This window comes from Rhodococcus sp. KBW08 (assembly GCF_003852455.1).
Taxonomy (GTDB): domain Bacteria; phylum Actinomycetota; class Actinomycetes; order Mycobacteriales; family Mycobacteriaceae; genus Rhodococcus_F; species Rhodococcus_F baikonurensis.
The window spans coordinates 1-55935 of the sequence record NZ_QAJJ01000018.1 but is presented as its reverse complement, the minus strand read 5'-3'; the positions used below and the strand labels follow the sequence as shown (position 1 = coordinate 55935).

The 55935-nt window shown below is 62.3% G+C and carries 59 protein-coding genes (1 of these 59 only partly in view); 32 read left to right on the top strand and 27 right to left on the bottom strand.

Going from position 1 to position 55935, the window contains the following annotated elements:
* A protein-coding gene (locus tag DBV08_RS23960) for an LLM class flavin-dependent oxidoreductase (RefSeq protein ID WP_124569105.1) crosses the window boundary here: on the bottom strand, positions 1–389 show its start. The gene continues 775 nt to the left of window position 1, outside the view; 389 of the gene's 1164 nt are visible here — the first part of the coding sequence; its start codon is at positions 387–389; its stop codon lies off the left edge, out of view.
* A 157-nt stretch (positions 390–546) separates the two neighbouring features.
* On the opposite strand from DBV08_RS23960, the gene DBV08_RS23955 reads away from it, so the two are divergent.
* The 3 genes from DBV08_RS23955 to DBV08_RS23945 all read left to right on the top strand — a co-directional run bounded on the left by DBV08_RS23955 (position 547) and on the right by DBV08_RS23945 (position 4336).
* On the top strand, positions 547–1878 hold the full coding sequence (locus DBV08_RS23955) for an MFS transporter (protein ID WP_124569104.1): 1332 nt from the start codon (positions 547–549) through the stop codon (positions 1876–1878).
* Between the two features lie 140 nt (positions 1879–2018).
* Positions 2019–2684 carry a TetR/AcrR family transcriptional regulator gene (locus DBV08_RS23950; RefSeq protein ID WP_124569103.1) on the top strand — a complete coding sequence of 222 codons (666 nt, stop codon included), beginning with the start codon at positions 2019–2021 and terminating at the stop codon, positions 2682–2684.
* Positions 2681–4336 carry an FAD-binding dehydrogenase gene (locus DBV08_RS23945; RefSeq protein ID WP_124569102.1) on the top strand — a complete coding sequence of 552 codons (1656 nt, stop codon included), beginning with the start codon at positions 2681–2683 and terminating at the stop codon, positions 4334–4336. The genes DBV08_RS23950 and DBV08_RS23945 overlap by 4 nt, the downstream gene beginning before the upstream one ends.
* A 6-nt stretch (positions 4337–4342) precedes the next feature.
* On the opposite strand, the gene DBV08_RS32405 is transcribed toward DBV08_RS23945, so the two are convergent.
* Both DBV08_RS32405 and DBV08_RS23940 read right to left on the bottom strand, forming a co-directional pair.
* Complete coding sequence (locus DBV08_RS32405) at positions 4343–4480, bottom strand: hypothetical protein (protein ID WP_153211511.1); 138 nt, start codon at positions 4478–4480, stop codon at positions 4343–4345.
* Positions 4481–4527: 47 nt separating this feature from the next.
* The gene (locus tag DBV08_RS23940; protein ID WP_124569101.1) at positions 4528–6894 is read right to left on the bottom strand and encodes an arylsulfatase; all 2367 of its coding nucleotides are present in this window, start codon (positions 6892–6894) and stop codon (positions 4528–4530) included.
* Positions 6895–7011: 117 nt separating this feature from the next.
* On the opposite strand from DBV08_RS23940, the gene DBV08_RS23935 reads away from it, so the two are divergent.
* Together DBV08_RS23935 and DBV08_RS23930 are read left to right on the top strand one after the other, a co-directional pair.
* Complete coding sequence (locus tag DBV08_RS23935) at positions 7012–8223, top strand: DUF2254 family protein (RefSeq protein WP_124569100.1); 1212 nt, start codon at positions 7012–7014, stop codon at positions 8221–8223.
* A 94-nt stretch (positions 8224–8317) separates the two neighbouring features.
* Positions 8318–10150 carry an APC family permease gene (locus tag DBV08_RS23930; protein WP_124569423.1) on the top strand — a complete coding sequence of 611 codons (1833 nt, stop codon included), beginning with the start codon at positions 8318–8320 and terminating at the stop codon, positions 10148–10150.
* 8 nt (positions 10151–10158) lie between these two features.
* On the opposite strand, the gene DBV08_RS23925 is transcribed toward DBV08_RS23930, so the two are convergent.
* Both DBV08_RS23925 and DBV08_RS23920 read right to left on the bottom strand, forming a co-directional pair.
* Entirely contained in the window at positions 10159–11232 is a 1074-nt protein-coding gene (locus tag DBV08_RS23925) for a VIT1/CCC1 family protein (protein WP_042924901.1), read from the bottom strand.
* 24 nt (positions 11233–11256) lie between these two features.
* A complete protein-coding gene (locus tag DBV08_RS23920; RefSeq protein WP_124569099.1) occupies positions 11257–12102 on the bottom strand; it encodes an alpha/beta hydrolase in 846 nt (281 codons plus the stop codon).
* A gap of 191 nt (positions 12103–12293) precedes the next feature.
* Here DBV08_RS23920 and DBV08_RS23915 point away from each other — a divergent pair, with 191 nt between their 5' ends.
* The gene (locus DBV08_RS23915) at positions 12294–12935 is read left to right on the top strand and encodes a DUF4232 domain-containing protein (protein WP_124569098.1); all 642 of its coding nucleotides are present in this window, start codon (positions 12294–12296) and stop codon (positions 12933–12935) included.
* 1 nt (position 12936) lies between these two features.
* Here the strand turns inward: DBV08_RS23915 and DBV08_RS23910 are convergent, their stop codons facing one another.
* From DBV08_RS23910 to DBV08_RS23900, 3 genes are read right to left on the bottom strand one after another with little or no spacing between them, the layout of a single operon-like run.
* Positions 12937–13995, bottom strand: coding sequence for an ABC transporter permease (locus tag DBV08_RS23910; protein WP_260395731.1), 1059 nt, complete (start codon positions 13993–13995; stop codon positions 12937–12939).
* Positions 13992–14861: an ABC transporter ATP-binding protein gene (locus DBV08_RS23905; RefSeq protein WP_124569097.1), complete on the bottom strand. Its 870-nt coding sequence runs from the start codon at positions 14859–14861 to the stop codon at positions 13992–13994. The genes DBV08_RS23910 and DBV08_RS23905 overlap by 4 nt, the downstream gene beginning before the upstream one ends.
* Positions 14858–15274 (bottom strand): GntR family transcriptional regulator, encoded by a 417-nt coding sequence (locus DBV08_RS23900; protein WP_095972039.1) that lies wholly within the window; start codon positions 15272–15274, stop codon positions 14858–14860. The genes DBV08_RS23905 and DBV08_RS23900 overlap by 4 nt, the downstream gene beginning before the upstream one ends.
* 308 nt (positions 15275–15582) lie before the next feature.
* Between DBV08_RS23900 and DBV08_RS23895 the strand changes: the two genes are divergently transcribed.
* From DBV08_RS23895 to DBV08_RS23880, 4 genes are read left to right on the top strand one after another with little or no spacing between them, the layout of a single operon-like run.
* Entirely contained in the window at positions 15583–16542 is a 960-nt protein-coding gene (locus DBV08_RS23895; RefSeq protein ID WP_124569096.1) for an ABC transporter substrate-binding protein, read from the top strand.
* A gap of 7 nt (positions 16543–16549) precedes the next feature.
* Positions 16550–17584: an iron ABC transporter permease gene (locus DBV08_RS23890; RefSeq protein ID WP_124569095.1), complete on the top strand. Its 1035-nt coding sequence runs from the start codon at positions 16550–16552 to the stop codon at positions 17582–17584.
* Positions 17581–18369: an ABC transporter ATP-binding protein gene (locus tag DBV08_RS23885; RefSeq protein WP_124569094.1), complete on the top strand. Its 789-nt coding sequence runs from the start codon at positions 17581–17583 to the stop codon at positions 18367–18369. The genes DBV08_RS23890 and DBV08_RS23885 overlap by 4 nt, the downstream gene beginning before the upstream one ends.
* Positions 18369–19691 (top strand): bifunctional adenosylcobinamide kinase/adenosylcobinamide-phosphate guanylyltransferase, encoded by a 1323-nt coding sequence (locus DBV08_RS23880; protein WP_124569093.1) that lies wholly within the window; start codon positions 18369–18371, stop codon positions 19689–19691. Before DBV08_RS23885 ends, DBV08_RS23880 begins: the two co-directional genes overlap by 1 nt.
* A gap of 2 nt (positions 19692–19693) precedes the next feature.
* Here the strand turns inward: DBV08_RS23880 and DBV08_RS23875 are convergent, their stop codons facing one another.
* Positions 19694–20479, bottom strand: a complete 786-nt coding sequence (locus DBV08_RS23875; protein WP_124569092.1) for an IclR family transcriptional regulator — start codon at positions 20477–20479, stop codon at positions 19694–19696.
* Positions 20476–22014, bottom strand: coding sequence for an APC family permease (locus tag DBV08_RS23870; RefSeq protein ID WP_124569091.1), 1539 nt, complete (start codon positions 22012–22014; stop codon positions 20476–20478). The genes DBV08_RS23875 and DBV08_RS23870 overlap by 4 nt, the downstream gene beginning before the upstream one ends.
* A gap of 348 nt (positions 22015–22362) precedes the next feature.
* On the opposite strand from DBV08_RS23870, the gene DBV08_RS23865 reads away from it, so the two are divergent.
* The 8 genes from DBV08_RS23865 (at position 22363) to DBV08_RS23830 (ending at position 28864) form a co-directional block, all read left to right on the top strand.
* Entirely contained in the window at positions 22363–22953 is a 591-nt protein-coding gene (locus tag DBV08_RS23865) for a MauE/DoxX family redox-associated membrane protein (RefSeq protein ID WP_124569090.1), read from the top strand.
* Between the two features lie 43 nt (positions 22954–22996).
* Complete coding sequence (locus DBV08_RS23860; RefSeq protein WP_095972032.1) at positions 22997–23605, top strand: redoxin domain-containing protein; 609 nt, start codon at positions 22997–22999, stop codon at positions 23603–23605.
* A gap of 75 nt (positions 23606–23680) precedes the next feature.
* Positions 23681–24352 (top strand): methylamine dehydrogenase light chain, encoded by a 672-nt coding sequence (locus tag DBV08_RS23855; protein ID WP_029256402.1) that lies wholly within the window; start codon positions 23681–23683, stop codon positions 24350–24352.
* Positions 24349–25668: a hypothetical protein gene (locus DBV08_RS23850; RefSeq protein WP_124569089.1), complete on the top strand. Its 1320-nt coding sequence runs from the start codon at positions 24349–24351 to the stop codon at positions 25666–25668. Before DBV08_RS23855 ends, DBV08_RS23850 begins: the two co-directional genes overlap by 4 nt.
* Positions 25665–27254 (top strand): multicopper oxidase family protein, encoded by a 1590-nt coding sequence (locus tag DBV08_RS23845; protein WP_124569088.1) that lies wholly within the window; start codon positions 25665–25667, stop codon positions 27252–27254. Before DBV08_RS23850 ends, DBV08_RS23845 begins: the two co-directional genes overlap by 4 nt.
* A 28-nt stretch (positions 27255–27282) precedes the next feature.
* Positions 27283–27630 (top strand): plastocyanin/azurin family copper-binding protein, encoded by a 348-nt coding sequence (locus DBV08_RS23840; RefSeq protein WP_095972029.1) that lies wholly within the window; start codon positions 27283–27285, stop codon positions 27628–27630.
* Complete coding sequence (locus DBV08_RS23835; RefSeq protein WP_095972028.1) at positions 27630–27953, top strand: cupredoxin domain-containing protein; 324 nt, start codon at positions 27630–27632, stop codon at positions 27951–27953. Before DBV08_RS23840 ends, DBV08_RS23835 begins: the two co-directional genes overlap by 1 nt.
* A 74-nt stretch (positions 27954–28027) precedes the next feature.
* Positions 28028–28864: a methylamine utilization protein gene (locus tag DBV08_RS23830; RefSeq protein ID WP_124569087.1), complete on the top strand. Its 837-nt coding sequence runs from the start codon at positions 28028–28030 to the stop codon at positions 28862–28864.
* A gap of 95 nt (positions 28865–28959) precedes the next feature.
* On the opposite strand, the gene DBV08_RS23825 is transcribed toward DBV08_RS23830, so the two are convergent.
* Genes DBV08_RS23825 through DBV08_RS23800 form a run of 6 tightly spaced genes read right to left on the bottom strand, consistent with a single transcriptional unit; the run spans position 28960 to position 36140 of the window.
* Positions 28960–29649, bottom strand: a complete 690-nt coding sequence (locus DBV08_RS23825; protein ID WP_124569086.1) for a vancomycin high temperature exclusion protein — start codon at positions 29647–29649, stop codon at positions 28960–28962.
* A 25-nt stretch (positions 29650–29674) separates the two neighbouring features.
* Positions 29675–31408 (bottom strand): ABC transporter ATP-binding protein, encoded by a 1734-nt coding sequence (locus DBV08_RS23820; RefSeq protein ID WP_124569085.1) that lies wholly within the window; start codon positions 31406–31408, stop codon positions 29675–29677.
* Entirely contained in the window at positions 31405–33219 is a 1815-nt protein-coding gene (locus DBV08_RS23815) for an ABC transporter ATP-binding protein (RefSeq protein WP_260395730.1), read from the bottom strand. The genes DBV08_RS23820 and DBV08_RS23815 overlap by 4 nt, the downstream gene beginning before the upstream one ends.
* Positions 33216–33563 (bottom strand): cupredoxin domain-containing protein, encoded by a 348-nt coding sequence (locus tag DBV08_RS23810; RefSeq protein ID WP_095972024.1) that lies wholly within the window; start codon positions 33561–33563, stop codon positions 33216–33218. Before DBV08_RS23810 ends, DBV08_RS23815 begins: the two co-directional genes overlap by 4 nt.
* A 10-nt stretch (positions 33564–33573) precedes the next feature.
* Positions 33574–35121 carry a multicopper oxidase family protein gene (locus DBV08_RS23805; protein ID WP_124569084.1) on the bottom strand — a complete coding sequence of 516 codons (1548 nt, stop codon included), beginning with the start codon at positions 35119–35121 and terminating at the stop codon, positions 33574–33576.
* Positions 35118–36140 carry an ABC transporter substrate-binding protein gene (locus DBV08_RS23800; RefSeq protein ID WP_124569083.1) on the bottom strand — a complete coding sequence of 341 codons (1023 nt, stop codon included), beginning with the start codon at positions 36138–36140 and terminating at the stop codon, positions 35118–35120. Before DBV08_RS23800 ends, DBV08_RS23805 begins: the two co-directional genes overlap by 4 nt.
* Positions 36141–36286: 146 nt before the next feature.
* On the opposite strand from DBV08_RS23800, the gene DBV08_RS23795 reads away from it, so the two are divergent.
* A complete protein-coding gene (locus DBV08_RS23795; RefSeq protein ID WP_124569082.1) occupies positions 36287–37018 on the top strand; it encodes a TetR/AcrR family transcriptional regulator in 732 nt (243 codons plus the stop codon).
* Between the two features lie 65 nt (positions 37019–37083).
* Here the strand turns inward: DBV08_RS23795 and DBV08_RS23790 are convergent, their stop codons facing one another.
* On the bottom strand, positions 37084–38247 hold the full coding sequence (locus DBV08_RS23790; RefSeq protein WP_124569081.1) for a lipase family protein: 1164 nt from the start codon (positions 38245–38247) through the stop codon (positions 37084–37086).
* Between the two features lie 175 nt (positions 38248–38422).
* Between DBV08_RS23790 and DBV08_RS23785 the strand changes: the two genes are divergently transcribed.
* Positions 38423–38863 carry a VOC family protein gene (locus tag DBV08_RS23785; RefSeq protein ID WP_124569080.1) on the top strand — a complete coding sequence of 147 codons (441 nt, stop codon included), beginning with the start codon at positions 38423–38425 and terminating at the stop codon, positions 38861–38863.
* Between the two features lie 21 nt (positions 38864–38884).
* Here the strand turns inward: DBV08_RS23785 and DBV08_RS23780 are convergent, their stop codons facing one another.
* The gene (locus DBV08_RS23780; protein ID WP_124569079.1) at positions 38885–39484 is read right to left on the bottom strand and encodes a TetR/AcrR family transcriptional regulator; all 600 of its coding nucleotides are present in this window, start codon (positions 39482–39484) and stop codon (positions 38885–38887) included.
* A 42-nt stretch (positions 39485–39526) separates the two neighbouring features.
* Positions 39527–40960, bottom strand: a complete 1434-nt coding sequence (locus tag DBV08_RS23775) for an FUSC family protein (RefSeq protein ID WP_124569078.1) — start codon at positions 40958–40960, stop codon at positions 39527–39529.
* A 58-nt stretch (positions 40961–41018) separates the two neighbouring features.
* On the opposite strand from DBV08_RS23775, the gene DBV08_RS23770 reads away from it, so the two are divergent.
* The gene (locus DBV08_RS23770) at positions 41019–41534 is read left to right on the top strand and encodes a MarR family winged helix-turn-helix transcriptional regulator (protein WP_095972017.1); all 516 of its coding nucleotides are present in this window, start codon (positions 41019–41021) and stop codon (positions 41532–41534) included.
* Position 41535: 1 nt separating this feature from the next.
* Here the strand turns inward: DBV08_RS23770 and DBV08_RS23765 are convergent, their stop codons facing one another.
* Positions 41536–41940 carry a PaaI family thioesterase gene (locus DBV08_RS23765; RefSeq protein WP_019745591.1) on the bottom strand — a complete coding sequence of 135 codons (405 nt, stop codon included), beginning with the start codon at positions 41938–41940 and terminating at the stop codon, positions 41536–41538.
* Positions 41941–42061: 121 nt separating this feature from the next.
* On the opposite strand from DBV08_RS23765, the gene DBV08_RS23760 reads away from it, so the two are divergent.
* Complete coding sequence (locus tag DBV08_RS23760; RefSeq protein ID WP_124569077.1) at positions 42062–42502, top strand: helix-turn-helix domain-containing protein; 441 nt, start codon at positions 42062–42064, stop codon at positions 42500–42502.
* A 2-nt stretch (positions 42503–42504) separates the two neighbouring features.
* Here DBV08_RS23760 and DBV08_RS23755 read toward each other — a convergent pair whose 3' ends face one another.
* The 4 genes from DBV08_RS23755 to DBV08_RS23740 form a co-directional block, all read right to left on the bottom strand.
* Positions 42505–42960 carry a PPOX class F420-dependent oxidoreductase gene (locus tag DBV08_RS23755; protein WP_030536493.1) on the bottom strand — a complete coding sequence of 152 codons (456 nt, stop codon included), beginning with the start codon at positions 42958–42960 and terminating at the stop codon, positions 42505–42507.
* Between the two features lie 33 nt (positions 42961–42993).
* Positions 42994–43503 carry a hypothetical protein gene (locus DBV08_RS23750; RefSeq protein ID WP_124569076.1) on the bottom strand — a complete coding sequence of 170 codons (510 nt, stop codon included), beginning with the start codon at positions 43501–43503 and terminating at the stop codon, positions 42994–42996.
* Positions 43504–43573: 70 nt separating this feature from the next.
* Positions 43574–44389, bottom strand: coding sequence for a DUF72 domain-containing protein (locus DBV08_RS23745; RefSeq protein ID WP_124569075.1), 816 nt, complete (start codon positions 44387–44389; stop codon positions 43574–43576).
* A gap of 30 nt (positions 44390–44419) precedes the next feature.
* Positions 44420–44602, bottom strand: coding sequence for a hypothetical protein (locus DBV08_RS23740; protein ID WP_095972013.1), 183 nt, complete (start codon positions 44600–44602; stop codon positions 44420–44422).
* 81 nt (positions 44603–44683) lie between these two features.
* Between DBV08_RS23740 and DBV08_RS23735 the strand changes: the two genes are divergently transcribed.
* The 5 genes from DBV08_RS23735 (at position 44684) to DBV08_RS23715 (ending at position 48507) form a co-directional block, all read left to right on the top strand.
* The gene (locus DBV08_RS23735; RefSeq protein ID WP_007729728.1) at positions 44684–45004 is read left to right on the top strand and encodes a GYD domain-containing protein; all 321 of its coding nucleotides are present in this window, start codon (positions 44684–44686) and stop codon (positions 45002–45004) included.
* 44 nt (positions 45005–45048) lie between these two features.
* The gene (locus DBV08_RS23730; protein ID WP_172436651.1) at positions 45049–45897 is read left to right on the top strand and encodes an LLM class F420-dependent oxidoreductase; all 849 of its coding nucleotides are present in this window, start codon (positions 45049–45051) and stop codon (positions 45895–45897) included.
* Between the two features lie 74 nt (positions 45898–45971).
* Positions 45972–46721 carry an SDR family oxidoreductase gene (locus DBV08_RS23725; RefSeq protein ID WP_124569074.1) on the top strand — a complete coding sequence of 250 codons (750 nt, stop codon included), beginning with the start codon at positions 45972–45974 and terminating at the stop codon, positions 46719–46721.
* Between the two features lie 62 nt (positions 46722–46783).
* Positions 46784–47248: an Rrf2 family transcriptional regulator gene (locus DBV08_RS23720; protein WP_124569073.1), complete on the top strand. Its 465-nt coding sequence runs from the start codon at positions 46784–46786 to the stop codon at positions 47246–47248.
* Positions 47249–47364: 116 nt separating this feature from the next.
* Entirely contained in the window at positions 47365–48507 is a 1143-nt protein-coding gene (locus DBV08_RS23715; RefSeq protein ID WP_124569072.1) for a diguanylate cyclase, read from the top strand.
* A 27-nt stretch (positions 48508–48534) separates the two neighbouring features.
* On the opposite strand, the gene DBV08_RS23710 is transcribed toward DBV08_RS23715, so the two are convergent.
* Positions 48535–49419: a helix-turn-helix transcriptional regulator gene (locus tag DBV08_RS23710; RefSeq protein ID WP_124569071.1), complete on the bottom strand. Its 885-nt coding sequence runs from the start codon at positions 49417–49419 to the stop codon at positions 48535–48537.
* Between the two features lie 167 nt (positions 49420–49586).
* On the opposite strand from DBV08_RS23710, the gene DBV08_RS23705 reads away from it, so the two are divergent.
* Genes DBV08_RS23705 through DBV08_RS23690 form a run of 4 tightly spaced genes read left to right on the top strand, consistent with a single transcriptional unit; the run spans position 49587 to position 52732 of the window.
* A complete protein-coding gene (locus tag DBV08_RS23705) occupies positions 49587–50624 on the top strand; it encodes a zinc-dependent alcohol dehydrogenase family protein (protein WP_124569070.1) in 1038 nt (345 codons plus the stop codon).
* A 42-nt stretch (positions 50625–50666) separates the two neighbouring features.
* Complete coding sequence (locus tag DBV08_RS23700) at positions 50667–52139, top strand: MFS transporter (RefSeq protein ID WP_124569069.1); 1473 nt, start codon at positions 50667–50669, stop codon at positions 52137–52139.
* Between the two features lies 1 nt (position 52140).
* The gene (locus tag DBV08_RS23695; protein ID WP_095972115.1) at positions 52141–52278 is read left to right on the top strand and encodes a DUF2255 family protein; all 138 of its coding nucleotides are present in this window, start codon (positions 52141–52143) and stop codon (positions 52276–52278) included.
* 40 nt (positions 52279–52318) lie between these two features.
* On the top strand, positions 52319–52732 hold the full coding sequence (locus DBV08_RS23690; protein ID WP_124569068.1) for a cupin domain-containing protein: 414 nt from the start codon (positions 52319–52321) through the stop codon (positions 52730–52732).
* Positions 52733–52745: 13 nt separating this feature from the next.
* On the opposite strand, the gene lexA is transcribed toward DBV08_RS23690, so the two are convergent.
* Positions 52746–53435, bottom strand: coding sequence for a transcriptional repressor LexA (gene lexA / locus DBV08_RS23685; protein WP_185564890.1), 690 nt, complete (start codon positions 53433–53435; stop codon positions 52746–52748).
* A 68-nt stretch (positions 53436–53503) separates the two neighbouring features.
* On the opposite strand from lexA, the gene DBV08_RS23680 reads away from it, so the two are divergent.
* The gene (locus tag DBV08_RS23680; RefSeq protein ID WP_124569067.1) at positions 53504–53974 is read left to right on the top strand and encodes a hypothetical protein; all 471 of its coding nucleotides are present in this window, start codon (positions 53504–53506) and stop codon (positions 53972–53974) included.
* An 83-nt stretch (positions 53975–54057) separates the two neighbouring features.
* Here DBV08_RS23680 and DBV08_RS23675 read toward each other — a convergent pair whose 3' ends face one another.
* Positions 54058–55557, bottom strand: coding sequence for an NAD(P)/FAD-dependent oxidoreductase (locus DBV08_RS23675; RefSeq protein ID WP_124569066.1), 1500 nt, complete (start codon positions 55555–55557; stop codon positions 54058–54060).
* Positions 55558–55935: the final 378 nt, after the last annotated feature.

Here is a 55935-nt window from a genome sequence, read left to right as displayed (position 1 = left end):
TCGAGGAAATCACCGAACGTGCGCTGCTCGTGGTCCTCCCCGCCGGTCACGACGTTGAGCAGCAGACGACCGCCAGACTGCCATTGGAAGGTTGCGGCCATCTGGGCGGCCAGCGTGGGGCTGAGCAATCCCGGTCGCAGAGCAACCAGAAACTTGAGTGTCTCGGTGGTCTCGATCATCATCGCCGTAGTCAGCCATGCGTCTTCACACCACGCGCCGGTGGGCGTGAGGACGGCTTCGAAACCGTTCGTCTCGGCGGCCGCACCGATCTGGTTGAGGTATTTCAGCGTCGCCGGACGATCACCGGACATCGAGCTGCCGTGCCCACCCGCCATCAGATTCCGGGAATCACCGTAAGTAGGCAAGAACCAGTGGAAGCGCAGTGACACGGTGATTCCTTTCGTCGACGAACAGGCAGAACTCTTCTGTCATTACAACCACACTCCACCTCGAAGAACAGGGTTGAAATCACCCTGATCGCTATGGGTGCCCACTTTCGGCTCCGGCGATACTTTCGTGAATTTGCACCGCTACCCGGGGGCTCCGATGACCACGTTTGCCGAAGTCGAGCACAATTCACCATTCTCGAACGAGACCGACGGTGAGCGACGTTCCAGACTGAGAACCGTCGTCGCCGCAAGCCTGCTCGGCACGACGGTCGAGTGGTACGACTTCTTCCTCTACGCGACGGCCGCGAGCCTGGTCTTCAACCAACTGTTCTTCCCCAATCAGAGTTCCTTCGTCGGGACCATGCTTTCTTTTGCGACCTTCGCGGTCGGCTTTCTCGTTCGCCCTATCGGTGGAGTGGTGTTCGGTCACATCGGCGATCGCATCGGACGCAAGAAGACGCTTGCTCTCACAATGTTCATCATGGGTATCGCGACGGCGCTCATGGGTGTTCTTCCGACCGCCGCTCAGATCGGGGTTGTTGCTCCGATTCTGCTTCTGCTGCTTCGTATCCTGCAGGGATTTGCTCTCGGTGGCGAGTGGGCCGGAGCCGTTCTCCTGGCGGTGGAGCACAGCCCGGAGAAGAAGCGTGGCCTGTTCGGCAGCATCCCGCAGATCGGATTGGCTCTCGGGTTGGCATTGGGCACAGGAATGTTCGCGTTGCTTCAAACGGTATTCGACGACGAACAGTTTCTCCGTTTCGGCTGGCGCATCGCCTTCGTCCTGAGCTTGGTGCTCGTGATCGTGGGGTTGGTGGTCCGCTTGAAGGTGGACGAGACGCCCGCCTTTCAGGCCGTTCGCGACCTCGAACAACGCTCCTCCGCACCGCTCAAGGAAGTCTTCCAAGGAAAGGTCGCCCGAAACACCGTACTGGGCATGTTGTCTCGCTGGGGCGAGGGCGCCGCGTTCAACACCTGGGGCGTCTTCGCAATCACGTATGCAACCAAGACTCTGCATTTCGAGAAGGTTCCCGTACTTCTCGTGGTCACCGTCGCCGCGGTCGTGATGGCGATCTTGCTGCCGTTCTCCGGATTGCTCACCGATCGGTTCGGCCCGCAACGGGTCTACATCGTGGGCATCGCCGCGTACGGCCTCGCGATCTTCCCCTCCTTCGCATTGTTCGGGACCGAGAACCTTCTGCTCTTCGGAGTCGCGATGGTCGTGGTCTTCGGAGTGATTCATGCCTTGTTCTACGGCGCCCAGGGAACGCTCTACGCCAGCCTCTACCCCACCGAAATCAGATACACCGGCTTGTCTGTCGTTTACCAGTTCTCGGGCATCTACGCCTCCGGCGTCACTCCCCTGATTCTGACTGCACTGATCGGCGCCAGCGGCGGTTCACCGTGGCTGGCCTGTGGGTATCTGGTTGCCACGTCGGTGATCAGCGTCGTTGCCACTGCGGCGATCAGGAAGAGTGATCTGCATCTGTAGCGATCACACCTGAATATCCGTATCTATTGCACATTCACTAGATATGCATAGAAATACCTGAGAAGAAGAACAGCTCGAGATACGCCTACGCATCGGATACATCGGTGTATCGTTTGGGGTCCACCCCGACGGAGGCGCCGATGACGACTGGAACGGACAACTCGCCGGCCAAGCGTGTCACCAAACGCCGTGGTCAGACCCGGCAGCGACTGCTCGACGCGGCCGCGGACGTCTTCTCCGAATCCGGGTTCGGACACGCAACGGTCGAGCAGATCTGCGAACGCGGCGGTTACTCCCGAGGCGCGTTCTACTCCAACTTCGATTCACTCGACGAACTGTTCTTCGCGATGTGGGAGCAGCGATCTGCAGCAATGCTCGCCGATCTGCGGTTGGCGACGGAGTCGATCACCGCCGGCAACGCCGTCGACATCCATTCCGCCGTGGCCCGAATCGTGTCCGTGGTTCCGGTCGACCCGCAGTGGTACCGGATCAACGCGGAATTCACAGCCCACGCGCTCCGCAACCCGGCACTTCGCAAAGCGCTTGCCGACCGTGAAGACGCGATCCTTCGCACCCTGTTGCCCATTGTGGAGTCCGCACTCAGCGACGTCGGGCGAACAATCGTCGGTGACCCGACGTCGTTGGGACGAGCATTGGTCGCAGTGCACGACGGCACGAGCGTCCAGTGCCTCGTCGATACCGACACCAGCGCTGCCTTCGCGCTGCGTCGCGATGTCTTCACTCGAATCCTGCTGTCCTACAGCGAAATAATCCAGAACAACCAATCTGAAGAGGAGCTGTCGTGAGCGAACAAGCTGACGTCATCGTTGTCGGGGCAGGGCTGGCGGGACTGGTCGCCACCTACGAACTGACGCGCGCCGGCCGCAAAGTCCTTGTGGTGGAACAGGAGAACGCGGCAAACCTCGGAGCCCAGGCATTCTGGTCTCTCGGTGGGCTCTTCCTCGTGAACAGCCCCGAGCAGCGTCGCCTCGGCATCAAGGACTCCCTCGAGTTGGCAATGCAGGACTGGATGGGCACTGCCGGATTCGACCGCGACCGCGAAGATCACTGGCCGCGACAGTGGGCCAAGGCGTACGTCGAGTTTGCGGCCGGAGACAAGCGTCAGTACCTGCACGATCTGGGTCTTCGCCTGATGCCCAACGTCGGCTGGGCCGAACGCGGTCGCGGAATGGCTCTCGGACACGGCAATTCGGTTCCGCGCTTCCACCTCACCTGGGGTACCGGTCCCGGCGTGGTCGACGTCTTCCTGACCAAGGTCATCGCCGCTCAGAAGCGTGGGCTGGTCACGTTCAAGCACCGCCACCAGGTGGATCAGTTGGTAGTCACCGACGGTACGGTCACCGGTGTACGAGGAACCGTCCTCGAACCGTCCAGTGATCTCCGCGGCGTGAAGAGCTCCCGCACTCCCATCGGCGAATTCGAGTTCGCCGCACAGGCCGTCGTCGTCACCTCCGGTGGAATCGGCGGCAACTACGAACTGGTGAAGAAGAACTGGCCCGAGCGACTCGGCAAGGCACCGAAGCACATGCTGACGGGAGTGCCCGCACACGTCGACGGACGCATGCTCGAAATCACCGAATCCGCGGGCGGAAACATCGTCAACCGCGACCGCATGTGGCACTACACCGAAGGCATCCAGAACTGGAATCCGATCTGGCCGAACCACGGAATCCGCATCATCCCCGGACCGTCCTCGATGTGGTTCGACGCCACCGGCAAGCGTCTGCCCGTCCCCAATTTCCCGGGCTTCGACACGATGGGGACCTTCAAGTACATCCTGGACAGCGGCCACGAGTACACGTGGTTCATCCTCGATCAGAAGATCATCGAGAAGGAGTTCGCGCTCTCGGGATCGGAACAGAACCCCGACTTCACCAATCGCGACTTCAAACTCCTCCTCGAACGAATCAAGAAGGGTGCGCCGGGGCCGGTAGAAGCGTTCAAGCAGAAGGGCGCCGACTTCGTGGTGCGCAACAACCTTCGCGATCTGGTCGACGGCATGAACGCCCTCACCGACGAACCGCTCCTCGACTACGAGGACATCGAACGCGAAATGATCGCCCGCGACCGCGAAGTCGACAACAAGTACAGCAAGGACTTCCAGGTCACCGCCATCCACGGCGCCCGTAATCTGTTGGCAGACAAGATCGTGCGTGTCGTTGCACCGCACAAGATCTTGGACCCCAAGAACGGCCCACTGATCGCGGTCCGGTTGCACCTGCTCACCCGCAAGACCCTCGGCGGCTTGGAAACCAACCTGGATTCACAGGTCATCAAGGCCGACGGCAGCGTCTTCGACGGCCTGTACGCGGCCGGCGAGGTCGCGGGCTTCGGCGGCGGTGGAGTCCACGGTTACAGCGCGCTCGAAGGGACCTTCCTCGGTGGCTGCATCTTCTCCGGCCGCGCAGCCGGACGAGCACTGGCGCGCGACCTGTAGCCCAGATCAGGCGAGCGAATGCGTGACCAGTATGTGATGGGCGCGCATTCGCCGTGCCTCGTGCACGGATTGATGGTGGTGATGATGCGTCGGCCCGCGCGCGTGGCGAACCAGATCGTGAACAGTGCGGATGACCGTCGGCATTGCGACCCTCCCTCAGGAGATTGTGACTGCTGCTCCTACTGGTGAAATCACTGTCTGGACACCGCCACTCGCGCCACCTCCTCCGGAACGATGAGGTGGGTATGGTCGTCGTCGCCGACGTCGATCTGCACGAGGTCGATACGTGCGTTGAATGTGGTTGCGCCACTGTAATCGACACTGACAGGCATGCCGTAGTCGTCACCGATGTCGGTGGTCTCGTCCGCGGAGAAGACCATCGGTTGGGTCTGCTCGACGCGACCCGAACCCACTTCGCGACCGTCGTGGTAGATCGTGACACCGCCGCCCCTCGCGAGACCACCTCCGTCGTAGGCGAACTCGGCCCTGATCTGATGTGATCCTGCCGGTATGTCAACGTCGGAACCGATGACGAACTCGGTCATGCCGAGCAGGTTGTAGACGAATTTCGCGCGGCCTTCCCGCGCGTAGAGCGCCCAGCCGCCGAACCTGCCTCCCTGCGCGATCATCACACCGTTGGCAGTAACGCCATCCGCGAGGTCGACTGCTGCTGTGACACTGAATGATCGGTTCTTGATACTCAGCACGCTGTGCTCGCTCAGTCGCTTCATTCCGGGAAACAGAACTTGCCTGTTCCCGGATACCAACTGCGGACGCCCCGCGATGTGAGGGTTGAACCTCTCGAATCTACGATCGTCGATCGGAAGTACGTTGTACTTGACCGCTTCGATCAACCACAAGCGTTGCAGTGCAGCCAATTTCTCCGGCATCGCAGCGGCCAGATCATTGGATTGCGTCCAATCCTGTGACCCGTCGTAGAGTTCCCACACGTCGTCGTCGAGAGCGGGAAGCACCTCCGCGAACAGCCACGGAGTGCTGTGACGCGTGACCGCACTCCAACCCTTGTAATAAATTCCACGGTTGCCGGCCATCTCGAAGTACTGCAGATCGTGACGTTCGGGGGCTTCGGCGTCGTCGAAGGTGTAGACCATGCTGGTCCCCTCGATGGGTGATTGCTGGACGCCGTTGACAAAGGTCGGTTCCGGCAGTTTCGCGACCTCGAGGATCGTCGGTGCAACGTCGATGACGTGGGCGAACTGCGACCGCGTCTCCCCCTTGGTCCGAATCCCCGCCGGCCAGTGCACGATCGTCCCGTTGCGAGTGCCACCCCAATGCGACGCAACCTGTTTCGTCCACTGATACGGTGTACACATTGCCCACGCCCACCCCACGGAATAGTGGTTGTACGCGTCCTTGGTACCGAACTTGTCCTTCACTTCCGCCATGAACTCGGGCGTCTCGATGGCCGCGAGTCCGTTGAAATTGGCCATCTCGTTGAAGGCTCCGTTGATCGTCCCCTCTGCGGACGCTCCGTTGTCTCCGATGATGTAGTACACGAGGGTGTTGTCGAGAGCTCCGAGTTCTTCGATCGCATCGACAAGCCGGCCGACATGGAAGTCGGTGTGTTCGAGAAATCCTGCATAGACTTCCATTTGGCGTTCGAGGACAGGCTTCAATTCCTGACTCATGTCGTCCCACGCCGGAATGGCCTCAGGACGCGGGGTGAGAACCGCATCCGTGGGAACGACTCCCCGCTGCTTCTGCCGCTCGAGGATCTTCTCGCGTTGAGCGTCCCAACCTCCGGCGAACCGGCCCTCGTACTTGTCGGCCCACTCCTTCGGAACATGGTGCGGCGCATGGGTAGCGCCGGGAGCGAAGTAGACGAAGAACGGCTTGTCCGGAGCCAAGGACTTCTGCATCCGGACCCAGTCGATGGCGTGGTCGGCCAGGTCCTCGGTGAGGTGGTAGCCCTCCTCCGGTGTCTTGTCCGGCTCCACAGGCGCGACGCCTTCGTACAGCGCCGGGTAATACTGGTTGTTCTCCCCGCCGATGAATCCGTAGAAATGCTCGAATCCGCCTTCTCCCGTCGGCCACGACGTGAACGGTCCCACCGGGGATGTTTGCCACGGCGGAACCTCGTGACACTTGCCGAACTGCGCTGTCGAGTATCCGTTGAGTTTCAACGTCATCGGCAGTGCGGCTTTGGTATTCGGCCGCAGGCCGGAAAGACCAGGAGCCGAGGTAGCGGTTTCGGTGATCGATCCCATGCCGACCGAATGATGGTTGCGCCCGCTCAGAAGAGCGGCACGGGTCGGAGCACACAGTGCAGTCGTGTGAAACCGCGTGTACGTGAGCCCATTACCTTGCAACCGCTCAGCAGTCGGAGTGTCCGCCGGTCCGCCGAAGGCACTGCTCGCGCCATATCCCACGTCGTCCAACAGGACCACCAGAACATTGGGTGCCCCGGTCGGTGGTAGTAACGGAGTGATCGGCGGAAACTCGGTGTCCGGATCCTTCGCGTCGTACGTCACCAGACCAAGATGTTGTCGATCCGGAATCGGTAGTACAGCGCGGCTCTGGCCCGTCGGATCCGTCATGACGTCTCGCCTTCTGTCTCTCACATGGCTCTTTCAAGCGTTTCAGGATCACGACGACGTCGACATCATCCGTTTCGGGTGAAGGCGCACCATTACCGCAGCGTGGAGGCTTGAAGTGTGGATCAGCCCGGACGTTTCGCTCCCACCCCGATCGGGCATGCCTTCCTCGTCCCCCGGCGCCGTGTACGTGCCGGCCTGACCCAGATCCTGTGCGTCGTCGTAGGACTGGCTGCCGGACTGGCGATGCCGTATATCCGGAGCGGCCCGATGATTCCCGCCCGCCAGGTCAGCGAAATGCTCGTGGCCCTCGGACTGGGGTTACTGGGTGTAGTCGCAGTGATCTTCTCGCTGCTGTTCCTCGTCGTCCAGTGGGCTGCGACCACCTTCACCCCTCGCCTCTTGTTGTTCCGCGACGACCCCATCGTGTGGCGGACGTTTGCCTTCGCGATAGGCCAGTCGGTTTTCGACATCACGGCAGCGCTCGCCATCAGCAACGAAACGGATGTGTCCGTGGTCGTGCCCAGTCTCGCAGTGCTGGCACTCTTGGCCACGCTGACGCTGATCAGACTGCTCCAACTGCGCGCCTTCTCAGCCATCCAATTGGCTCCGGTCCTCGCCTCCATCTCGAGCCGTGGACGAGCAGTCTTCGAATCCGTATACCCCGACACCGATCGGGAGTTACCGCCTCTACCAACGCTTCCGGTGATCATGACGATCGAGTGGCATCGGCCGCCCGCCGTTCTGCAGCAGATCCTCGTCGAAGATCTGCTGCACAAAGCTCGCGGCTGTCACGCTCTTGTGGTCTTCCGAGTCTCGCCAGGCAGCACTCTGCGAGGCAGACTGCCGCTCGCCGACGTCTACGGCGAACCCATGCCCGCCGACGCGATCCTCGACGCCCTGGTCAGTGGGAGTGAGCGAACCTTCACGCAGGACCCCCTACTCGCGCTTCGGTTATTGGCCGACATCGCGCTCAGAGCGCTCTCACCCGCGATCAACGATCCTGCTACGGCCGTCCAGGCTCTGGACGAGATCGAGGACCTCCTCTCGCGCGTGGCCTCCGTACGAGCAGATTCGATCCGGGCCCTCGACCAGCGTGGTGAACTGCGCGTGGTGGTTCCGCTGCCCGGTTTCACGACCTTCGTGCGAACCGGACTGGACGACGTCATAGCCTCTGCATCGAACTCGCCGCTCGTTCTGGGTCGGCTTCGCGAGTTACTTTCGCACGTCGCCGCTCACTCGGAGTCTCCGAACCGCGACGTTCTCGCCACGCGCGCTGGTTGGGTAAGCCAGATGTCCGACGGGTTTCGTCGACGCGAGCCGCCGTTGTGAACCCGTACAGATTTGTTGGTGATCGCGTCAAGGCATCGTCAAGATCAGCTTCAGAGCTACGGAAGGTGACGATACTGGCTCGGTGAGACATGCAGTGATACTCGGACACCGTGGAGTCATATCGTCGACCACCCGCACCGGCGGCGAACCTGAGAAGCAAAAGCTCTCCGTCGCAACCGGACTGGCGGGCCTGTCGCTCGACGCGATGGCCTCGGTGTCGTACGGTCCAGAGGCCATCGTGTTGGTGTTGGCCCTCGCCGGCGGCGCGGGGATCGGCTTCACCGTGCCGGTGACGATCGCCATCGCCGTGCTGCTTGTCGTCCTGGTGGCGTCGTATCGCCAGGTGATCGCCGCATTCCCCGAAGGAGGTGGCGCCTACGCCGTCGCGAAGAAGCATCTGAGCCCCCGTGCGAGCCTGACCGCCGCCTCCTCGTTGATCGTCGACTACACACTCAACGTCGCGGTGTCGATCGCAGCCGGTGTCGCGGCCCTGACCTCCGCCTTCCCCGCGCTTCTTCCCTACACGGTCTGGATTGCGCTGGCGATACTCGGCGGCATCACGGCACTGAATCTGCGTGGCATCGCAGATTCCGCGCGGGTATTCATGTTGCCCACCGTGATCTTTGTCGTCAGCATCTTCACGGTGATCGGCGCCGGACTGCTTCGGGAAAGCCCCGCCGCCGCAACGGCTCCCTTCGTCGCCGACAACGCACACACGATCGGCATTCTCCTTCTGCTCAAGGCATTTTCGAGTGGTTGTGCCGCATTGACCGGTGTCGAAGCCATCGCCAACGCGGTACCCAGTTTCAAAAAGCCTCGCGTGCGTAGCGCTCAGCGCGCCGAAGTTGCTCTGGGAATCCTGTTGGGCACCATGCTGATCGGCCTCGCCGTGTTGATCGAAAAGTTCTCACTGGCCCCGATCCCCGGAACAACAGTCCTGTCGCAGCTCACGTCCGCTGCCCTCGGAAATGGTGTGGGTTACTACGTCGTCCAATTCTCCACCGTGATTCTGTTGGCGTTGGCCGCGAACACCTCGTACGGCGGACTCCCCAACCTGATGCGGATCCTTGCCGACGACAACGTGCTCCCACACCGCTTCAGTCGGAAGTCGACGCGCGACGTGTTCACGTACGGCGTCTTGTCGCTCGGCGGCGTCGGCGCTCTCCTGCTCATCGGATCCGGCGGAAACATGAACACCTTGGTGCCGCTGTTCGCCATCAGTGTGTTCATCGGTTTCACGCTCGCGCAGTTCGGCATGGTGCGCCACTGGCTCGCCGAACGCACACCGGGCTGGAAGTGGCGCCTAGCGCTCAACGGTTTCGGCGCTGTGTTGACTTCGATCGCAGCAGTGGTGACCACCGCCATGAAGTTCACCGAGGGCGCCTGGCTGATCGCTCTCGCACTCCCTGCGCTCGTCCTCGGCATGGAACGCATCCGCGGCGCGTACACACATATCGGTACACGGTTAACTATTCAGAGTGACAACGATTCTCTGTCCATCGGATACAAACCAGCGGTCCTGGTACCCGTCTCCGAAATTACGTCGCTCTCCACCCGCGCGATGGCCGCGGCAACGGCGATGTCGTCACAGCCCATCGCAATTCGAGTCTGCCTGGCCCACGAATCGACGACGGACTTCACCCGCCGGTGGCAAGCCCGACACCCGAATTCGCGTTTGATCGTCATCGAGGACACCGAGAATTCCGTGGGGAACACCCTCGCTCGATACATCCGCACTCACTTCCCCCACCGCGAAACCTTTGTCGTCGTCGCCACCATCGACCCGGCGACCAGATGGCACCGGTTCCTCCCGAGCCAACGAACCGATGAAATCGCCCATGCACTGCGCAAACACACCGAGGCCGTGGTGTGCCAAATCCCGGTCCGGATCGATCCGGCTCACCGCGATCCAGCCCTGCGCGCATGAGCCGACGCTCAGAGCGAGGTCCCGAACAACATGCCGAGTAGATACGTCGCGCCGGCAGCGCCGTAGCCGATCGCAAGTTGGCGTAGGGCCCGCTTGAACGGCGGCCCGCCCGACAGCAACCCGACCACAACGCCGGTGGTCAGCAGCGCGATCCCCACGAGTACGGACGCGACGATCAGGGCTGTCATGCCTTCCAGGCCGAACAGATACGGCAACACCGGAATGATTGCGCCCGAGGCGAAGAAGCAGAAACTTGCCGCCGCTGCGCCCAATCCGGTTCCGACGGCTTCATGGTCGTCGACAACGTCCGCGGCGCCGAAGGTGCTGTTCGCGAGAACCTCGGCGGCGCGCTGGTCCGCTTCCTCGGCGGACATGCCGCGGGCCCGGTAGACCAGCGCCAATTCGTTGGCGTCGACGTCGAGCAGGCCGACAGCTTCGCTGGCGGCGGGACCAGGATTGGACGCTTCCAACAACTCTCGCTGAGAGCGGACGGAAACGTACTCGCCGGCACCCATCGACAGGGCGCCGGCCAGAAGCCCGGCCATGCCGGTGATCAGAACGATCTGGTTGGAGACGCCGCTACCACTGATGCCGAGTACGAGAGCGAGGTTGCTGACCAGGCCGTCGTTGGCCCCGAAAACGGCGGCACGAAACGTCCCCGAAAGTCTGTTCCGACCCCGAGTGGCCAAGGCCCGCACCACTTCTTCGTGGATCTTCTCGTCCGCGCCCATCGATGCGGTCGCGTCGGCGTCGTTCGGATACGGGGATCGCGTCTCCGCGCGCTGGGCAAGAGCGAGCACGAACACGGAGCCGAAGCGCCTGGCCAGAAAGCCCAGTATCCGGGTGCGGATATCGCCGCGCAGTGGTTTGCCGACGTGATCGCCGAGTAGCGCTCGCCAGTGCGCCTCGTGTCGGCCCTCCGCGTCGGCCAGTGCGAGAAGGATTTCGCGCTCCTCGCCGCTGCGCCTACCCGCGAGGTCGCGGTAGACGGCGGCCTCGGCTTGTTCGTCGGCGAGGTATCGTCTCCAGCGCTTGACATCTCGCGGGTCTGGATCGGGTCGTGCGGCCGGAACTGTGGACATCGTGTTCCCCTTCCGGTGAGGCGGTCACGCTTCGAGTACGCGGTCCATCCACGTCGTCAGATCGTTGATGACGTCGTCGCGGTTGGTCTCGTTGAAGATCTCGTGCCTGGCGCCCGGATAGGTGTAGTAGGTGACGTCTTCGATCCCCGCCGAGTTGTACCGTTCGACTGCGACGTCGGTACGGCTCAGCGCGGCGTTGAGAGGATCCGAGGTGCCGACGAAGACCAGGATCGGAAGGTCTTGTCGCACACCCTCGACGTCGGCGAACCTCGGCCCCGCCGCGATAAGTCCGCCCATACCGGCGTCGTCCAGGCTGAAACCACACAGCGGATCGTTGATGTACAGATCCACCTGCGCTTCGTCACGGCTGAGCCAGTCGTGCGGAGTTCGGGCCGGTTCGAATTCCGCGTTGAACTGGGCGAGGACGTCCGGGCCGTCGTTGACGAGGCTCTCGATCAGATGATCGACGGCGGTAGTCCCCGACAGTGCGACGGCGTCGATCAGGTGCGAATGATCGAGGATGTACTGCTGCGAAGCGAACGAACCGAGACTGTGGCTGAGCAGTACGACGGGCAGGCCGGGGTGTTTGTCGCGGATGATCCCCGTGAGGGTCACCATGTCTGCCACCAAGCGGTTCCAGCCGTCGTCGCCGATGTTGCCTGGGCCGGCGTGCATGCTCTCACCGTGGCCGCGGTGGTCCGCCGCGTAGACGTGGAAGCCGCGAGCATTCAGAGCTTCGGCAACGTGTGCGTAGCGTTTTGCATGCTCACCCATACCGTGCGCGAGTTGAACAACCCCTCGAGGTTCCTGCTCGGTGGGCCATTCGTGGACATGAATGACCACTCCGTCGTCGCTGGTGAAGGTGAACATGCGCTACTCCCGGTGGTCGCGATCCGGACAGGTCATTTCTCATGCTAGATCCGCAGCGGCAATCCATCCGGGAAGTAGGTCCTGATCACCGGCGAGCCTGATTCGTTTCCGCACATCCGGCCTCGGATTCGGATATACCGGACACGGATGTTCCGGAGCCAGTTGTCGACCAGCTTGAGGAGTACAGAGCGATGAATCCCAACCGCGTGCGCAACATCGGCTTGTTGGCGGCTCCACTTGCTGCTCTCGCCCTTCTCAGCGGGTGCGGCTCGGATGAAACGGGAACAGCCGAGAGTTCACCTGCTCCTGCCACCACGACGACTACCTCTGCGCCGACGACCCCGACCGGTACCGCTTCACCCTCGACGACCCATACCGATCACACCCAAACCACAACCTCGACGGCACCCAATCCCGAAGGCTGCGCCATGGGGGAACTGAACGTCACCCTTGGCCAGCCGAACGGCGCCGCCGGTTCCGTGGAGCTTCCGGTTGTCTTCACCAACACGGGCGGCCGCACGTGCACGCTCGACGGTTTCCCTGGCGTCTCGTATGTCACGGGAGCGTCCGGAAGCGAAGTGGGTGCCGCCGCCGGCCGTTCCGGATCCGGTTCACTCCTCTCCCTTGCTCCTGGCTCCGCCGTAACGTCTTTGGTGCGAGCTACGAACGTCGAGAACTACCCGGCAGATCAGTGCGGCGTGACTGACGTTGCGGGACTGAAGGTTTACCCGCCCAACAGCTACGACTCGGTCTTCCTCGCCTACCCCACCAAGGGTTGCTCGATGACCGGCGCGAACATCAACCAACTGACGGTCGCACCGGTCGCCCGCTGAGTCACGGCTTGAGGCGTCGTAGGCCCCAGAGCGCCGGCAGGAGGAACAGGCCCGAAAGGATCAGGACGAGTGCAGCTTCCGTGAACTGAAATCGTCGGACCTGGTCGACTGAGTGGTACCGCGTTTCGTAGTGGTCCACTCCCTGCGCGAGCACACACGCACGGTAGTCGGCATCGAGTTGGGCCAAGAAGGCCTTTTGGCGAACGTAGAAATCCACGTCACTCTCGTCGGCTCGCTGATCGTATTCACTGCCGGCTGTATCGGTAGTGCACGCCTGATAGTCGATCTCGACGGGCTTCCCGTTGGCATCGGTGTATCCGCTTCGCACGATCCACGCCATCGAGGAATCCATGACGTACGTCGCGTAGAAGGTGTCTTGGTCGATACCTTGTGTCAGCACAGTCGGCTCGGCATAGTGCGGCCGTGCCAGATTCTGAAATCCCACCATCAAACCTACGACGGCAATCAATGTGACGGCCACCGCGGCGATGGGTGATCGCACCAGCAGTGATACCGCAGCTCCGGCGACCAACGCCATGAAAGTGTATGCACCCAAGACGATTCCGCTGGAATTGAACAGAGGGAAGAGCATCGAACTCATTCCGTACGACTGAACGGGTCCGACGTTGACCACATAACTCCAACTCTCGAATCCGACCCGAGCGGCTTCGAGAATGAAACCGAGGATCGCGGCTGCGGCAGTGAGCGGAAGAAAGACAACAACGACTCGCATCCAGAACCATCGTGCCCGACTCACCGACTGCGTCAGACCGAGAACATGTGTTTGCTGATCGATGTCGCGGGAGAATACGGTCGCGCCCACCAGCGCCCCGAGTAGTACTGGTAAGGCAGCGGCGATCGTGTTCACACCGGTGACGGTGGTATCCGCCCAACAATCCCAACCGATCCCGACACACCCGAGGTAAGTCCCTCCGCCGTCCACTCCCGAGGTACGTCGAGTTCCGATTCCGCCGACTATCGCTGCTATAGCCAAAGCTGCGATGAATCCCAACGACACAACGAGCGATGTGCGGTGATGCCGCCACGTAACCCAGATCATGCCGCCACCATCGTTTCTGCGCTCAGGTGCCCGAGCACCACGTCGTCGAGAGTTGCGTCGTCGATCACCCAGCCGGCCCGAGGGCTCGGACGGACTCCCTCCACCACATGAGAATTCGACCGCATCCCCTTGTCGGTATGAATGACCGCGCCGGCGCCGACGACATCGGCAGGGTCGCCGTCCCCGATCAATACGTAATGGGCAGCGATCAATTCATCCAACGGACCGGACAATCTCGCGTTTCCGCCGCCCAGAAGAAGGAGTCGATCCGAGACGTCTGCCAGTTCGGAAACGATGTGTGACGACAACAGAACCGTGGTGCCGTACTCGGCAACGTCTTCGAGCAGGGTGGTCGCCACGGATCGCCGCGCCACGGGATCAAGATCCGCCAAGGGCTCGTCGAGAAGCAGCAGTTGCGGCCTGCGTCCGAGTGCCAATGCCAGTCCAACCCTGGTTCGCTGACCTGGTGACAGTGTCTTCGCCTTTGCATCGAGAGAAATCCCAGCGCGCTCCACCAGATCCAGAGCGTACTTCGCATCCCACTCGTCGTTGGTGTACGCGCCGAATCGAAGAAGTTCTGCAACAGTGAATTTGGGGTACAGCGGCTTGTGCTGAGCGAGGTAGGACAGGCCTGGGCAGATGCCGTCCTGATCCGGCGTGCTACCCAGGACCGAGATCGAACCGTGGTCAGGCATCGTCAATCCGACCGCCAAGGACATCAGTGTCGACTTGCCCGCTCCGTTCACCCCCACCAGGGCAGTGATACTTCCGGTGGCCACCTCGAAAGTGCAGGCGTCGAGCACCTTCTTCTTGCCGAAGCGCTTGTCCACGTCCTGCATCGTCAGTGCCGATTCTTGCGCAGTCATGATGTCTCCCCCTGCTTTCCGGACGGATCCGATTCGATGAACGTCTTCTCGAGCTCCAAGCTCACCAATGCTTCGATGTCCGTGCGCTCGAGTCCGGCGGCGACGGCATCTGCCACCCAGCGAGCCAACTCGCGCCTCAGCGCAGAGCTTTCCGCCATGCCGGGCTTCGCCAGGGACTTGACGACGAACGTGCCCAATCCAGGCCTCGGGGCAACAAGTCCGTCGCGCTCGAGTTCCTTGTAGGCCTTCAGGACTGTGTTCGGGTTGATCGCGAGCGCTCCCACGACGTCCTTGGCTGTGGGCAGCCGATCCCCGACGTGGAGATCACCGAGCCTGAGCGCCTGCTTCACCTGAAGGACCAATTGCACGTAAGTGGGAATGCCGGATCGGCGGTCGATACGGAAGTCGATCATCCGAACCCTTTCACTAGTTCATTAGTGGAATAGATATTTACCCTGCCTTGACCTCCCGGGTCAAGCCCGACGACCCCTGTAAAGTGCAGATGCCCCGGCTTGCCGGGGTGCCACGCTGCTCGTGTGAAGTTCGGTGAAACCCCGGCACTGTCGACGCAACTGTGAATTCGCCCGGCACTACTCGAGGCGAACGAGTCAGGTCACCGGCCTCGTGGCGACACGATGGTTCTCGGACGAAGGACCGCTCGTGGCGCTTCCCCTCGCGGCCGCGCTGCTCGCGGCCCTCGTCCACTAGCGGAGGGGTGGCTGTGAGTACTCGGCCGACACGTAGATTCAGATCCGTACTTGCAGCGCTGACGGTGAGCACCGCACTGCTTGCCGGTGCCTGCAGTAGTTCGACGTCCGACGCACCCACGACCACAGCCGCCTCGGACGGTTCGTTCCCGGTGACTGTTGTTTCCGGTCCCACGGATTCCGGCACGGACATCACCATCGAGTCACGTCCGCAGTCGATCGTGTCGCTCAGTCCCAGCGCCACGGAAACCTTGTGGGCCGTCGGCGCGGGCGACCAGGTGAAGGCCGTCGACAATCAGTCCGACTACCCGGCCGGTATCCCGGTCACCGATCTCTCGGGCTTTCAACCGAACGTCGAGGCCATCCTCGGTTACGCACCGGATCTGGTGATCGCGTCCGATGACATGAACGATCTTGTCTCCGGACTGCAAAAGGCGAAGGTGCCGACACTCCTGCTACCGGCAGCGACCAGCATCGACGACGTCTACGCCCAAATCGAGCGCGTCGCGACGGCCACCGGCCACGAGGACAAGGGCACCGAAGTTGTCGACGCCATGCGCTCGGACATCGACGCCGCTGTCGCCAGTGTTCCTGCGCGCCAACAGCCGCTGACGTACTTCCACGAACTCGACTCCTCGCTCTACACCGTCACGAGTTCGAGCTTCGTCGGGCAGATCTACTCGCTGTTCGGAATGAAGAGCATCGCCGACGCCGCGGGGCAGGGCGACTATCCGCAGCTGTCCGCCGAATTCGTGGTGCAGGCCAATCCCGATCTCATCTTTCTCGCAGACTCCCAATGCTGCGGAGTGACTGCAGAATCCGTCGCCGCCCGACCCGGGTGGAGCGGCATGAAAGCGGTTACCGGCAACCAGATCCATGTGCTCGACGAAGACCTCTCCAGCCGGTGGGGACCTCGTGTCGCCGATCAGGTGAAGGCTGTCGCGGCCATCGTTGCCCAAGTTCCCGCGGCCTGAGCATTCGATGATCAAAGCCGGTATCTCCCATCATCGGACGGCCGTTCTGCTCGGCGCCGCGCTGATTCTGTGCGCTGCCTTGCTGATCGGTGTTCTGGTGGGGCCGGCCGGTTTGACGCCTGATCGGACAATTCTCGAACTTCTGGACGGAATACCCGGCATCAACATCGATTCCGGTCTCACCGCGACACAGCAGGCGATTCTCTGGCAGATCCGGCTTCCGCGAGTAATCCTGGGCGCCTTGGTCGGAGCCATGTTGGCCGCGGCCGGCGCCGCATACCAAGGTGTGTTCCGAAATCCCTTGGCGGATCCGTATCTCCTCGGCGTTTCGAGCGGAGCCGGACTGGGTGCGACCCTCGCCATCGTTTCGGGTGGCGCCCTGGGCATGTTCGGAATTCCCATGGCCGCCTTCGTCGGTGGTGTGCTGGCCGTGTTCGCAACATATTCGCTCGGCCGAAGCATTGGCGGGCCGCAGAACGCGGTAGTCATCATCCTCGCCGGTGTCGCTGTCGCGGCGTTCACGAATGCAGCGCAGACTTTTGTTCAGCAGCGATTCGACGATTCACTCCGTGAGGTCTATTCCTGGCTGCTCGGCGGATTGTCCACCGACGGTTGGTCGGAAGTTCTGGTCGTCCTGCCGTACGTCGTGCTCGCATCTGTCGTCATCCTCGTACACCGGCGCGTACTCGACGTGATGGCGGTAGGTGACGTCGAAGCCTCCAGCCTCGGCGTCGATCCGGCCAGATCGCGCCTGGTACTGGTGCTCGCTGCAACACTGGGAACAGCTGCAGTAGTGAGCGCCAGTGGGCTCATCGGCTTTGTCGGAATCGTTGTTCCCCATGCGGTTCGACTGGTCGTCGGCCCGTCGCATCGGCTGCTTCTCCCCCTGTCACTCATGCTGGGTGCGGCGTTTCTCGTCCTCACCGACGTCGCCGCCCGCACGGTCATGGCGCCGGCCGAACTCCCGATCGGCGTTGTGACCGCGATGATCGGCGCCCCGTTCTTCCTTCTGGTTCTGCGCCGCAGTCGAGTTTCCGCATGACCGACACCGCAGTGCGATGCCGCGACCTCCGAATCAACCTCGGCGGCAAAGACGTCGTCGACGGCATCGATCTCGATGTGACACCCGGCGATTGGGTTGCCGTGGTCGGGCCGAACGGCGCCGGCAAGACGACCTTGATGCATGCCCTCGCTGGATTGATTCCGTCCACCGGTGAACTCACCGTCGGGGGACTCAACCCACGCAGTTCGAGCCGCAAGGCCATGTCCGCCGTCGTCGCGCTGATGCCTCAGCGTCCGGTGGTACCCGAGGGCGCCACGGTTGCCGAACTGGTTGCGCTCGGCCGTACACCGTATCTCCGACGCTTCGGCACCGAAACCGCCACAGATCGTTCGGTGATCTCCTCGGTGATCGAAAGGCTCGACCTCACCGAGTTCGCCGATCGACGAGCCACCGAACTTTCCGGCGGCGAATTGCAACGCGTGGTCCTGGCTCGGGCACTGGCTCAAGAGCCGCAGGTACTGCTCCTGGACGAACCCACCAGTGCTCTCGACATCGGCCACCAACAGCAGGTTCTCGACTTGGTGGAGGAGCTGCGAGAAGCCGACGACATCACGGTCATCGCCGCGATGCACGACCTCACCCTCGCAGGTCAATACGGGCGACGAATCGTGTTGCTGGACAAAGGCCGCGTCGTCGCCGACGGCGCGCCCTCAGCGGTATTGCAAGCCGACCTTCTCGGCCGTGTGTACGGAGCTCGGGTCGAAATCCTGGACCGGCCCAGCGGTCCCATAGTTGTTCCGATTCGGCAGGAAGGCACGCGCTGATGGAACTGGTGTTGCTCGGCACCGGTGCTGCTGACGGTTGGCCGAACCCGTTCTGTACCTGCCCTTCCTGTCTGGCGGCCTTGTCGAGTGGAACCATTCGCGGGCACACTGCCGCTCTGGTGGACAACCGAATCCTGTTGGACTGTGGTCCGGAAGTACCGCGAGCGGCGTCACGCTACGGACGCACATTGGCAGGCGTGGAACACATTCTGCTGACGCACTCTCATCCCGACCATCTGGGCCCGATGGCATTGCTGTTCCGGTCATGGGCCTGTCGCACCGAACCACTACAGGTTCTCGGGCCACCGGACGCGCTCGATCTCTGCCGAGACTGGGTAGGCCCCGCCGATCCGGTGACCTTCACGCCGCTCGAGCCCGGTCAGTTGATCATGTTGGGCACCTATCGTGTTCGCACACTCGAAGCCGCGCACGAAGTACCCACCCTTCTCTACGACATCACCGACGCATCCGGGACCCGAGTCTTCTGGGCCACCGACACCGGACCTCTGCCTGAATCCACTGTCGACGCCCTCGCCGACGCCTGTTTCGACGCCGTCTTTCTCGAAGAGACCTTCGGCTACAAGACTGACCACGGCACCGGGCACCACGATCTGCCGACTTTCGCGAGAACCGTGTCACAGCTACGCAATTGCACCGCGATCACCGACAGAACCGATGTGGTTGCCGTACACCTCGGACACCACAACCCAGTCGAAAACGAACTCGCCGAGGCACTTCGTGTGTCCGGGGCGCGAGCGGTTCCGGATGGAACTGCGCTCGAGATCGGGGTAGGACAGAGCCATCGAACTCTGGTCACCGGTGGCGCCCGTTCGGGCAAGTCCACTTACGCAGAGGCCTTGCTTGCCGGCTACCGGCACGTCACGTACATCGCCACCGGGGATCCGCAGGACGACGATCCCGACTGGATCGAACGAATTGCGTCGCATCGCGCGCGGCGTCCGTCGACGTGGACGACGGTGGAGACCTCCGAGGTGTCCGAGATTCTTTTAGGCGCAACAACACCGATCCTGCTCGACTGCCTCGGCACGTGGTTGACCGCATGTCTGGACCGACATCAGGCGTGGGCGACGGGAGATCTCAGCGCCGTCCACGTGGACATCGACCACTTGGTCGACGCCTGGGCCGCCTCTCCGGTACCGATTGTCGCCGTGACCAACGAAGTGGGTAGCGGCGTCGTCCCGGACACGAAGTCCGGGAGGCTGTTCCGTGATCTACTCGGTCTGCTGAACAGCCGCATCGCCGGTGCGTCGGAGTCCGTGGTTCTGATGACCGCCGGACTCCCCCAGCACCTGCGGGGGTGACGTCAGAGCAATCCGGTGAGCTGACGCGCACAATCAAGTAGGAACCCGACCAACTCTCGATCCCCCTCCGTCACTCGCCCGCTCGCTCCCTGAACACACAGCCCGCCGGCCACCTGGTCTGCGCGATCGCGAACCGGTACTGCCACCGCGGATCGACCCAGGCGACATTCCTGGTTCTCGAATGCATAACCCTGCAGACGAACCGATCTCAGCTGTTCGGACAAAGCATCGAAATCACCGATGGTGAACTCCGTGACCCGACGAAGTTCCAAACCCGAGAGCAACTGCTCGTCGTGCGCCAACAGAACCTTCCCCAGCGCATTCGCGTGAAGGTTCTTCGGCAGTGCGGCTATTCCGATGATCTCGTGGTCCGGATCCTTGTCGACGAACCGCAAGCGCCCACCGGCGAATGACGCAACGTGCAATCCGAACCTCGTGTGTGTCCGCATGTCCTCGACACGCTCGTGCAGCGTCGGCGCCGGACCACTCGACGACGCCGCATGCGAGAGCTCGGCAGTTCGACGCCCCAACGCGAACCCCGACAGATCTGGCACTCGTACGAGGAAGCCCTCCGCCACCAACAGATTGAGCATGCGATACGCCGTGGCCGAAGGGACGCCTGCAAAAGTGGCGATATCCTTCGCGGTTGTTCCCGGTCCCAGATGAGCCACCGCCTCGAGCATCCCCAGCGCCTTCTGAACTGCACGCGGTTGTTGTCCACTGAAGTGGGTCTCTTCGCCGATCCGTTTGTCTGATCGTGGACCAGCGGTTGCACGGTCCGCGGTCACCGCCCATGCTCCGGCGAGTTACCCTCGGCGGTCCCACGATCCGGTACGAGTCGCCTTCGCCCGTCACCGTCTATCAGCAGAGTGCCAGCACCGGGCAACAGGTCCGCCGTCTCGACGCTGTCGAAAGCGCCGAGCATCAGAAGGCTTTCAGGTCTGGCTCGTCGAAGCAACGAACTCCACACTGTCCCCGACACAGCAACAGCAAGAGCAGCGATCGGCAGTGCCCACATCCCGTGAACCGCACCGTCGAGAACGATGTAGACCAGTAGACCGGCACCGGCGACGCTCACCGACACCGTGCATATCCGGGTCAGCGAAGTATGTTCCCCGATTCGGCGCAAGAACTTCCACGAAGCAAAGGCCACCAGCGTGTAAGCGCAGACCAACGCGGTCTCCACCACGCCGTCGAAGGATCCCGAATCGTCGCGAACCGTATCCGAATAGATGAATACGCCCACCGCACTTACCGCGACGAACGCAAGTACCGCAACGTACGGGGTACGGAACCGTCTGTGCACGCGAGCGAGCGGCGCAGGCAGTACCCGTTCGATCCCCATCGAGTACAACAACCGCGAACCCGCCTGCGCACAACCGAGAGTGGATGCGAACCAGGAACACGTCATTCCGATCTTGACTGCCAGAACCACCTCCGCGCTGGCCCCGGATGCCGTTCCCTCGAAGTACGCTCCGACGATCGTTGCGCCGTGGCCGGTCATCGCCGCCCAGGCCGCAAAAACGAAGAGGACCCCGCAGATGATCGGCGAAATGAGGACCGTGCGTGTGACGCTGATGAGTGGTCGCTTCGCTTCTGGGCCGAAGAAGGCCGAACTTTCGAAGCCCGCCATGCTGAGTACCGTCAGCATCGCGAGAAACGGAACTGCACTCAGCGACGGATTCGGCAGGGCAACAGCAGTTGTCGTGTCACTGTGCGTCGCCAGCATGACTACGACGATCAGAATCAGCGAGCACGCCTCGACAACGAGGATCGCTCGAGTGGCGAACCGAACGCCTCGCACTGCAATCCACGCGACGGCCAGGGCAATCGCCACCGTCGTGATCACCGTCGCCGCCGTCCCCCGCACGTCGGGTCCGACAATGGCGATGGTATCGAGCAGACTCGGAACTGCCTGGGAGAAAACCGAAACCGAGATTCCGAGATACCCGAGCACCAGTGCCGCGCCCGCTGTCAGTGTCGCCCGGATACCGGAGCCTTGGAAGACGAAGCTGTACAACGATCCTGCTGCGGCCAGTCTCCGTGTGAACTGAGTGATGCAGAACGCAACGAGAAAAACAGCCGAAGTTGTCGCAGCAATCGCAGCCAACCCGACGTAACCGGGACTGTAGGTAATCATCCACAGGGCGATGAACACCATTCCCGTTGCGGGTGCGATCGTGGAGAGTGACTGCCCCAACAGATCGATCGGGGTCAGACGTCCCCGTCCGAGACCACGGAGCGGGGAGAACACGGGCTCACTGTGTTGATCCGCATTCTGCGCTCGCGTGATCGCTGCACGCAGTGCCGCACTCACGGCCATGTCTCACCGTCCGTCGCGTCCAGGCCCGAACCTACGAGCGAATTGTCAGAATTCGGTCAAGTTAGTCCGCTTATGTTTCCGCGCAGTTTCGACGATGGCGCGCACAGAACTTTCAAGTGGGAATCCGACTCTGTTTCCCACCCAGCGTCATGCCGGATCCAGGGCAGCCGACGATGCCCTGCCCCGCCGGCAGCGGCTTCACCTGCGAGTTCTCCGATTCTCACACGACAACTGCTCTCTCAGTTGCACCTCGTCCAGGCGTAGCGCGGTCGACGCGGGTTCGCAGCATCGCCCGTACAGGATGTGTCCCACACACCACCGGCACTACCTGAGAGGAACGGAGGAAGCATGGGCTTGGTCAGCGCCACCACTTCGGCGATCATCGGATTCGTTCTCCTGCTCGCCGGCATTCCCAAGCTGAACGAGCACGACGGGGTCCTTCGTTCAGTGCGCGGATACAAAGTGTTACCGGTACGACTCGAAGCGCCGATCGCTCGCATCCTTCCCGTCGCGGAAACCGTCGTAGGCATCCTTCTGGTTCTCGGCGTTGCCCAACGCCTCGCTGCCTTGGCTGCTGCCGTCATGTTCGCGTCGTTCTTCACGGGCCTCACGATCAACCTCCTGCGTGGGCGACGCGATCTGGACTGCGGATGTTTTGCATTCGGAGTCGGCGAGATTCCGCGAATCGGATGGTTCCACGCCGTTCGTGCCGGAACACTCGCGGTGATCGCTGTGGCAGTGGCGGCCACCGCCGGACAGGCTGAGATCGGCGTCCAGGTCGTGGCGGCGACCTTCGGATTCCTCCTCGTTCTGGCTGGAGTTGCTCTCGCACAGATTCGTTCGGTGGTCCATCTGGGGCGACGCCCTGTCGACGACTACCTGTCGAGCGCCTCCATCCGACTCCGTACCGCCGAAACCACATCCCGGTACGGCTCGTGAACCACACTCACCGCACCGAAAACTCGAAGGCAGGACTTCCACGATGACCACTTTCCTTCTCGTCGCGACTGTGATCCTGGTGATCGCCGTAGCCGTTCTCTTCCTGATGGTTCTTGCTCTGGCTCGTGAAATCGGCCGCGTCCAAGTACGTCTCGGACCTCTTGGCGCCCGGATGATGGATACCGGCCCCAAGGTCGAACAGGTCGGCCCGTCGTTTGCCGGTCTGATCGACCAGGAAGGACGAACCGTCGGAGTCGGTGGTCACCGCGACAAGCCCCAACTCCTGCTGTTCACAGCACCGAGTTGCTCGACGTGCAAGAGCCTTCTTCCCGGCGTAAGGGCAATGGCCCGAGCCGAATCGGATCTCGACGTGATCATCATCTCCGACGGAACACCCGAGGAGCATCGCGAGTTCCTGGCCGGCAGCGGGATCGGTTCCGAGCTCAGTTACATCGACGCTCGCGACGTCGGTATCGCGTACCAGGTGGGCACCACTCCGTACGGCGTGATTCTCGACGAGCACGGCAAGATCCGAGGGAAGGGCCTGTGCAATCACATGGCTCAGGTGGAAAGCCTGCTCAATGCACTCGAAACCGGCACCCCCTCACTCCAGCACCTTCATGCCCAGGCGAAATCCGGCAGCGCGGCCTGATCTTCCCGCACAGTTCGATCCTCTTCACGAATCAGGAGAAAATCGTTGGACGACAATGAATTCCCGCAGCACAACATGACGGAGAACCGATATCCCGTCGACGAGGCGACAGTTCAGGCCCAGGCCGAATGGATGGCCGGCCAAGGCGGTTCGCTCACCAGTCGAACCGGACGCAAACTTTCCGAACGAGTTTCGCGGCGGTCCATGATCAGTCGGATCGGCAAGTGGACCATGGGTGTGTCAGGAGTGGCACTGATCAGCACACTTCCTGTGACGCGCAGTGCCTTCGCCCAAGAGCCCGAGGTTCCTGCACCGGCACCTGGCCCCGAACCCCTTGTCCCTGTCTACGACGGTAAAGATCCGGCCGAGTGCGAGTACTGGCGCTGGTGCAACATGGACGGAACGTCTTGTGCCGCATGCAACGGCGGCGGTGTTACCACCTGCGCCCCCGGCAGCAAGCCCGGCGCAGAGTTCTGGGTCGGATGCTGCACGAACCCTGATACCGGTAAGACCTATCTGATCGCCTACTACGACTGCTGTGGTGCGCCTTCGTGTTCCAACGCATTCTGCGGCGAACCGGACATGCAGGCCGTGATGTACAACCCGGTCTCCGGAAGCTACGACCAGGAAATCATCTGGTGTGTCTCCGACGAGTCTCAGGCATACACCTGCACGATGGCGCCCATCATCGGTGAGGACTGCCAGACTCGACCGGCCGAGCGCCCCAAGGTCGGTGCCGGATCATGAGCAGTCCGCGAACCCGAAAACTGGCGCGCCCCGCCGTTGCCGTCATCCCACTCACCGTCGTACTCGCGCTGGCCGGTTGCAGTTCGTCCGACAACGACGAACCGTCCAGCGCAGGTGATGTCACCTATCCGACAGTTCCGTTCGCTGCTCCGGGCGAGGGAATCTCCCTCGGACACGACGACCAGGAAATCGGCGATACCATTCCCGAGCCATTGCACGTCGGTTCGATCACCCCGATCGCAGCTGACCGCCTCCTCGGCGTCGAAGGTGGATTCGGCCAGCTCGAGCTCAGCGTCAACGTCATCGATCCGAAGACCGGTGTGGCCGAGAGCCGGATCACCGTCGGCCCGGGCATCTGGGATCCGGTCATTCACGGATTCGTCGGGGATTCCGCCGAAGATCCTGCGGTGCTCGCTGCGGAGGTGTGGCGCCCCCGAGGTTCCCGTGGCGCAGCCGATTTCACGGTCAGCACCTACTCCGGCAACCTGCTGGAACCAGCCGAGGTCATGCTTCCGGACGTCGCACGCGTACATTCCCGTCCCGGCTCCAATGCGGTGACCTCGGACGGCAAGTTCTTTGTCACTTGGGATGACGGTTTGTACGGCATCAGAGTGGTCGATCTCGAGAAGAAGGAAGCAACCGGCGCACTCCAGATAGTCGGCTGCGGTCCGTTCACGTGGATGGTCGATCACGAGCTGTACAGCGTCTGCGAGGACTCCCGGGAACTGCTACACGTCACGATCGGTGACGACGGTGTTCCCAAGGAAACCGCCCGAAGCAAGGTCCTACCCGAAGATTTTGTCTCCACCCGAAAGGTCACGTGGGCATCGGAAGCACAAAAAGCCTTGCTGGTCAGTGAGAACGGCGATGTGTACGTCTTCGACTTCTCCAACGGACTGCCTCAGGAAGGTGTCAAGCCGATCGGGAACGCTGGGCAGGACTCCGGACGATTCTCGGAGAACGTCATCAACGCCGACGCAACCCGGCTCGCAATCGCGTACACGGACACGGCTATTCATCCGGACTCTGCTCGGGGAGGCTCACTGGTCAAGATCGACCTGTCCGATGCAACGACCTTCGCCCCGGTGAAGAGCTTGACGCTTGCAGACCTCGGCCTGACAGACATCAAGAGCATGACCTTCTCCGTCGACGGCGCCACGTTCTACGTGCTCGGTACAGGACCAGAAGTCGAAGGCTCCGCTCCGCAGAAGATCGTGGGTTACAACGCGAGCACCGGCGAGCAGGTCAGTTCCGTCGATGTCTCGGGCAACGTCGGGGATGTCAGCGGGTTGATCACACCAGAAGTACTCCGATGAGCCGTCCCGGATCCGGTGTGGTGATGGGCCGACGCCGCTTCCTGAGTTTGGGAGCACTCGGCGCCGGAGCACTCGGGCTCGGCGCCATGGGGACGATTGCCGGATGCAGTTCCACTGCAGCATCTCCGACGCCCACGACCGATCTCGACTACATCCTGCCCGCCGACCCCGAAGTTGCCGCCGCAGAATCGGCGCGAGCCTGGAACGGGACCACCGCTGCGTTTGCCCTTGCCGCCGGATTTTCGACGGTAGATCTTGGCGGACGCCTCGTGGACACGTGGACGTACGGAGGCGCTGCGGTGGCTCCGGAACTTCGACTGAAGTCCGGTGACCGGGTGAACGTCAGCGTCCAGAACGGCCTCGACGCCGAAACAACACTGCACTGGCACGGAATTCGAATCCGCAACGACATGGACGGCGCGGCACCCACCACGCAGGCTCCCATCGGCGCCGGTTCAAGTTTCGAGTACAACTTCATCGCCCCGGATCCGGGAACGTACTGGTACCACTCGCACAGCGGATTACAGGCCGATCGGGGGCTCTTCGGCGCCATGATCGTCGAGGATCCGAACGACACCACCGGGGCCGACGTCGATGCCGTCCTGGTGCTCGACGACTGGCTCGACGGATTGGGAACCAACCCGGATTCCGTCCTGATGGCCCTGAACCCGGCAATTTCGGGCGGGCACGGCGGACACGGCGGTGGGGCAACAACTCCGGCGGAACACTCGGAAGCCGACATGTCCGTCGCGCAGCAGTTGGTGAGCGGCGGACACGGTTCTTCCGAACCACTCGGCGGGATGACTCAACACATCGCGTATCCGCTGCACTTGATCAACGGGCGGCCACCCGATGATCCTGCTGTCGTCACTGCAGCGCCCGGTTCGACCCTGCGACTACGAATCATCAACGCAGCGGCCGAAACTCCGTACCGGTTCGCTGTGGCCGGTCACGAGATGACAATCGTCGCTACCGACGGCTACGACGTGGAGCCAACTCCTGCCGACACAATCATCGTCGGCATGGCCCAACGCTACGACGTATTGGTGACGGTGAAGTCGGGAACATGGCCGGTGGTAGCGAAGGTCGAGGGCCGAGATGGTTATGCGTCGACCGTCCTACGCAGCACCGACGCGTTGGCCCTGGCGAACCCGGATGTGGGCGGAAACCTCTCGGAACTGGCCGGGCGGCTGGTAACCGAAAGCGAACTCCGGCCAACGGAATCCGCACGACTCGAGACGAAGACGCCTGATCGCGACTACCACATCGAGTTGATCCAGGCCGGCGATCGATACGTGTGGGGAATGGCGGGAGCCGATGCGGGCAAGCTCGTCATGAAACAGGGCGAACGGGTCCGCATCACGATGAAGAACACGTCCACGATGTGGCATCCCATGCACACCCACGGCCACACCTTTGCGGTACCGGATTACGGCGGGCTTCGCCGCGACACCGTGAACGTCCTACCCGGCACCGAGCTCGCCATCGAGTTCGACGCCGACAATCCCGGCGAGTGGATGTTCCACTGCCACAACACCTACCACTTCGAAGCAGGCATGACGGCAAATCTGCGTTACGTCCGCTGACAAGTCGAAGAATGGAGAAAACCCCCTCATGAAGAAACTCGTTCCCGCTTTCCTCGCAGCCTGCGCGGCATTGAGCCTCACCGCCTGCAGTAGTGACGCCGGTGCGTCGTCGGACGAACCTGCCGTCGTGATCGAGGTGAAGAACATGGCGTACACACCAGCATCGGTCACCATCGAGAAGGGGCAGACCGTCGAATGGAAGTTCGACGACAGCGGACTCCCCCACGACGTGGTCGGCAACGGTGATCTCGACGGGAAACTGAAGAGCGAGTTGCTCACCGAGGGAACCTTCTCGTACACGTTCGACGACACCGGCACCTTCACCTACCACTGCACGCCCCACCCGATGATGGTGGGCACCGTGATCGTTCAATAGTGAGGAGGTGGATCGCCGGCTTCGTCCTCGCCGTCACAGCGACGTGTGTTTCGTCCTGCGGCACAGAAGATCCCGTCCCCGACGTGGTGGTCGAGATCAGCAATGTTCAGTTCAGCCCGATGGACGTCACCGTGGAACACGGCGGCACCGTCGAGTGGCGCTTCGACGACGGTGGACTCCTGCATCACGTGGAATCACCCGGCCTGTTCGACAGTGGTATCACCGGAGACGGAACGTTCCGGCACACGTTCGAGAGCGTCGGCGTCTACGAGTATTCGTGCTCCGTCCACCCGTACATGATCGGAGTCATCACAGTGCTGTGAACTCTGGCTCATCACTTTTCGCTGCGACTTCGACTCAATACTTTTCCTGAACGACAAACACTTCGGAGGATCCGATGACTACTGTTCTCTCACACGGCCCACTGCAGACCGATGTTCCTGACATCCGGCCGACCCTTCAAGGCTCCGTCGGCACCGCGACCCGTGTCAGCCTCGTCGCGGCGGGCGCTGCTGCGGGTGCCGGCCTCGCACTCGTGGCCACGCCATCTGCGACAACAGCTTTGACCACAGCTGTTATCGGCGCCGGACTGGTTACGTCGCTGGCCGCGAACTGGTCGACCTGCGGAATGTCCGTCGCCGGAGTTGTTGCCGCGCCGAAGCAGGTAGATCGGAAGGGATCCTCGACTCCCGTCCGCCGACTCAGCTGGCACGCACTGGGTTCGGTCACGACGGGGGCCGTCACCGGGGCATTGATCGGCGCTCTCGGTGCGACGATGTCCGGCTACGTCCCGATCGGCTGGGCGCTGGGCATCTGGGCCGTCGTCGCGGTTGCATACGGGCTGCACGAGTTGGGGGCAGTGAGGATGCCGACTCCGATGCGGCGCCAACAGCTTCCGCGCCATCTGCGCCGCACCATGGCGCCCTGGAAGGTCTCGCTGATCTTCGGCGCGATCATCGGTCCGGGATTTCTGATCTTCATCCGCTCCAGTGCGTACTACCTCCTGGCGCTCGGCGTCATCGCCTCGGGTTCACCGGCTCTCGGCGCGGCGCTGTTCACGGTCGTATCCCTTGGCCGCTGCATGCCCAGCCTCGCGGCAATCGTGCACACCAAGCGTGGTGGCTCGATGCCGGGATTCCTCTCGATCATGTGCGTCGTGGACCGTCGCGTGCAGAGCGTCACCGGCGCGGCATTGATCGCACTGGGAGCATTCGCCGCCGCAGCACTGATCTGACTGTCGAGCTAGCACCCTTCATCTCGAGTGAACACACGCTCCGACTCTCGGGAGCGTGTGTTCACTCGACAGAAACCGTGCACACTCACCCCGCGTCAGGGAATCGACAGCGCCACCTGGACCGAGTCCTCCGACGGCGACGTCACCTTTGCGTCCCGACTCCACAGCATGTCCAGCGCTGCCTTGGGCTTGGCAAGAACCCACTCCCGCGCGGCGTTCTTGATCAGCGTCGGAGTTGCGCACCCGCAATCGCTGTTCACCCCGTCGGCATCGATGCCGACGTCTCGGCACAGCGCCACAGCGCGGGGCACGTGATACCCCTGAGTGACGATCAACGCCTTGGTCACCCCATACGTATGTATGGCCCGGAAGCAGGTGTCATAGGTGTCGAGGCCGTACGGATCCCCGACGATGCGACGCTCATCGATTCCCTGCTCCACCAGGTAGTTCGTCATCGCCGCGATCTCGTCACCCGAGCCTCCGTTCGCGTCGCCGGAGACCAGGACCGCTTTAGCCTTTCCCGCTTCCACCAGTTCGACTGCTGCGTCCAGTCGCCCTTTCAGGAACGCCATCGGCTTACCGTCCTTGATCTGCGCGCCCAGCACGATCACTACCGGAGCGTCGGGAGCATCGGCGGCGTCTGACGTATGTCCGGCCGACGCCACGGAAATCCACACGATCGAGCCCGCGTAGACAACTGCTCCGAGCACCGCAACGCCTGCGACCCATCGAGGCCATCGGCGCTTCCGCGGCGGTTTCACCGGATCTGCAGCGGCTTCGTCCATTCTTCGATCAAACCACACGGTTTGCTCATGGCTCTCGCGCTCGGTCGATCCTCCATCCCTCCGCGCCACTGCGCTCGGCCCACAGATCCGAGTACTTTCCACCGTGCGCGATCAGGTCTTGGTGAGAACCCACCTCTTCAACTGTGCCGCCTTCGAGAAACACGATGTGATCTGCTCCCTGAATAGTCGACAGGCGGTGAGCGATGACCACCACCGTTCGACCACGGGCCAATCGGTGAATTGCCTCGGTGATCGCTACTTCGTTCTCGCCGTCGAGGGCGGAAGTCGCTTCGTCGAGTAGAACTATCGGAGTGTCCTTGAGGAAGGCGCGCGCAATCGACACCCGCTGACGTTCACCGCCGGACAGCAGCGATCCGCCTTCACCTACTCTCGTCTCTTCGCCGCTCGGCAGACGATCGATCACTTCGTCCAGCCTGGAATCGACCACCGCTTGGCGGACCTCCGACTCGGTGGCATCCGGTCTCGCCAACCGAACGTTCTCCACAATGGTTCCGTCGAACAGGTAAACCTGCTGCGAGACAGTCGATATCCGAGACATCAATGCTCTCGTTCCGATGTCGCGAACATCTACTCCCCCGATCGACACCGTTCCTTCGTCAACGTCCCAGAATCTGGAGATCAGCCGAACCAGCGTTGTCTTCCCGGAACCGGAAGGGCCGACCAACGCGGTGACCGAACTTTCCGGGAATTCGAGGCTGACGCTACGAATCACGCGATCCGGGCCGTAGCCGAAGGAGACCGAATCGAACCGAATATCATACGACGTAGGCTCTTTCGGCACCTCAGGCGCCGCCAGCACCGGTACATCGATCATCTCTCGGACAGATCCGAGCGACACGCGGGCCAGTGAGATACCTTCACCGAATCCTGCGAGCATTTGCATCGGCTCCACGAACCTGACGGCCAACACGAGAACAACTATCACGCTTGCGGTGTCGATGGACCCGGTGGTGACCAGCAGTGCCGCCAGAGCCAGTACAGCAAGGAAGGCAACCTGAACGACGATCATGAAGCGCAGCAGATACTTGTCGACCGAGCCGATTTCCTGGAGGTGTGCGTCCCGGTTGGACACAAGAGCTTCGTCCAGCCGATTCCATCCTTCGTCACTCTTGCCGGCTGAGCGCAGAACCTGTTGTGCCTGTGCGTATTCGACGACGCGCGACGCCAACTCGGATTCACTCTTGCCAATCGCCTCGTATTCGGGCACAACCGCCCGCTGCACGTTGCGGTAAGCACGAATCCCCAGTGGAACGAAGACGACCATCGCGAAGGACAATCTCCAGTCGACGAACAGGACAGCGATCGCCACGGTCGCGGGAGTGACGGTCACGGTGACGAGTTGCGCGACGATCATTCCCGGGATGCTCATCAAGATCGCTGTGCCCTCGGTGACCAGACGAGTGAACGCTCCACGGTTTGCCTTACTGAACCACCCGAGCGGAATCTGCACCAGATGCTCGCCCAGTCGGTGCATGATTCCACCGGCAAAACGCTCGATTCCGATGCGGTACGCACGATTCTCGGCTATCCACCGTACGGCGCCGCAGGCCGCCGCCACGAGAGCAGCCGAGACAACCCATGGAATTGCAGCGCCGTAGTCGCCGCGGACAACCGCTTTCAGTATCGGGATCGTCAAGGCGAAAACGACACCCTCGAGTATCCCGGCGAGCGTGAAACCTACTATCTGGCCTCGCATCCCGTTGTCTCGTCCGAGGATCTCGTCCAGGTCCCGAATCATTGAAGTACCTTCCGCGGAATCATGTCCTCGCCGAGGGGATTCTGGAGCGCCCACATCCGCGCGTAGGTTCCCCCGAACCCCGACAGCTGTTCGTGTGTACCCTTCTCCACAATTCTTCCGTCGTCGAGTACGAGTATCTGGTCCGCGTAGCGGATGGTGTGCAGTCGATGAGCGATCACCATCATGGTGCCGCCGTCTGCACTGATCTCGCCCAGCGCCCGTTGAACGGCCGCTTCGCTGTGCGGATCAGCCTGCGAGGTCGCCTCGTCCAGGATGACGATCGGCGGATTCTGAAGGATCGCGCGAGCGATGGTCAGGCGTTGCTTCTCCCCACCCGACAACTCACCACCCGAACTACCACCGATCTCGGTGTCGTACCCGTCGGGCAGTCGCATGATCACGTCGTGAATCTGCGCCCGCTTCGCTGCTGTCTCCACCTCCAGATCGGTTGCATCCGGCCGACCGAGCCGGATGTTCTCGCGCACGGTATCCCGTAGGAGGACAACATCCTGGAAGACGATCGCCATCGATTTCAAGACTTCACGACTGGACTGATCTCGTACATCGCTTCCACCGAGGCGAACAGACCCGTCCGTCACGTCCCAGAACCGCGGAAGTAGACGTGCCAACGTGGTCTTTCCGGAGCCGGACGGTCCGACGATCGCGGTAACGGTGCCCGGTTGCATCTCGAAGGAAATATTCTCGAGGACGCGCTGCCCGGCGGTGTATTCGAACCCTACGCAATCAAACTCGACCAAGGTGCCCCGAGCCGAGACCGGATCCTGGGGTTCGGCCAACGCGGGTTCGCCGAGAATGCCCTCGACGTGAGTGGCTCCCAGTTGGCCTTCGCGGTAGAGGTTGGCCATCGTTCCCAGATGGAGAACCGACGACGGCACACCTATCCCGACGACCAGAAAAGCAACAAGAGCTACCGGGGTGATCCAGCCCCCGGAGAGCAACGCAATCCCCGTCGCCGTGATGACCACGATGAGCACCGCCGGAGAGAGAAGGATCGACATCGCGACCACCGGCCTTCCCATCCCCGACATCCATCGCACGCACACCGCGACCATCGAATCCACAGCACTCGAGTAGCGCGCGAACGCGCGACTCCCACTCCCGTACGTCTTGACAACCTCGATGCCGTCACCCAGTTCGACTGTTGCAGAGGTCAATGTCGCCATGGCGCGGTTCCACGAGTCGACGTTCGTTCGATACGCATTGCGCATCGATGGTGCGGCAAGGGCGAGACACACTCCGATGTAGCCGACCAGGACAAGACTGAACTTCCAGTCGATCGCCACCAGATAGACCAGAGCCACTACCGGCGACAGGATGGCAGGCACCACGTCGGCAGGAAGATGAGCGACGAGAAGATGCATCCGTTTGACGTCGTCGGTCATCGCTTGTTTCACTTCACCGGTTCCGCCGTTTGCGAACCACCCCAGAGGAACTCGGGACAGGTGCCGCGCGATACGCGAGCGGATCGAGTACTTGAAGTGTGCGTCGGCGGTGTGACACACCGTCAGGGCCGCGTTGTAGACCACGAAACCGAGAACTGTGCCCGCTGCGCCGATCGCGGCCCACCACCAGATCACGTTCAACGACGTGCCGGTCAAGAGCACTCGTGCGATCTCGACCACCGCAACGTAGGGCAGAAAGCGCAGCGGCACCGACAGCGCAGACAGACCCGCCCCCAGGAGGAGTCGATCTCTCACCGGCGCGATCATCCTGCCCAAAGAGTCGCGGTCGACGAGTCCGCGCGAATCATCTGAGGCTGCAGCCTCGTTCACTTTCATGTCGTCACTCACTCTTCGACGATGATCGTGCCGGTCATGTTCGGATGTGGTGTGCATGTGTACGTGAAGGTTCCGGCTTTGTCGAAGGTCTGGCTGTAGGTTCCACTTCCTTGCAGGTCACTCTTGGTCCCGAGTTCCGCGAACACGACATCGTGTGGCATACCTTGATCCTCGAAAATCCACGTGACGGTCTGTCCCGTGTGCACGGTGACGGAGTTCGGCGTGTACGCAAGGTTCTTCACCGAGATCTCGACCGGCGTCTGCTCGGTGGATCCCGTCGAATCGCTACCGCACGACGTCAGGGTAAACACGGCTGCAACAGCGATCAAAGTGGTCAACCCGGTGCGAACTGACATTCTGCTCTCCTCATCGAACGTAGTGGAGGTCGGCAGTCATCCCGGCCTCGAAGTGGTACGCGTTGTGACAATGGAACATCCACCGTCCTGGATTGTCGGCGTCGAAGTCGATCGCCAATTGTGTACGCGGAAGCGAGATCACGGTGTCTCGGCGAAGCCCGCCGTACGAGGGAACCGAGAAGGTGTGCCCATGGGTGTGCATCGGGTGCCACATGTCGGTGTTGTTGTTCATGACGATTCGTATTCGCTCGCCTTGCTTCATGATCAACCGACCTGCGTCGGCGCCCGCCATTCCCCAGACGTATCGATCGCCGGCTTGAATGAGATCCACCGAATACTCACGATCCGGCACCTGATGCTCCAGCGCGCCGAACGGGCGAAGCACTGATTCCAGAAGGAGTCGGCCGCCGGAACCTGACAGCACTGCAGGAGAAGTCAGGTCGACGCTCGCGACCGAATCCGGTGTCCGAAGCAGGCACGCAGCGCCACCTGTCTTGCCTTCCACCTTCGCGGCTATGGGCCACGAACCAGACTGCACCGTCACCAATACGTCGTATCGCTGCGCGGGCGCGATCAGAATCTCGTCTCCGACCGCGTAGGAGACGTCCTGCCCGTCGGCACTGACAACGGTCAACTCGTGCCCGGCTACGGAGAATCGGTACGGAGTCTCGGCCCCGGCATTGATCACCCGCAGGCGGAGTCGCGTCCCGGCCGGCGCACTGACGACGAACGGATCTTCTGCCGGTCGTCCGTTGATCAGGTGCAATGGATAGGTGATGTGCGTTGCCATGCCGCCGAGCGCTGTCGAACTCCCGTGGCCGTCCTCGAGAAGTTGTGCAGCAGAATCGATCTCTGCTTCGTCGATTTCCGGCGGCGGCCCTCCGTGTCCGTGGTGTCCTCCCTGAACTTCCGGAGACAGTGCACGTAGAACTGCATCCGGGGTTGTTCCCAGCCCGTCCAGCCAGTCGTCGATCACGATGACGACATCTTCGTCGGCTCCGGTCCGGTCGTTCGGGTCCTCGACCACGAGTGCACCGAAGAGCCCTCGATCAGCCTGCAACCCCGAATGGGAGTGATACCAGTAGGTTCCGTGGTCGGGAGCCACGAAGTCGTAGGTGAACTCGGCACCTGGTTGGATTCGTTCCTGGGTGATCGGCGGGACACCGTCCATGTCGTTGCGGATCGCAATGCCGTGCCAGTGCACTGACGTCTCCGACGAAAGGTCGTTCTGCAACCGCAGGTTCAGCCGGTCTCCCTTGGAGATTCGGATCTCCGGGCCAACTGCTTCTGCTCCGTACGACCACGTGTCGACGTGTCTGCCGCCCAGATTCACCCGAGCCGGTGCGGCTGTCAGATTCCGCTCAACTGTACGTCCGCTACGAAACCGCGATTGCTCGGCAGCACGAACTTCATCGTCGAACGGCGAAATTTCGGAACTGACTTCATTCGCCGCACCACGGCTGCACGCACTCAGCGCCACAGAGCCCAGTGCCGCAGATCCGAACGTCACAGCTCCCCATCTCAGCGCCAAGCGCCGACTCAACGCACTTGAACTCATGCCGTCAGCGCCGTGAATTCCTGATAGCGTTTCGCAGCAACAGATTCGGTACCGGTGCCGGCCAGATTGCCGCCAGCCATGGCATCCATGTCCTCGATCATCCAGAAGGTGGCAAAGGGGTGAGTAGCGAGCCACATGTCCCCGTTGACCTTGGCCACCCGGTTCGCCTGCGCCGCCGAAAGACTCGAGAACCCGGGGACGCTGGCAACCTTGCCGAATTCGTACACGCCCTCGTCGAAGACGGCAACGATCCGAGCGTCCTGCGCCGGAATCGCCTCATCGGACAGGGGTGCATACGGTAGGCCTCCCGCGGCATTCGCTCGCTGCGATTCGGGACGCCCGAACCCGCTCTCCGCCAACAGCAACGAGGGCGGTGCTTGCTCGGTGGTGGTGGCAAGAATGCCAGAGCTGCTCATCAGCACCGACACGGTGTTCGCTTCGCCACGGGAGCGAGCAGAGACGTCAGAGATCTTGCCCTCCAAAGCGCCTGTCAACTTGTCGGCAACCGACTGACGATCGAAGGCCCGACCGAAGAAGGCAAGATTCTCACGCCACGGAGTGGTCACGGCAGGGACCGGCACTGTGGGAACCGTCGACGCGATGGAGTCGTAGTAGCTCCGATCGCCCATCGACGTGAAGATGACCAGTCCCGGATCCTGGGCGAGGACCTGCTCGATCGGCGGCGCACCGAGCGGCGGCACCGTGACCACCTCGGTACCTGCCGAGGCCAGGATGTCCTGGCCGATCTCCGATCCCCAGGACGTGAAGACCACGTCGGGCGTGATGCCGACGGCAAGGAGACCGAGTGCGGCGTATTCGTCCAAGGAAACGATTCGCCCGAGGTCGTCCGGAACCGACGTCTCACCGAATTCGTGGGTCACGGCATGCGTTCCCTCGGCAAGTTCCGTCGTCTGTCCCGCCTCACTCGAGCTACAGGCGGCCGCAGTCAGGGCAACGACACTGACCAGCAGCGAAGCACCCAGCTTCGATAGATAACCGGGTCGCGTTTTCAACTTCATGGTGTCCTTCAGCTTCGAAAAATCGGGGGTTCGCTACAAATCGGAGCACTGCTCGGATTTGGCAAGTAAACCTCACCTAAGTTCATCCGTCAATCGGTTGCGCCCAGTGCATGCCCCGATCCGACGCCGCTAAGCTCGGTCGGACCATGACTGCGCCATCACCTGACAAGAAGCCCACCGCGACATCACAGCGCCGCCGGAGCTACAACACCGGGATCACTGCGGACGCCGTGCTGACCGTGGCACTCGGGCTCAGTCGCGAGCACGGAGTCGAGGGGTGGTCGCTGCGGCAGTTGCTCGGCGAACTCGATACGTCGTTCTCCGTCGTCTATCGACTCGTCGGAGATCGCGATGCGCTCTCGGCGGCGGTGGTCGACAGTGCGATTTCGGCCGTGAGCGTGCCGTCCGCAGAGAGAGATTGGCGCCAATGGCTGACACATCTGCTCGTGCAAATGCGAGAAGCGCTGGTCGAGTGTCCGGGTGCAGCGCAGTGGCTGTTGATGAACGGCGTTGCCACCGAGCGCAGCCGGGAACTCATGGAGGCCGGATTGGCATCGCTGACCGACGCCGGGTTCGGAGCGGAAGCCGCCCAGGCTTACACCGTCGCCTTCACCTCGACGACCACACTGATAGCCATGCACGACGCCCGGCGCATTCCCAGCGGGGAGCCTTCACCCGATCACGGCGCAATGCTGGATCAGCTGAGCAAGGACGGGCCCACCGATCCGCGTTCATCGATGGAGGCACTCATCGGGAAATTCGCCGGCCCACCGGATACTGCGGAAGCGACACGGGCAGAACACTATCGCTACACCCTCGACCGTGTCCTCGACGGCCTCGAGGCGCGGCTGGACGCAATCAAAGAGTCGCGGAAATGACCCGAGGGGCCGCTGTCGCACGTGTGCGGCAGCGGCCCCTCGAATGATCTGGATTCTGGGTACGACTAACGGAACAGGTTCGCGACGAACGGAATCGTGTCAGCCTGCGATTCGACCAAGGCGCCGCTGTGATCGGTGTTGTAGGTCTTGAACGTGACCGGCTCACCATTGGCGACCAAGGCTGCAACCAGCGAAAGCGCCGACGGCGCAGGGACATCCACGTCGAGCAGTCCCTGCCCGATGAAGATGGGGCGATCGTATCCGCTCGTCGGCACACCCATGTAATCGTTCAACAGACCCTGGAAGTTCGAGATCTGACTGAGCGGGCGGGAGAAGATGTCACCGAGGACCAGATCCTTGGATGCCTCGTCCAGGTCTGCGGCGCAGAGCTTTTCGGCCGAGTCGACCTTTTCCCGTCCCAGTTCGTTGAGATACGAGTCCAGGTCGATCTCGGGGTGCGCTTCCCGCAGGCCCGCGAGGATGTAGAGCGCGTACGAGGTCAATCCGCCACCGAGTGCGATGGGCGGGAAGCCCGGACCTGCAGGCAGGAGGGTCAACTCGATGTTGGCCGGCACTCCGGTGCCCACGCCGCCGCGGTAGTCGAGCGAATCCCCTCCGTACTCGGTGGCGTAGCGGGCCGTCGTGATGGCCGCACCGCCGCCCTGCGACTGCCCGACCACCGCCCAACGATTCGAGATGGAGGAGTCGATAACCCGGGCTGCCTTGACCGAGTCGACTACGCTGTGCGCCTCCACCTTTCCGTCGAGGTACGGCATCAGCCCTGGTGTTCCCAGTCCGACGTAGTCGGTGGCGACGACGGCGTAGCCCTCCGAGAGCCAGCGTCCCAGGTACGGGTAGTCACGTTCGGGCAGGCCGGGACCCACCAGCGAAGGGGCACAGGAATCGTCGAGTCCGGTGGTGCCGTGCGCCCACGCGATGACGGGCCAACCGCCTTCCGGAGCGGGACCGGCCGGGACGTAGTACGCGCCACTGCTGAGCGCGGGTCCGCCATTGGAACCGATGGTCCAGTACGTGAACCGCTTGGCGTCGGCGGTACCCGGAATCCACAGATCTTTCGGCAGCGGCTCACTGGACACCACCGTGCCCGTGGCCTGCGACGCACTCGGCGCCTGCGCGGACGCGACGGGCGCGGCCACTGCGGAGCCGATGGTTGCAGCGCAGAGCGCAGCGATGGATATGCGGGCAAACGATTTCGACTGGAATTTCACGTCTGACGACTCCGGTTCTTGCGGTGGGCGACCTCGTTGGACGTTATCGTAGATTTTGTTTAACCGATCGGTCAAGCAAAATCTTGCGGCTCGACAACACGAACATGTCGAGATCCCGGCCCCGACTCCGACCTAGCATCGAACCGGCACGAAACAACCGCAGGAGGATGGATCCATGGCACACGTACAGCGTTTCGACCACATCGGCATCACCGTCGCGAACCTCGAATCGGCAACGGCGTTCTTCGTCGGACTGGGGCTCGAACTGGAGGGCACCGGATCCGTGGAGGGTGAGTTCGTGGAAACCGTCTGCGGCATCCCTGGAGCCAAGTGTGAAATCGCGATGCTGCGCCCTCCTGGCGAAGGGTCACGGCTGGAGCTCTCGTCCTTCGTCACGCCCGACCACGTGCCCGGATCACCTGCTCCGATGGCCAACGAGATCGGGCTGCGCAATGTTTCCTTCGAGGTAGGCGACCTGCAGGCGGCGGTCGACGCGGTGGCTGCGGACGGTTACAGGCTCATCGGCGGGATCGGCGAGTACGAGAACAGTGTGCGCATGGCCTACGTCCGAGGACCGGAAGGGATCATCGTGTCTCTGTTCGAGCAGATCGGCTGAGGCGTCACGACTACCGGACCGTCAAATCGCCTTCCAGGAGCTGACCAGAGCGCCCATCGCAGCCGCGAATTCGGCAAATGCCGCGTCAATTCTGACGCGGTCACCGGTGGTCACGAGATCGAGCGTCAACCCCCGAATCTGCGCCAACACGATCGTCGCGTAACGATCAGCGCGATCGGGCGGACATCCATGTGCGAGCGCAGCTTCCGTCAAACCACCCAACCAGTCCCCCACCACATGATCGAGAAACTCGCGATACCGCTCCGGATGCAGCAACGCCTGTCCGTAGATCTCGAACATCAACCGAAAGTTCGGCAACGATTCCGCTGACGTACGCCGATTCCAGTAACTCGTCATCATCTCGACGATGTCGGTCCCGGAAGAGATGTCGAGAGAAGAGCTGTCTCGCAGGGTGGCGACTACTTCAGTTAGCAGTTGTTCCTTCGAACCGAAATGATGGATGAGTGTCGCATGGCTGATCCCCAGGTCCTTGGCCAACGGCCGCATGGACAGTTCACCGACGCCGTTCGCCGTGACGTACGCGGTTACCTGCTCGAGCAATTCGGCACGGCGATGCTGGTAACGCAGTTTCCGGCCGTCGATCGGCGTGCTGTCCTCCACCTGCAGGAGCCTACGGAGGATGGGAAACACAGCAGCACTGGGTCACACGGTGACGTGGTGGCGATCCGATCGACTGATCGTGACAGCGGCGACGACAACACCGATCACCACGCCGATCAACGTGTCCGCGACGCGAGCCACTGCCGCTTCGGTCCCGATCGGAGCGCTGAAACCGATGAGGAGGAGTGCCATCGGGGTGACGGCCAGCGACGTCAGCGCATAGTTCTTGATCACGAGCAGCTCCGCAGCAGTCTGCAGAATCACGACCACGGCAACGGCTTGCCAGTAACCGAGCGTCAGCGCAATGAGCCCGGCAGCGACGACGGCGCCACCGACATTTCCCACCAACCGCTGAATCCCGCGCTGGACGGTCTGCTTGTAGTTCAGTCCCTGCATCGCGGCGATGGCACCCATCGACGCCCACAGCGGATGCTCCAGCCCGGCTCCCGCTGCGAGCCAACCAGCCAGGGCCGACGCTGCCACGATGCGGAGAGCATTCATTCGGACCGGGCGCGAATAGAGCCGATTCAGTCCCTCGAGGAAATAGCCTTCGGGCGCGGCCAGGGTTCGTGCCGGCGCAAGGTCGTGTTCGATCATGCTGGAGCGCTTGAGCTTCCGCAGCTCCTTCTCGTGCCGAGCGATGCTGCGAATCAGGGTGGCGTCGCCGTGCAACTGCCACTGCTGTACTGCCGCTTCTGCCTCGTCGAGCACCGCGACCAATTCGCGGCCGTGATCGACGGTCGACTTGATCCGGCCACTCGACGCTATGACCAAGCGGGCGTTGGCAATCGATCCGAGCGCCGGTTCCACTCCGCCTGTGCCGGACTGTTCGAGACGCCCCACCGCAGAGACTGCACGGGCCACGGCCAGGCGCGCAGGGCCCATCGGCAAGACGAGCGCTGGGAGCATCGCGGCCACCCAACCGACCAGAACTCCGAGCGCACCGGCAGTCACCAGTCTCGCCAGATCATCGACACTGGAGGCATATCCGGCTGCGCCGGTCGCCGCGAAGACGAGGATGACCGGCCCTGGTCCGGTGATCCGGAAGCCCGACATGAAGCAGTACGACGCACCGGCCAGCAGCGAGAGGATGCCGATCTGCAACCAGGTCGGAACGCCCACAACACCCATGGCGCCGCCGAAAGCGATGGAAACCACCAATGCGGCACCGACCATCGCCAGCTTGCCGGCCAACCGGGGATACGGCTCGTACCTACCGAAGGCGGCACACAGCGCACCCAAGGCCGCGAAGCCGGCCAACTCCCGATGCCCGAGCAGTCCGCCGACCACGAGCACTACGGCGGTGGCGAGTCCGACCCTGATCGCGGGCGCGATGGTCGCGTCCGCGGACCCGATGCGAAAAGCCGCTCGCCACGTCGCCCCGGAGACGGTGTGTGCAATGGCCTCACTCGAATGAGTGAGACGGCTGGGCATCCTGGCTGCGGTTTCGGTTCGGGTCACCGAACCAGCATACATTTATTTCACTAGTAAATTACTTGTGAAGTAATGTGAATTCTGTCGCTAAGATGGGTCCATGGGCGTGGCAAACAGATCCGAAGACGACTTCATCGACAGAGTCCGTCGCGAATGGAAGCGCGCCTACCCCGACTTCGACACCGCCCCCGTCGAGGTGATGGGCCGGATCGCCCGCATCAACGCGCAGTCTCTTCACCAACTCGACCGCGCACTGGCGTCCAGCGGGGTCTCTCGCGCCGAATTCGACGTGATGAGCGCGCTCGCTCGCAGCGACCGTCCCCTGCGGGCGAGCGAAGTCACCGCCGTCACGATGGTCAGCGGCGCCGCCACCACAAAACATGCGGATCGCCTGGCCAAACTGGGCTACGTCGAGCGTCAGCGTTTCGAACACGACGGGCGAGTGGTTCTGCTTCAACTCACCGATGCCGGCCGAGCCTTGGTCGAGGCAGAGTTTCCCCGACGCGTCGAGCGAGACCGTCAAGTACTGACCGGACTCGACGAGGACGAACGTGCCCAGTTGACGGCACTGCTCAAAAGAATCTCGCTCAACATCGACTCGGGAATCTGGGACTGACCTACTTCGGCAGCGGTACGTTCTGCAAGCGCACCTGACCGCGCGCGACCTCTTTGCCCGATTCCGGATCGGTGATGACCACCGACCACAACTGCTGAACGCGGCCCTGCTGTATCGGCACAGCCACGACGTCCACGCGCCCACCCGTACGGGCCCGCAGGAAATCCGTTCCGTTGTGCACGCCGACGGCGAATTCGCCACGATCTGCCACTGCAGTGCTGGCCCCGATGCTCGCGGCCGACTCGACAGCAGTCGTGTAAACGCCGCCGTGGACTACACCCCACGGCGTGTGATGCGCCTCGGACAGATCGATGTGCCCGACGACCTTCGTGCCGGAGACCTCGTCCAGTTGCAATCCGGCAGCGCTGACAAATCCGCTTGCTGCCTCGAGATTCAATTCCGTCATGACGACCCCTCATCTGCTCCGTTGGATTTCTCGACCCACCTTCCGCCCTCGAATACATGCCGTCAAGTGCTAAGTTGGAATTCCCAACCAACTTTTTCGACAAACAGGGGACCCAGAGACGATGGCGACAAGAGGACGCAACTGCTCCATCGCCAACGCCTTGGAGGTCGTCGGCGAGAAATGGTCACTTCTGGTGCTCAGAGAAATCGTCCTCGGGCGACGACGGTTCGACGAGATCGCCGCGGGCACGGGCGTCAGCCGCGACATCCTCGCCGCGCGTCTGCGGACCCTTGTCGACGCCGACGTCCTCACGAAGCGTCGCTACGAAGACCATCCACCACGCTACGAATACGTCGCCACCGAATCAGGGAAGGCGCTTTACCCGATCCTGATGGCACTCATGGAATGGGGAGACACCTTTGCGACGACGGGTCCGCCGCCAACCGTCGTCGAACATCGTTGCGGTGAGATCCTGCACGCCCAAGTTGTGTGTGCACACTGCCAAGAACCGCTGGCCGCCAGAGACGCGCACGTAGTCGAACTCTCGCCGCCTGCTCGATAGCGTCAGCGTCCGGGCGGAAACCCGCCTGTTGCGATCGGACCCCACGAGTCGACGGTGACGCGGATCAGGCTCTTGCCCTGCTTGCGCATGGCTTCGCGGTACTCGTCCCAGTCTGGATGATCACCGGCGATGGATCGGTAGTAGTCGACCAGCGGTTCCACCGAGTCCGGAAGGTCGATCAACTCCGCAGTTCCGTTCACCTGGACGTACGGCCCGTTCCACTCGTCGGAGTGGATACACAGAGACACCGCCGGCGTACGGCGGACATTCGCCGCCTTGGCCCGTTCCGGGTACGTGGAGATAACGATCCGCCCCTCGTCGTCGACTCCACACGTCACCGGAGAGATCTGCAGCTCGCCCGATTTCTTCACCGTCACGAATGTGGCCCGATGGCGCGGCCTGACGAATTCGAGGAGTTCTGCAAACGACACACGATCTGCGCTGGCGATCTTGGACATGACCTCAGCCTAATTCGATTTACGAGCTGACGCTCAGGGCATCTCGATGGTCTGAGCACGCGCGATTTCGTCGATTGCACGAATGATGTACGCGCTCTGAGCTTTCTTCACTCCGGTCGACAAGCTCCCGATGACCAGAACCGCCGAACGCAGGTACGCGCCGTGCCCGATGCGGAACGAATCGTCCTCCAGATCCGAAATCCCGAGCGCCCCGGTATAGACCGCAGCGAGCGCCTGCACGTCCAGATCCGGCAGCCACACGATTGTGGACTTGGCGCAGGCAGTCAGTGCGTCCTGCACGTCCTCACTGGACAAGCCGTCGGGATGCGTGTCCTCGAGCAATTCGCGCACGATCGCCGCGTGAACCGAACTGACCTGCTCGAAAGAGAGCCCGCGCAGTTCTTCGACGGCACCGCGCAGTCCGTCACGATTTGCCGCCCGCACCGCGGCGAGTGCGTCGGCCGTGGCGTCGGCGATGTCACGGGCCACCTTCGGCCAATGCGTCGGCCAGCTCTGTTCGGGCGTCCGCTGTTCTGACGTCATCGTGATGTCTCCTCGGTCTTCGCGTTCACGCGGAAGCCTGCCACAGCCCACCGACAGGCGAGACGATCCTTCAGCGCAACCGATCCAACAGAGACATTGCGTTATGCGGCGCAAAGCCTTTCATGTCGTTGTCGAAGTAGACGTACACGTCGAGGCCCTCGTCCGCCCAGGCCTGAAAGCGCTTGGACCACTTGCTCAGAGCTTCGTCGGTGTACCCACTCGCATACAACTCTTTGTCCCCGTGCATCCGCACGTAGACGAAGTCGGTAGTCGGAGTGGTGATGCGGGGGTACCTGCCGGCGGTGTCAGCGACGACGAAACCGATGGAGTGCTCGCGCATCAGGTCGACGGCTTCGTCGGTTTCGAAACTGGCGTGCCGCGCCTCCACGGCGTAACGAATCGGCGCGTCCCTCTCCGTCTGAGCGAACACTCTGTCGTCGGTGAGCTTGTCGTCGTGCTGAGCTGCCAGATCGGCTGCAGCCTGCGTGGTGCGGGGAAGACCGTCGAAGAAGTCGACCAACCGCTGCGGTTCGAACTGCAGCGTCGGAGGTAGTTGCCACAGAATCGGCCCGAGCTTGGGTCCGAGGGCGAGTGTCCCGGCGGCGAAGAAATTGGCGAGTCCGTCACGGGCGTCGAGCAGCCGTTTCATATGCGTGATGTACCGGCCGCCCTTGATCGCGAACACGAAATTTTCGGGAGTTTCACTGCGCCATTTGGTGTAGCTTTCCGGCTTCTGCAGCGCATAGAACGAGCCGTTGATCTCGATCGACGTCAATCTCTCTGCGGCATAAGACAATTCTTTGCGGTGAGCAAGACCTTTCGGATAGAAATCTCCGCGCCACGCGGGATACGTCCACCCGGAGATACCTACCCGAATATCTGCCATCGCCTCAGACTAAGCGGCAGTCGAGAGTTTTTACACTCCCGCGCTGAGCGCCACGGATACCGGTACGACGGTCAGGCACACCACCGCGGCGACGAACAACGCGATCACGAGGCGACGGTCCCACTTTCCGCGTGCACCACTGGCAGCCAGCATGAAGATCACAAAACCTACACACACGGACACGATAGTCACGATCACCGGAGTTCCAACCATGCCGTGATTGTCCCCTACCCATTGCCACCGAGCGCCCTACGGGTACACGATCGAAGTACCCATCCCGAGCTAGGAGTGGAAATGCCGAAATACCTCTGGCAAGTGACGTACTCACCCTCCGGCGCCGCCGGCCTACAGCAGGAGGGAGGCACTGCACGGCGCGACGCGATAACCCGAATGGTCGAAAGCATCGGCGGCACAGTCGAATCCTGCCACTTCGCACTGGGCGGTCACGACATGTTCGTGATCGGCAACCTGCCGGACGATGTCGCAGCCGCCGCATTGAGCATCCGCACAGCTGCAGCAGGTGCAGCACGCTCGGAGTCGATCACACTACTCACGCCGGAGCAGATCGACGAGGCAGTCAAGCGACCGACCGACTACCGAGCGCCGGGCAAATGACGGCGGAAGGAATAGATCCCGGCAGCGGCCGAGTTGCACCCGCTGTGACGGAGACTACGCAAACACCTGACCTGGGCACCTACGGAATCTGGCGCGGAGCGGCTGGTTTGCCGCCCGAGCTGGGAACCGCGATCGAGAAACTCGGTTTCGGCACCATCTGGATCGGCGGCTCACCGCGGGCCGATCTACGAATCGCCGAGAAACTTCTCGACGCGACCGAGCACATCACCGTGGCGACAGGAATCGTCAACATCTGGTCCTCGCCTGCGGCTGAGGTGGCGGAGTCCTATCACCGACTCGAAGCCGCACATCCGGGGCGATTCCTCCTCGGTGTTGGTGTCGGACATCCGGAGGCGACCGGCGACTACACCAAGCCGTACGCCTCGCTGGTGTCGTACCTCGACGAACTCGACGCGGCCCAGGTCCCGGAATCGCGGCGCGTCCTCGCCGCACTGGGGCCGAAGGTGTTGAAACTGTCCGCAGATCGCGCCGCCGGCGCGCATCCGTACCTGACCACCCCCGAACACACGGCCGAAGCTCGCGAAATCCTCGGACCCTCGAAGATCCTGGCCCCGGAGCACAAGGTTGTTCTGGAAACCGATCCGGAGAAGGCCAGAGCAATCGGTCGCCCCGCCGTTGCCAATCCGTATCTGTACCTACGCAACTACACGAGCAATCTCGAGCGCCTCGGTTTTGCACCCGAAGAGTTGGCGAACGAGGGAAACGATCGCGTCATCGACGCTCTGGTTGCGCGCGGTACCGCGAAGTCCATCGCGGATCGGTTACGCGAGCATGTCGCAGCGGGCGCCGATCACGTTGCGATCCAAGCACTTCCCGCCGAGGGTGATCCACTTGCGACCTACGAAGCACTGGCCGCCGAACTTTTCGGCTGACGGGAAACCCTTGACTTGGATAAGTCATGTCCGAGTATACTTGGACACGACTTATCCAAGTAAAGGAGAAAATCATGAAAATCGTCATTTTCGGAAGCGGACTCATCGGAAGCCAGGTCGCCGCCAAACTCGCTGACGCCGGGCACGACGTGAAGGCACTCGGTCGCGGCGACGGGATCGACATCACCACCGGCGCAGGTATCGCCGAGGCAGTCGAGGGGGCCGACGTCGTCGTGGATCTGACCAATTCCCCTTCGTGGTCGGACGAAGACGTCTTGGCCTTCTTCCGTGACGGAACCAGCCATATCCTCGCTGCGGAAGAGAAGGCGGGAGTCGGTCACCACGTCATCCTGTCCATCGTCGGCGCCGATCGACTGCCCGATTCCGGGTACATGCGAGCCAAGGTCGCCCAGGAAGACCTGGTCAAGGCCGGCCCGACCCCCTACACGATCGTCCGCTCCACCCAATTCTTCGAGTTCGTCGCCGGAATCGCCGACGCCGGAACCACTGACGGCACGGTCCATGCGACGCCGGCACATCTGCAACCCATTGCGTCGCGGGACGTCGTTTCTCACGTCGCCGAGGTAGTGACCGGTGCGCCGCGTAACGGCACGGTCGAGATCGCCGGGCCCGAACCGCTGGGTATCGACGAACTGGTCCGGCGACTGTTCCTCGTCACCGGCGACAAGCGTTCGGTGATCTCCGATCCCGAGGCCGGCTACTTCGGCGCGAAACTCGACAACTCGGCACTCACCCCGACACCCGGCGCCGATGCATGGATTGCGCCGACAACGTACGACGCGTGGCTTGCCGAGAAGGCCTGACATCGACTGCTGAACCGATGTCCGACCCGCACCACTTTCCGCGGCGTCGATAGAGTCCAATCATGAAGCTTTCCGGAGGCGTGGAGTGGTCACTCCACTGCTGTGTGGTTCTCAGCCAGGCCGAGGGGCCGGTACCCACAGCCAGACTCGCCGAACTTCACGGGGTGTCGAAGACATACCTGGCGAAGCATCTGCGAGCGCTCGCGCACGCCGGTCTGGTCAATCCGACCGAGGGCCGTGACGGCGGGTACGTCCTCACCCGAGCTCCCGAGAAGATCACCGTTCTCGACGTCGTGCAGGCCGTCGACGGCACCGAACCTGCTTTCCGGTGCACGGAGATTCGACAGCAAGGAATCCTCGCCGCCCCACCGGAACAGTGCCGTTCCGCCTGCGGAATTGCCAAAGTGATGGCCGACGCCGAAAAAGCCTGGCGCGCATCGCTGTCAGGGGTCACTATTGCAGATCTTGCTGCAACCCTGGATCTTCCGGCCCTCAGAAAGATCCTGACCGCGCCGATCACGCCCTAGCAGTCCTCACCTCACGAGGCATCAATCCATCGTTCAACTATCGGGTACCTTGTTCGGGGATCAAATCTTGACGAAGAATCTTCCGGGAATTTTCGCAAGATCTCGGAGGGGGTTTCATGGGAGTCAGTGGCACTGCGGGGTTGGGGCAGAACATTCGTCAAACAACTGGACTGTTGAGTCGCTGGTGGTCTCTTGCCTACGACGGCGAATGGTTCCCGAGGTTCCTGGCTGCTCGATCGATGTTGGGGACAGCCAGGGTGGTCGTCACCTTCTGGTGTGCTGTGTTCGTGGCACTCGCCGTACTGGCTCAATTCGTGAAGGGCGGCGCAACCGAACTCCCTGAACGGCTCGCGGCGGGCACAGCATGCATGATCGCGCTCTACTGCATGGTTCGTTGGTCACTCGGACGATCCTGGCCGAGCCACCGCCAATCCGTTCGATTCATTGCGCTCACCAACATCTGTTTGTCCTTGATACTGCTCGCCGGAATCCATGCGAGTTTCCTGGCATTGACCGGCGCCGTTCTGTTCGTGGTCGTCGCGAACTATTCGTCGGTATTCCACAGCCCCCGGATAGTCACTGCACAGATCATCGGCGCGCTGTTCGTCGTTGCCCTACTGACAATTCGAGCTGTAACCGATCCGGATACCGACTCTTCGCTGTCGGTGTCCACCGGATTCGTCATCGGGTGTGTCATCGCCTCAGCCGCGATGACCGTGCATTTCCTCGTCTTGTACTTGACCGACGATGCACGACACTCTTGGCGCGATCCACTCACCGCTGCTCTGAACCGACGTGGGCTGCACAACGTCTGGCAACAGCTGTTCGGTGTCGGCGAACTCCAGGGACACGTTGTTCTCGCGGTGGTGATCGACGTCGATTCGTTCAAGAGCGTCAACGACAAACTCGGTCACGCAGAGGGTGATCGAATGCTGGTGACAGTGGGCCGACGACTGAACTCGGCCGTCGGAGAGACCGGACTGGTCGCGCGGACCGGCGGCGACGAGTTCGTGATTCTCATGCCTGTCGAGCCACGTCGCATCGAACAAACCGTGGTCGACATCCACAACTCGATCTCGAAGCCTGCCGGCAGACAGACGATCTCGGTGAGTGTCGGAGCCAGCGTGTGGCTGTCCTCGACAATCCCGGACGCGTCCGGAACCATCGATCGAATACTTGCCGACGCCGACAACGCGATGTATCGAGCCAAGCGGCGAGGTGGGGACCAAGTAGCCTGGGCGGTAACGCATCTGAGCTGAATCGGCACGTTTACCTGCCGATCGAAATCAACGCGCCGCTTCGCTGTCGTTCGCCGGATCCAATTGATCCTGGGTTGCCGCCCAACTCGCCAGGAGTTTGAGTGCATCAGCCGTGGGCGTCCCGGGCGCGGCGGTGTAGACCAGCAGTGTCAGACCGGGATTGGACGGCAGTTCCATCGCCTCGAAGTTCAGCTCCAGGTCGCCGACGACGGGGTGACGAACCTTCTTGAAACCCGTCCGATGAAAGCGCACATTGTGTTTCGCCCACCGGGTACGGAATACCTCACTCCGAGTGGCAAGTTCACCGATGAGCTCGGTCAGCGCCTTGTCGTGGGGGTTGCGCCCCGCTTCCGAGCGGAGCATCGCGGCGATGTCGTCTGCCGCGCGCTCCCAATCTACGAAGAAGTCCTGCGACGCCGGGTCCAGGTACACGAAGCGGGCGTTGTTCGCCGGCCTACGCGGATCAGCCAAGACTGGCGAATACAACGCGCGCGCCATGCGATTGGCCGCCAGCATGTCGTGCCTGGCATTGCGTACCCACGCCGGCGCGTCCGTGATGGCGTCGAGTATCTGCTGAATCGCCGGGCTCACGCCCTTGGGGGCGGGCCGCTTTCTACTCGGCGCGCCTGCACTGGCGGCTTTCGCGAGGTCGTACAAATGGGCAGTTTCGGCTTCGTCGAGTTGCAATGCTCGAGAAAGGCTTTCGAGCACCGAGTCCGATGCTCCCGCCAGATTTCCGCGTTCCATGCGCACGTAGTAGTCGATGCTCACACCGGCGAGCAGAGCGACTTCCTCACGGCGCAACCCCTTGACGCGGCGGTTTCCTCCGTAGGCCGGCAGCCCTGCCTGCTCGGGTGTGATGCGAGCACGACGGGAGCTGAGGAATTCGCGAATCTCGGCTCGGTTGTCCATGCAGTTCACGTTACTCGAGCGGCGATGGCCGAGGGAGGTACTGCCGTTACCTGGAACAACAGACACTCCCGCGCCCGCGAGGCGCGGCGTTGACTGATTGCAGTCGACCGGTTCACGCAGAAACGTCGACTTCTACGCACGCGACACCAGAAGCAAGAGGGGACACCATGCGAGCAACCATCATGTACGGCGCCGGAGACGTTCGAGTCGAGACCGTGCCCGATCCGGTACTGCAGCAGCCGACGGACGCGATCGTGCGGGTCGTCAGGGCCTGCGTTTGCGGCTCTGACCTGCACCCTTACCACAACATGCCGGTGACGCCCGGTGGTTCCCCGATGGGCCACGAATTCGTCGGAGTAGTGGAAGAGACCGGTCGCGAGGTGTCCACGTTGAAGAAGGGCGACTTCGTCATCGCACCCTTCGCCTGGTCGGACGGAACATGCGACTTCTGCCGCGAAGGCTTGCAGACCTCCTGCCGACACGGCGGATTCTGGGCCGGAAACGGGATCGGAGGCGGTCAGGCGGAGGCCATCCGAGTGCCGTTGGCAGACGGCACCCTGGTCAAGGCGCCGGTCGGTGAGGATTCCGAACTCCTGCCATCACTGCTGACGCTCTCCGACGTCTTCGGCACCGGCTATCACGCGGCGGTCAAGGGTGGCGTCAACGAACGCACGACGGTCACAGTTATCGGCGATGGAGCAGTGGGGCTGATGGCAGTACTCTCCGCCAAACGCCTCGGTGCCGAGCGCATCATCCTGATGGGGCGCCACAAGGCCCGTACGGACCTCGGTGTCGATTTCGGAGCCACCGATGTAGTTGCCGAACGTGGTGACGAGGGCATCGAGAAGGTCCGCGAACTGACCGGCGGCGACGGCACTCACGTCGTCCTCGAAGCGGTAGGCCACATGCCTGCCTACGAGCAGTCGCTCGGAGTTGTCCGACCGGGCGGCGTCATCAGCCGAGTCGGAGTACCCCAATACGAAGAAGCTCCAATCGGTTTCGGGTCGCTCTTCGGACCGAACATCACGCTCACCGGTGGACCGGCCCCGGTGCGCGCGTACATCGAAGAGCTGATGCCGGATGTACTCGACGGAAAGATCGAGCCGGGCAAGGTCTTCGACCGCACCGTCGGGCTCGACGACGTTGCGGAAGGCTACCGCGCCATGGATTCCCGTGAATCGTTGAAGGTCCTCGTCCGCCCGTAATCCACCATTTGCGAAGGTCCACCACTTGCGAAGAAGAAGCGCGTGACCCACACTGCCACCCGTCCCGTTGCCGGTCGCATCAATTCCACCGCGATCTTGGCGATCATTCTGATCAGCTATTTCATGATCCTGCTCGACAATTCGATCATCTTCACCGGGCTGCCCAGCATCCAAAGCAGCATGGGTTACTCGGCAACCGGGCTGTCCTGGGTCCAGGACGCCTACACCCTGGTCTTCGGCGGGCTTCTCCTGCTGGGTGCTCGTCTCGGGGACATCTTCGGCCGTCGTCGCGTATTCGTGGCCGGTCTCGCGATTTTCGCGATTGCGTCGTTTCTCGTCGGGGTCGCGTCGAACGGTTGGTGGCTCATCGCAGCGCGCGCTCTCCAAGGCGTCGGAGCCGCAGTGGTGGCCCCGGCGTCGCTGTCACTGCTGACGGCCAGCTTTCCGCCCGGCCCGGGGCGAACGCGTGCTGTTGCCTGGTACGGCGCTGCGGCGGGAATAGGCGCCAGCCTCGGACTCGTGATCGGCGGCGCCCTTGCCGACTGGGTGTCCTGGCGCGCGGGCTTTTTCATCAACGTTCCGATCGGCATCGCGATGATCGTGCTCGCTCCCCGGTTCATTCCGGAAACCCAGCCGAGCACCGGACGTTTCGATGTGGCCGGTGCTGTTCTCGCGACACTCGGCATGACCGCGCTCGTCTTCGGCATCGTCAACTCGGCCGACGCGGGGTGGACCTCACCGATCACTGTTTCGACGCTGGCGGCTGGGGCGATACTACTGATCCTGCTCTTCCTCAACGAAGCGAGAGCGGAGCAGCCGATCATGCCACTGCGGTTGTTCCGTAGCCGGGAGCGATCCGGCGCTTATGCCGCCCGAATGCTCTATCTGGGTGCCATGATCGGATTCTTCTACTTCACGACTCAGCTACTCCAAGGCGACATGGGCTTCAGCGCGTTCCAAGCAGGCATCGCGTTCTTCCCGATGACGATCGTCAATTTTGCTGTGGCGATGCTTATTCCGCGGCTGACACCGCGATTCGGAAATTCCACAATTCTGTCGGTTGGCATTGCCGTCACCCTAACCGGGATGGCGTGGCTCAGTCTGGTCCATCCCGGCAGCACGTACCTCACGGCGATAGCACTTCCGATGATCTTGATCGGCGCCGGTCAGGGGTTGGCTTTCGCCCCACTGACTTCTGCCGGGATCTCCGGGGTAGAGGCCGAGGATGCCGGTGCCGCATCAGGATTGGTCAACACTGCACACCAACTGGGCAGCGCTCTCGGACTCGGCGTACTCGTCGCGGTCTCGTCAGGAGCCGGACCCTCTGCCGACAACGCTGCAACGGCACTCACCGATCACGTGTCAACGGCTCTCACTGCAGGAACCGCCCTGCTCGCCGCTTGTCTCGTCATCGCCCTCGCAATGATCGTCCCGTCCACGAGAACGCGAAGTACCACAAAGCAATTCGAACCGGAGAAGGGAATTCGAGATGGCGCACTCGTGAACCGAGGCTGAACTGATCACGATCGGCGGCGCCGAGGAATCGCAGATCTCCTCGCACCGCCGCGACGGCACCGCAAGGCCATACATCACGATTTGGGTTGTCCATGCCGAGAACCAACTGTACGTTCACTCGGCCTACGGATTCCGCTGACGCAGAACTGAACCGCCCCTATCGATTCCGAGGAGAACTCATGGAAATCTTGAAGCCCCAGCCCACCAGCAAGGCACCCGGCGACTGGTTCACCGGCGACGTCTGGTGGGACGTCATCTATGCCGGTCACGAGCCGTCGAGGATGCGCGCCAACATGGTTCGCTTTGCACCGTGTGCTCGAACCGACTGGCATTCCCACACCCTCGGACAGACCCTTCACATCGTCTCCGGGACCGCGCTGGTTCAAGCTCGCGGCGGCGAGATCGTCGAACTACACCCGGGTGAGACCGTCTATACCCCGGCAGGAGAGGAACACTGGCACGGCGCGGCACCCGACCGTTTCATGAGCCACCTTGCACTGTGGGAAGGACCCGGCGACGGAAGCACCGAAACGACATGGGGCGACAAAGTCACCGACGAGGAATACAACGGTCCCCGCGCCAATCGCCGCTGAGACCGGATACCCCTCAGATACGTCGCATCACGGAAACGACCTTGCCCAGGATGGCCGCGCGATCGCCGTCGATGACGCTGTATGCGGGATTGCGGGGTTCGAGGTACACGTGTCCGTCGCGGCGCCGGAGCACCTTCACGGTGGCCTCGCCGTCGATCATCGCGGCGACGATCTCGCCGGAGTGGGCCTCGTCCTGGCGGCGCACCACGACGACGTCGCCGTCGCAGATAGCTGCGTCGACCATCGACTCACCACGCACCCGAAGTCCGAACACCGTGCCGGAACCGACGAGCTCGCGAGGAAGCGCCAGCACCTCGTCGGTGTGCTCCTCCGCGAGGATCGGCGCGCCGGCGGCAATGTCACCGACCACCGGAACCGTCACGGTGTTCGACGACGACTGTTCCTTCGCGCCTGCGAGGAACGGCCGCACGTCCAACTGCCGAGCCATGGCTGCTCCCCTACGGAGGAAGCCCTTCTCTTCGAGACTCTTGAGGTGCTTGGACACCGTCGACGTCGAGCGCAGACCAACCGCGTCTCCGATCTGCCGCGTGCTCGGCGTGCACCCGTTGGCAGCCACGAGGTCCCGGATGGTCATCAGGATCTGCTGCTGGCGGAGCGGCAGGGAGGAGGCGTCGAGGCCACCGAACATGTCGAGATCGTCGTAATCGGTCACGACGAGAATCGTAGTGAGGGGTCCCGACATCCAGCCGGAGACTGCCAGAAACGGCACAAGCAGTTTGTTTATCGCGCAGCACATGGCACGCTGGGTTGATGGAGCCCCTCGAACCGATGCGCCCAGTGAGCGTCACCGAGGAGACTCATACCTCGACGCCGATCTGGAAGTCGGCGCCGGTCACTCTGGGAACGGTGGGCGTATTTGCCTATGCCTTGATGTCCACGAGAACCGGCGTCGTCGAAGTTGCACTTGGCGCGGTGATCGCGATCGCCGGCGCCGCCCTCTACTTCATTTCAGTAATGCGCACGATCAGAGAAAACTCGGACAGCCGCGTACCCCTGCTCGGAACCCCACCCGTCTCGCCCCGTGACGTCGACCTGCTCGCCGGGGCCGGGATGCCCTTGATCATGGGCGGATCGTTGCTGGCCATACGAGCAGCGGGATGGACCTGGCCCTACCTCTACCTCGGACTGCTGGCCGTGATCATGGTCGCTGCCTATGTTCTGCCCGTCGTGATGCACAACCGACGATTGCGGAAGCGAACTCACCGATCACGAACCCCGTGACGCGATCGGGTGCGCCGACGCAACATCGCCAGCCCATTCGCCGACGTTCGAGTGGTGCGACCGACTCGCCTCAGTGAAGTCGGCTAGGCACTGACAACCTTGCTGACAGGTTCGACCGGAATGTCGACCTTGCTGAACTGCAGCACACCGTCTTCGATCTCGGCGTCGTGCATCAGCTTGCGGTCGCGGTAGTAATTGTTGACCACTTTCCACGCACCGCGGGCACCCTGACGCGGCATTTCTCCGTCGCCGCGCTGGATGTAGCCCGAGGTCAGAGCTCCGCCCATGAGAGATTCTTCGGCGAAGTCCTCAGGTTCGGCGTGAACCTCGAAAGTCGTGTAGTCGCGCTTACGCATGATTTCGAGTACGCGGCACAGATAGGACGCGGCCAGATCGGCCTTGAGCGTCCAGGATGCGTTGGTGTATCCGAGAATCATCAGGAAGTTCGGGATGTCGGAGTAGAGAACACTCTTGTAGGCGACTGTCTCGTTGAGCTTGACCGGCTCGCCGTCGATGCTCATGGTCGCCCCGCCCAGGATCTGTACGTTCAACCCCGTCGCCGAGACGATGATGTCGGCCTCGAGTTCGCGGCCCGACTCGGTTACGATGCCCTTCTCGGTGAAAGTCGCGATACGGTCCGTGACGATGTCGGCCTTGCCGCTCTTGAGCACCTTGAACAGGTCCCCGTTGGGAACCACGCACAGGCGCTGATCCCACGGGTTGTAGTTGGGGGTGAAGTGACGCAGGTCCACGTTCTTGCCGAGTTGCAAGCGGATCTGGGTGAGGAACAGCTTCTTGGCCAGCTTCGGATTGGTACGTGAGAGCTGAAAGCTGGCGCGTTGCAGTGCGATATTGCGGGCTCGACCGATCTTGTAAGCAATCTGGTCGGGAACGCGTGCGAGCTTGAGACCCTTGGCAACAGGGTCCTCGGACGGTAGCGCCTGGATCCACGTGGGCGAGCGCTGCAGCATGGTGACGTGGCCGGCCGTGGGAGCCATCGACGGGATCAGTGTGATCGCGGTGGCACCGGACCCGATCACCACTACCTTCTTGCCGCTGTAATCGAGATCTTCCGGCCAGTGCTGCGGGTGCACGATCTGACCGCGGAAATCGTCCTCACCGGGGAAGGTGGGGCGGTAACCCTTGTCGTAGTTGTAGTAACCACAGGCGCCGACGAGGACGTTCGCGGTCCACGTCTCGGTCGCACCCGTCGCCTCGATCAAGACGGTCACGGTCCACTGAGCCCTCGCGCGATCGAAGTCCATGGCCACGACCTTGCGGCCGAAGTTGATGTGGTCGGTGACGCCGTATTCCTTCGCGGTTTCCTCGACGTAGTCACGAATACTGGCGCCGTCCGCGAGCACCTTGGTGCCGATCCACGGACGGAAACCGAATCCGAAGGTGAGCATGTCGGAGTCCGAACGGATGCCGGGGTACTTGAACAGGTCCCAGGTGCCACCGATGTTCTCGCGGCGCTCGAGGATCGCGTAAGTGCTTCCGGTCTGCTCACGAATGAGGTGGCAAGCCGCGCCGATTCCGGACAAGCCAGCGCCGATGATCAGTACGTCGACATGCTGTGTCATGAGGAAACTCGTTTCGTAGGTCGTCGCGAAGCTACATCTGGCGTCGGCAGTGGCCGAGAATTATCAACCGGTCCAGGCCGGATTCCCTAAGGCCAGCGCCAATCAACAGGGTATGTGCAACCGACGGTAACAGTCAATATCTCGACCAGACTCGAGACAGAACGTCACGGATGGCGGCGCGCCGGCCGCATTGCAATTCGATCGAGACGGCTGAACGCCTCACGCCACCGAGGTGTCGTTCACACCGCCGACGAAATGCCCGACGGTTCGCCTACTCGAGATAGCCATCCCGAAACATTCATCGCTCCAACATAATTCGAGAACCAAACGTGCGAGCTTCTCCAGGCGGACGGGCAACCGAGATATCGCCGTTACCCT

What these genes read in the sequence shown, in the direction of transcription:
- DBV08_RS23955 (WP_124569104.1), top strand. Translation starts at nt 547, where the DNA reads ATGACCACGTTTGCCGAAGTCGAGCACAATTCACCATTCTCGAACGAG.
- DBV08_RS23950 (WP_124569103.1), top strand. Translation starts at nt 2,019, where the DNA reads ATGACGACTGGAACGGACAACTCGCCGGCCAAGCGTGTCACCAAACGC.
- DBV08_RS32405 (WP_153211511.1), bottom strand. Translation starts at nt 4,480, where the DNA reads ATGCCGACGGTCATCCGCACTGTTCACGATCTGGTTCGCCACGCGCGC.
- DBV08_RS23940 (WP_124569101.1), bottom strand. Translation starts at nt 6,894, where the DNA reads ATGACGGATCCGACGGGCCAGAGCCGCGCTGTACTACCGATTCCGGAT.
- DBV08_RS23925 (WP_042924901.1), bottom strand. Translation starts at nt 11,232, where the DNA reads ATGTCCACAGTTCCGGCCGCACGACCCGATCCAGACCCGCGAGATGTC.
- DBV08_RS23920 (WP_124569099.1), bottom strand. Translation starts at nt 12,102, where the DNA reads ATGTTCACCTTCACCAGCGACGACGGAGTGGTCATTCATGTCCACGAA.
- DBV08_RS23915 (WP_124569098.1), top strand. Translation starts at nt 12,294, where the DNA reads ATGAATCCCAACCGCGTGCGCAACATCGGCTTGTTGGCGGCTCCACTT.
- DBV08_RS23910 (WP_260395731.1), bottom strand. Translation starts at nt 13,995, where the DNA reads ATGATCTGGGTTACGTGGCGGCATCACCGCACATCGCTCGTTGTGTCG.
- DBV08_RS23905 (WP_124569097.1), bottom strand. Translation starts at nt 14,861, where the DNA reads ATGACTGCGCAAGAATCGGCACTGACGATGCAGGACGTGGACAAGCGC.
- DBV08_RS23900 (WP_095972039.1), bottom strand. Translation starts at nt 15,274, where the DNA reads ATGATCGACTTCCGTATCGACCGCCGATCCGGCATTCCCACTTACGTG.
- DBV08_RS23890 (WP_124569095.1), top strand. Translation starts at nt 16,550, where the DNA reads ATGATCAAAGCCGGTATCTCCCATCATCGGACGGCCGTTCTGCTCGGC.
- DBV08_RS23885 (WP_124569094.1), top strand. Translation starts at nt 17,581, where the DNA reads ATGACCGACACCGCAGTGCGATGCCGCGACCTCCGAATCAACCTCGGC.
- DBV08_RS23880 (WP_124569093.1), top strand. Translation starts at nt 18,369, where the DNA reads ATGGAACTGGTGTTGCTCGGCACCGGTGCTGCTGACGGTTGGCCGAAC.
- DBV08_RS23870 (WP_124569091.1), bottom strand. Translation starts at nt 22,014, where the DNA reads ATGGCCGTGAGTGCGGCACTGCGTGCAGCGATCACGCGAGCGCAGAAT.
- DBV08_RS23865 (WP_124569090.1), top strand. Translation starts at nt 22,363, where the DNA reads ATGGGCTTGGTCAGCGCCACCACTTCGGCGATCATCGGATTCGTTCTC.
- DBV08_RS23860 (WP_095972032.1), top strand. Translation starts at nt 22,997, where the DNA reads ATGACCACTTTCCTTCTCGTCGCGACTGTGATCCTGGTGATCGCCGTA.
- DBV08_RS23855 (WP_029256402.1), top strand. Translation starts at nt 23,681, where the DNA reads ATGACGGAGAACCGATATCCCGTCGACGAGGCGACAGTTCAGGCCCAG.
- DBV08_RS23850 (WP_124569089.1), top strand. Translation starts at nt 24,349, where the DNA reads ATGAGCAGTCCGCGAACCCGAAAACTGGCGCGCCCCGCCGTTGCCGTC.
- DBV08_RS23845 (WP_124569088.1), top strand. Translation starts at nt 25,665, where the DNA reads ATGAGCCGTCCCGGATCCGGTGTGGTGATGGGCCGACGCCGCTTCCTG.
- DBV08_RS23840 (WP_095972029.1), top strand. Translation starts at nt 27,283, where the DNA reads ATGAAGAAACTCGTTCCCGCTTTCCTCGCAGCCTGCGCGGCATTGAGC.
- DBV08_RS23830 (WP_124569087.1), top strand. Translation starts at nt 28,028, where the DNA reads ATGACTACTGTTCTCTCACACGGCCCACTGCAGACCGATGTTCCTGAC.
- DBV08_RS23825 (WP_124569086.1), bottom strand. Translation starts at nt 29,649, where the DNA reads ATGGACGAAGCCGCTGCAGATCCGGTGAAACCGCCGCGGAAGCGCCGA.
- DBV08_RS23820 (WP_124569085.1), bottom strand. Translation starts at nt 31,408, where the DNA reads ATGATTCGGGACCTGGACGAGATCCTCGGACGAGACAACGGGATGCGA.
- DBV08_RS23810 (WP_095972024.1), bottom strand. Translation starts at nt 33,563, where the DNA reads ATGTCAGTTCGCACCGGGTTGACCACTTTGATCGCTGTTGCAGCCGTG.
- DBV08_RS23805 (WP_124569084.1), bottom strand. Translation starts at nt 35,121, where the DNA reads ATGAGTTCAAGTGCGTTGAGTCGGCGCTTGGCGCTGAGATGGGGAGCT.
- DBV08_RS23800 (WP_124569083.1), bottom strand. Translation starts at nt 36,140, where the DNA reads ATGAAGTTGAAAACGCGACCCGGTTATCTATCGAAGCTGGGTGCTTCG.
- DBV08_RS23795 (WP_124569082.1), top strand. Translation starts at nt 36,287, where the DNA reads ATGACTGCGCCATCACCTGACAAGAAGCCCACCGCGACATCACAGCGC.
- DBV08_RS23785 (WP_124569080.1), top strand. Translation starts at nt 38,423, where the DNA reads ATGGCACACGTACAGCGTTTCGACCACATCGGCATCACCGTCGCGAAC.
- DBV08_RS23775 (WP_124569078.1), bottom strand. Translation starts at nt 40,960, where the DNA reads ATGTATGCTGGTTCGGTGACCCGAACCGAAACCGCAGCCAGGATGCCC.
- DBV08_RS23770 (WP_095972017.1), top strand. Translation starts at nt 41,019, where the DNA reads ATGGGCGTGGCAAACAGATCCGAAGACGACTTCATCGACAGAGTCCGT.
- DBV08_RS23765 (WP_019745591.1), bottom strand. Translation starts at nt 41,940, where the DNA reads ATGACGGAATTGAATCTCGAGGCAGCAAGCGGATTTGTCAGCGCTGCC.
- DBV08_RS23760 (WP_124569077.1), top strand. Translation starts at nt 42,062, where the DNA reads ATGGCGACAAGAGGACGCAACTGCTCCATCGCCAACGCCTTGGAGGTC.
- DBV08_RS23755 (WP_030536493.1), bottom strand. Translation starts at nt 42,960, where the DNA reads ATGTCCAAGATCGCCAGCGCAGATCGTGTGTCGTTTGCAGAACTCCTC.
- DBV08_RS23750 (WP_124569076.1), bottom strand. Translation starts at nt 43,503, where the DNA reads ATGACGTCAGAACAGCGGACGCCCGAACAGAGCTGGCCGACGCATTGG.
- DBV08_RS23745 (WP_124569075.1), bottom strand. Translation starts at nt 44,389, where the DNA reads ATGGCAGATATTCGGGTAGGTATCTCCGGGTGGACGTATCCCGCGTGG.
- DBV08_RS23740 (WP_095972013.1), bottom strand. Translation starts at nt 44,602, where the DNA reads ATGGTTGGAACTCCGGTGATCGTGACTATCGTGTCCGTGTGTGTAGGT.
- DBV08_RS23735 (WP_007729728.1), top strand. Translation starts at nt 44,684, where the DNA reads ATGCCGAAATACCTCTGGCAAGTGACGTACTCACCCTCCGGCGCCGCC.
- DBV08_RS23725 (WP_124569074.1), top strand. Translation starts at nt 45,972, where the DNA reads ATGAAAATCGTCATTTTCGGAAGCGGACTCATCGGAAGCCAGGTCGCC.
- DBV08_RS23720 (WP_124569073.1), top strand. Translation starts at nt 46,784, where the DNA reads ATGAAGCTTTCCGGAGGCGTGGAGTGGTCACTCCACTGCTGTGTGGTT.
- DBV08_RS23715 (WP_124569072.1), top strand. Translation starts at nt 47,365, where the DNA reads ATGGGAGTCAGTGGCACTGCGGGGTTGGGGCAGAACATTCGTCAAACA.
- DBV08_RS23710 (WP_124569071.1), bottom strand. Translation starts at nt 49,419, where the DNA reads ATGGACAACCGAGCCGAGATTCGCGAATTCCTCAGCTCCCGTCGTGCT.
- DBV08_RS23705 (WP_124569070.1), top strand. Translation starts at nt 49,587, where the DNA reads ATGCGAGCAACCATCATGTACGGCGCCGGAGACGTTCGAGTCGAGACC.
- DBV08_RS23690 (WP_124569068.1), top strand. Translation starts at nt 52,319, where the DNA reads ATGGAAATCTTGAAGCCCCAGCCCACCAGCAAGGCACCCGGCGACTGG.
- lexA (WP_185564890.1), bottom strand. Translation starts at nt 53,435, where the DNA reads ATGTCGGGACCCCTCACTACGATTCTCGTCGTGACCGATTACGACGAT.
- DBV08_RS23680 (WP_124569067.1), top strand. Translation starts at nt 53,504, where the DNA reads ATGGAGCCCCTCGAACCGATGCGCCCAGTGAGCGTCACCGAGGAGACT.
- DBV08_RS23675 (WP_124569066.1), bottom strand. Translation starts at nt 55,557, where the DNA reads ATGACACAGCATGTCGACGTACTGATCATCGGCGCTGGCTTGTCCGGA.